Source organism: Maricaulis sp. (assembly GCF_015665295.1).
Taxonomy (GTDB): Bacteria; Pseudomonadota; Alphaproteobacteria; order Caulobacterales; family Maricaulaceae; genus Maricaulis.
Map to the genome: position 1 here is coordinate 1 of NZ_JADFAJ010000022.1, position 57671 is coordinate 57671.

Consider the following 57671-nt stretch of genomic DNA (forward strand, 5'->3'; position numbering starts at 1 on the left):
CGCTGACGGCACAGTGACCGTCGATGTCGATGCTGCCGTCGCCCAGGATGATGCCGGCAATGACAATACGGTTGCGACCCAGTTCTCGGTCGAGGCTGATGTCACGGCTCCGGATCTGGCGATTACGGGTCCGTCCGCGACCCAGGTCGGCGCCTTCACCGCGACCTTCACCTTCACCGAAGATGTCACCGGATTCGCTGTCGGTGATATCGACGTCGGCAACGGCACCGCGTCGGGCTTCTCCACGACGTCGGGCAGCGTCTACACGGCCACGATCACACCGGCCGCTGATGGCACAGTGACCGTCGATGTCGCCGCGGCCGTTGCTGTGGATGCTGCGGGCAACGACACGACGGTTGCGACCCAGTTCTCGGTCGAGGCTGATGTCACGGCTCCGGATCTGGCGATTACCGGTCCGTCCGCAACCCAGGTCGGCGCCTTCACCGCGACCTTTACCTTCACCGAAGACGTCACCGGATTCACCGTTGGCGATATCGATGTCGGCAACGGCACCGCGTCGGGCTTCTCCACGACGTCCGCGTCGATCTATACCGTCATCATTACCCCTGATTCCGATGGGAGCGTGACCGTGGATGTGGACGCTGCGGTCGCCCAGGATGATGCGGGCAATGACAATACGGCCGCGGCCCAATTCTCGGTCGAAGCTGATGTCACGGATCCAACCGTCTCGATCGACGGACCATTGGGTACCCAGGTGGGGGCCTTCAGCATCACCGTGACCTTCTCGGAAGGTGTCACCGGTTTTGCCGTGGGCGATATTGATGTCGGCAATGGTGCCGCGTCAGGTTTCTCCGCCACGACCGCCTCGGTTTACACTGCCACGATCACGCCGGCGGCTGACGGTACGGTTACCGTGGACATCGATGCTGCCGTCGCCCAGGACACCGCCGGAAACGACAATGCGGCCGCGACGCAGTACAATACGGATGCCGACATCACGGCACCGACGCTTGCGATCAGCGGCCCGTCGATCACGCAGACCGGCGCCTTCACCGCGACCTTTACCTTCTCCGAAAGCGTCACCGGTTTCGCCCTTGGCAATATCGATGTCGGCAACGGGGCGGCATCCGCCCTTGCCGGGTCCGGCGCGGTCTACACCGCGACCATTACCCCGGCGGCAGACGGCGCGGTGACAGTCGACGTCGACGCTGCCGTGTCCCAGGATGCAGCGGGCAATGACAATGATGCCGCAACCCAGTTCTCGGTAGAGGCAGACATCACGCCGCCGACGGTCACCATCACCGGACCGTCCGCGACGCAAACCGGCGTCTTCACCGTCTCCTTCACCTTCTCAGAAGACGTGACGGGTTTCACGCTTGGCGATGTCGCCGTCGGCAATGGTTCGGCCGGCAGCTTGATCGGAAGTGGCAGTAGCTACACAGCAGAAATCACGCCGGCTGCAAACGGCACCGTCACCGTCGATCTGGCGGCTGATGCCGCCGATGACGCGGCGGGCAATGGCAACGCTGTGGCGACCCAATTCTCGGTCGAGGCGGATATCACGCTTCCCACCGTGACAATCGATGGGCCGACAACCACCCAGATCGGTGCGTTCACTGTGACCGTGACCTTCTCGGAGGATGTCACCGGCTTTGCCCTGGGCGACCTCGTGGTTGGCAATGGCACGGCCGGGACGTTCGCCGGGGCTGACGATGTTTATACCGCGGTGATCACGCCAGCATCGGACGGTGCCGTCACGGTCAATATCGCTTCCGATGCTGCATCCGATGCTGCCGGCAATGGCAATGCCGCCGCGACACAGTTCAGCGTTGATGCCGATCTGACCGCGCCGAGCGTGGACATTGAAGGGCCGACGGCAACCCGGACCGGCGCCTTCACCATCGCAATCAGCTTCAGCGAGACAGTCGTCGGCTTCACCTTGGGTGATGTCCTGGTCGGCAATGGCGCCGCGTCGGATTTCTCCGGCTCGGATGCCGGGTATGAAGTCGTGATCACCCCCGCTGCAGACGGCACGGTCACGGTTGATATCCCGGCTGCGGCGGCACAGGATTCTGCCGGTAATGACAATACTGCCGCGACCCAGTTCTCGGTCGAGGCAGATATCACCGCGCCGACGGTGTCCATCGCCGGCCCGGCGGTCACCCAGGTCGGGGCTTTCTCGGTCGATTTCACCTTCTCGGAAAGCGTCACCGGTTTTGACCTGGCCGACATTGCGGTCAGCAATGGAACGGCCTCGGGTCTGACCGGGTCTGGAACGAGCTATTCGGCAACCATTACCCCGGCGGCAGACGGTTCCGTTACCGTTGATGTGGCCGCCGACGTGGCCGAGGATGCGGCGACCAACGGCAATACGGCGGCGACACAATTCAGTGTCGAAGCGGATGTAACCGCGCCGTCGGTGACGATTGACGGTCCGGCGCCGGTCCAGGCTGGCGCTTTCACGGTTTCTGTCACCTTCTCGGAAAGCGTCACCGGCTTCGCGCTGGCGGATATCACGGTCGGCAATGGCACGGCCTCGGGCTTGACCGGGTCCGGAACCAGTTATTCGGCAATTATCACACCGACTACCGACGGCACTGTCACAGTCGATGTGGCAGCGGACGTCGCCGCTGACGCCGCCGGAAATGGTAATTCCGCGGCTGCGCAGTTCGCTGTGGATACCGACTTGACCGCTCCGACGACAGAAATCACAGGTCCTAGCGAAGTCCAGACGGGTGCCTTCTCGGTCACGGTGGCCTTCAGCGAGGATGTATCGGGCTTCGTCCTGGCTGATCTGACAGTCGGCAATGGCACGGCATCGGACCTTGCCGGCTCGGGTGACAGCTATACAGCGACCATCACGCCGACCAGCGAAGGCACGGTGACGGTGGACGTCGCGGCCGATGTTGCCGCCGACGCGGCCGGCAATGGCAATACGGCAGCCACGCAATTCACCGCCGACGCCGATCTCAGCGCACCGGCACTTGATGCGCTGGCGGCCTCGGATATTGATGTGCGACTTGAGGATATCGGCGACACCTTCATTATATCGGCAACCTTCTCGGAGGCGCTGGACAGTGCGACCGAGCCGACCATCGCCTTCTCGGCCGACGTCAGCGCGACCCTGAGCCTGACAGAAACGGCCTTCTCGTCCGGCGATACCGTCTTCACCGCAAGCTACACCGTGATCGATGGCGGCGAGTCCTTCGCCGATCTCGATGTGACCGTGTCCGGCGCTTTCGACACGGCCGGCAACGCGCTGGTCGAGACAACGGTCGATGATGTCTTCTCGATCGAGATGCGGCGCGGCTCGGTGACCATCGCCCAGGCGATCGACGGGGCCGCTGACGCCCAGTTCGATTTCAGCGGCGATTTCGGCAATTTCTCGATCACCACGGTGGCGCAGGCCGGACAGCAGGTTTTCACCGACCTGGCCGAAGGCGATTACGCGGTGTCGGTCGCCGAGGTTGACGGCTTCACCCTGCAGTCCATCAGCTGCGACGCGGCCGGTGTGGTCACCGATGTGGCCGGAGGCACCGTGACCATCACGGTTGCGCCGACCGATACGATCACCTGCACGTTCGAGACGCTGGCCGAGCCTGCGGTTGATGAGACGACCATTCCGGAAGTCTCGCTGACCCTTCCTTCGGCCATCGACGACCCGTCCACACAGTCGGCCAGCTTCGATCTCGACAATACCGGTGGCACGCCCTTCTACTTCCTGGCTGCGACCGATGTGAACTGGCTCGATATCGACCCGATGTCCGGCGCGATCCCGGCGTCCGGTTCGCTGGAGTTCACCATCACCTTCAATGATGCGGTTCTTGATCTGGAGCCGGGTACCTACACGGCCAACATCACGATCACCGAGACAGCTGCCCCAGCGGCAGCAAGCAAGTCGCATCCGCGGGCCAATGAGCTGGTCAATATCCAGATCCCGGTGACGATCCAGGTCGCACCGCGTGAGGGTAATCTGACCATTATCGCGACCACGGCCCCGTCAGAGGCCGGCGAGGGTGTGTTCAACTACACGTCCACTCTGGCAGACCTTGACGGGCTGGCCCTGTCGACTGCGGGTGGGGTGGCAAGCTCCGAGGCGCTGACGGTGCTGCGCGGCAGCTACACGCTTGACCAGCTGGCCACAGAAGGCTGGGACCTGGCATCGATTTCCTGCGTCGGTGACACCGACAATGGTTCGGTGCTCGATCCGGCCAATGGGCGGGTGACAATTGATCTCGATCCGGAGGAAGCGATCGTCTGCACCTTCGCGAACCGTCGTAACGAGGATTACATCCGCCTCGTCACGCAGTCCGCGATCCGCAGCTTCATGGCGGCGCGTGCCGACCAGATCCTGACCCAGTCACCGGAACTTGTCGGCCGCATGCGCGGCGACCGGACCGGCGCAACGCCAAGCCGGTTTGCAGCGGACTTCACCGATGGCCGTTTCAACGTCAACCTGTCGACGAGCCTGAGTGCGCTGCGCCAGTCGGCCCAGCGTTCGGATCCGCAAATGCCCGGCTCGGACCAATTCAGCCTCGCCGGCCGGACCGGTGCGGCCAGCATGGATGTCTGGGTCCAGGCCAGTTTCTCCAGCGTCGATGACAATCGCGCCGGGCTGAATGCCGAGACAACGTTCGGCCTCTACTATCTCGGGGCGGATTTCATGGCGACCGAGAGCCTTCTTGTCGGCGCCCTGATCCAGTACGACCAGGCCGAGACCGTGACCGGCGAGCTGCGCTCGCATGTCGAGGGTGATGGCTGGCTGGTCGGCCCCTACATGGTCGCGCGGCTCTCCGAGAACGTCTATTTCGACGCCCGCGGCGCCTGGGGCCAGTCTGACAATGAGGTTAATCCGATCGGCACCTATACCGACAGTTTCGGGACCGATCGCTGGCTGCTTGAAGCCAATCTGACCGGCGACATCCTGCGTGGTAACTGGCGGATTTCGCCTGAGGTTGGCATCGCCTATTTCAGCGAAGAGCAGGGCGCCTACACCGATACGCTGGGCTTTTACATTCCAAGCCAGGACATCACGATCGGTCGGATCAACGCCGGTCCGGAGATCGCCTACCGCTTCAATTCCGCCGGCGGCGGCTATTTTGAGCCCTATCTCAAGCTCAATGCGCTGTTCGACTATGACGATGCGGAAGTCCTCAACGCCGGCGGCCAGCTTCAGACGCTGGGCAGCCTGCGCGGTGATGCCCGCTTTGGTCTGACGGCCGAGATGGCCAATGGCGGCCGGGTGACCGGTGAAGTCTCGATCATGGGCCTCGGCGAAGGCGAGTTCGAAGCCAACAGTGCCATGATCCGGGTCCGGATCCCGCTGAGCCTTGAACAATAGGCTTTGCAGAACAAATGGCGCCGGGGCGGGTGGAAACCTGCCCCGGTTCGCATTTCAAGCCGCTGACAAGACGTACACTTCCCGCCGGATTGCGATAGTCTGTGCCCATGGACACCGCTTTTTCCCGATTGCAGGCCCTGCAGGCTGACGGTTTCATCACCGCGCAGGATGTTGGTCATGCCCATGCGCTCATCGAGCGATCCGGAGAGCCACTTGACCATATTCTCACCCAGCTTGGCCTGATCACCGAAACCGAGCTGGCCGACCGCTTTGCCGGGGAAGCTCGCGTTCAGCGGTGGACGCCAAGCCTTGCGCCCGAACCTGTCGGGCTTGTCGGCAACGCCGACATCAATCCCGACTTCCTGCGCCACGAACGCGTGCTGCCGCTGGGCCAGACCAATGGCCGCATCCACGTCGCCTGTGTCGATCCCCAGCGCGATGCCGGTTTGCGCGGCATGGCTTTTGCCCTGGACGCGGAGATCGAGCCGGTTGTGGTAACGGCCGCGGAATTCTCGAGGCTCTACCAGGCCGTTTTCGGCGCCGGCGAAGCCGAAGCGGGTGATGTTCAAGCCACTGATATCCTGGAAGACAGTGATCGGCTGCGCGATCTCGCCAGCGCGGCGCCGACCGTGCGCCTGGCGAACCAGATCATCAGCCGCGCCGTCGAGGCGCGAGCCTCGGACATTCATATCGAACCTGGCGTGCGCGAAGCCGAGATCCGTTTCCGGATCGATGGCGTGCTGCGGGCGGTCGAGGCGCTGCCGTCGGCGCGGGCGCTCGGTCTGATTTCCCGCATCAAGGTACTCGCCGATCTCGACATTGCCGAACGCCGTCGGCCGCAGGATGGCCGGGTCAGCCTGCCCGTCGGCGGGCGATCGATCGATTTCAGGGTTTCTGTCGTACCGGCCCAGCATGGAGAGAGCCTGGTTATCCGCCTGCTCGACCCGGAAGCCAGTCTGCGCACGATCAACGCGCTTGGCCTGCCGGAACAGGTCCGCGCGGTGGTTCACCGGGCGCTCGACCGGCCGCATGGCCTGGTGCTGGTGACCGGGCCGACGGGCAGCGGCAAGACCACGTCGCTCTACGCCTTTCTGCGCGCACTGGCTGATGGCGAACGCAAGATCCTGACCATCGAGGACCCGATCGAATACCGGCTGGCCGGTATCGCCCAGTCGCAGACCAATGCCTTGATCGGCGTCACGTTCGCCAGCGCGCTGCGCTCCTTCCTGCGGCACGACCCCGATGTGGTGATGGTCGGCGAGATCCGCGATGCCGAGACGGCCCGCACGGCTGTGCAGGCCGCCATGACGGGACATCTCGTCCTGTCCACCCTCCACACCAACGACGCCCCCTCGGCAGTCGCTCGCCTGCTCGATATGGGCGTTGAGGACTATTTGCTGGCATCCAGCCTGTCGGCGGTTCTCGCTCAGCGCCTTGTCCGGCGCGTTTGCCCCGCTTGTGGCAGCGAAGGCTGCGAAACATGCGGGGGCAGCGGCTATCAGGGACGGCTCACCCTGGCGGAAGGCTTTTTGGTCGATGACGAGATCCGGCCCCTGATTGGCCGGGCACGCACGGCCGAGATGATCGCAGCCGTCAGCGCCAAGGGTTACCGCCCGATGGCGGCGGATGGTGCCGAGAAGGTCGCGGCGGGCCTGACCCGCGACATTGATGTGCGCCGCGCGATCGGGGGCGGTTGAGATGGCCGGCCCAAACGCCACGCCCGCGCCGGAGACCTGGCGCTATGTCGGTGAAAACCGGGCCGGTGAGACCGTTCGTGGTCTCTTGCAGGCCGACAGCGAGCAGGACGCGCTCAGACGGATGCAGACGCTCGGACTTGTGCCGGTCACGCTGAAGCGCGGGCAGGCCGGATTCCGCATCGGCTCGCCGCGCCTGTCGCGTCGGGAGATCATTGATTTTGTGCGCGGTCTGGCCGATCTGACGGCGGCCGGTCTGCCGCTCAAGGACGCGCTGGGCAGTCTCTCCGAGGGCGAGACGCGCAACCGGCTCAAGCGACTGGTCGAGCGTATCGAACAACGTATCAGCCAGGGCGACCCGCTTAGCACGGCACTGCGGGCCGAAGGTGATCTTCTGCCACGCGCCGTCGCGGCGCTTGCGGAGGCCGGCGAGGCGTCCGGCGAGATGGCGCGCAATTTTGCCGACCTGGCTGAACAGTTCGAAAGCGATGCGTCGCTTCGTCAGGAGCTGGTCGGGCAGATGATCTATCCTGGCGTACTGGTCGTGCTGATCGGGCTGACCCTCCTGTTCCTTGCTCATTTCGTCCTGCCGCAATTTGCCTCCGTATTTGCAAGTACCCGGGCGCCGGTACCTTGGGAGACGGCGCTGGTCCTGGACGCCGGAGTCTTCCTGCGCGCCTGGGGTCACTGGATCCCGGTCGCCCTCGTCGCCCTGATGGCGATGGGAAACTCACTGTCCCGAGCCGCGCCTGAGTTGGTTGATCGCTGGCTGGCGGCCATGCCCGTGGTCGGCGCGATCCGGTTGCGCTTGAATGCGGTACGTTATTGCCGCGTGCTCGGGATACTGCTGGCCTCCGGCGCGCCGCTGGCAAGGGCCGAACCTGTCGCGCGTGAGGCGGTGGGCTCACCAGGCTTGCGCCACCGGCATTCCGACGCCGCCGAGAGAATGCGGGCCGGGCAGAGCCTCTCTTCGGCATTGTCCGAAGCAGGTGCCCTGCCGCGCAATGCCCTGCGGCTCATGGCGCTGGGCGAGAAAAGCGGTCGTCTCAGCGAGATGCTGCTGCGTGCGGCAGCGTTTCATGACAATGAGGTGCGCACCCGTTTGAAGAATGCGGTCGAATTGATCGGTCCGGTCTTGATCGCCATACTGGGCATATGTGTGGGCGGGGTGATCGCCGCCGTGATCCTGGGAGTGATGAGTCTCAATGATGCCGTCCTCTGACCGCAAGTCGCCGCATTCGGCGCACACCGACCGCGAAGCCGGAATCACCTTGATGGAACTGCTTGTGGTTATGGTGATCATCGCCCTGCTGGCGACCCTCGTTGCGCCGCGGGTGATCGGCTATCTCGGGCGTTCCAAGGCAGATGTCGCCCGGGCGCAGTTATCGTCCATCGCCACTTCGCTCGAGCTTTACTATCTGGACATGGGCCGCTACCCGGATCCCGAGGGGGACGGCCTGCTGGCGCTCGTCGATCCACCGGAGGATGCAAACGGCTGGCAGGGTCCGTACTTCAACAATCGTGAGGGTCTCATCGACCCTTGGGGCACGGCTTATGCCTACACGCTGGCGGACGGTACGGATCGCTACGTGATCAGCAGCCTGGGGGCAGATGGCGTGGTCGGAGGCGAAGGTGAAGACCAGGACCTCACGCGGAGCTGAGATGCCGTTACAGGGCAGCCGCGCGCGTGACGCCGGTGTGTCGCTGTTCGAGCTGCTCGTCGCGCTCGCCATTCTGGCCATTGCGACAAGCCTGGCCGGTGTCGCGATTGGTGCCGGGTTTCGCGACAGGGTCCTTGAGCGGGCCGCGAACCAGCTTGAGCGTGATCTGAACCAGGCTCGGATCGACGCCCGGATGAGCGGCCAGCCGGTCCGGATCGAGATTTCGGAAACAGGCTATCGTTTGCCCGCGCTGGGAAGCGCTGGCGTCGACTGGCACGGATCGGTCGCCGCAGAATGGCGGACGGTCGAGGCTGGCCGGTCGCGCCCCATCGACCAGGTCGACATCCCGCCGCAACCGGTGTCCGCCCTGCATCTGGTCGTGACGCTGCGCGATGACAGGCGCGAGACCCGGTTGGAGATGCGCCCCTACAGCGCCCGGATCAGCAGGAGCGATCGTGACCCGAACGCCGACTGACGGATACGCCCTCACCGAGGCCCTCATAGCCTGTGCGATCGCGGCGGCTGTGGTCGCGGCCTCGATGGGTGGATTGACGACGTCGATGCGCGGCTCGAGGTCGGCGGCAAGCGCCCAGCAGGCCGTGCTTGAGGCGAACAATATCGCGGCCCGCCTCCGCGCCGGCGATCTTCCGGCCCGGATCGCCCGCGACTATCCGGCCTGGCAGATCGATATCGGCCCCTTTGACCGGCCAGTCGATCCGGCCAGCGGTGCCGTCCTGACACGGGCCCGGCTGGAACGCGCCGGTTTGCCGGGAAGCGCGGTGGAACTTGTCTACATGGAAGCCGGTCAGGTCCGGCCGAACCCGCCATGATGACGCCGCCCGCCACCAATGCGCCGGAGCTCGGTTTCTCACTGTTCGAGGTCCTTATTGCGGTCGCCCTGCTGGCGATGATTGCGGCCCTGTGCCTGCCGGTGGTGAGCAATGCGGCCCGCGTTGAAGCGGGGATTGCGGCAGAGACCGACCGCTGGTCCCGCCAGCAGGCGGTCGAAACGGTATTCCGGGACTTGCTGTTGCGGGCCCAAGCAGCGCCGCGCGGCGTTGACGCGTTATCGTTCACGGGTGACGGGTCGCGACTGAGTTTCCTGACCCGTCCGGACGGGCAGGGCGATCTTGTGTTGGCGCGGATCCAGCTGTCCCGGGATGCACTCCTGGTCTCGCTGGAGCCTGTGACGCATCCTGCCGACCTGCTCGAACCGGTCCGGATCGAGGCCGATCTGAGCGCAGGTCGCCTGCTCTATTTCGGTGCCGAGACGCCGGGCGCTGCTCCGGTCTGGCGCGAGCGCTGGGACGCCGCCCTGCCGCCCCGCCTAGTCGTGCTGGACATGACCCGCGATGACGGGCAGGTACGACGCATCGAGGCCCATGTCGGAGGGGGAGCGCCTGTGGATTGCCGGTTTGATTCCGGCCTGGGGATTTGCCTGGGGGATGAGGCGTGACGGGTATGCCATGGCTGACCCGTGCCGCCGGGATTCTTGGTGCGCTGCTTGCCTGGTCCTGGACGGAGCTTTGCGGCCGTTTGCCAGAGGCCCTGCGCCGTCTGGGGCCGCGCGCCAGAATGGCCGTCGCCGAACTCGATACCGCCGGCCGGTGGCGCTGGACCGGCCAGGTGGAAACAAGCTGGTTTGGTGCGGGGACCTTTCGCCGCGGCGGCGTGCCGGACGAGCCGCACCGCGCAGTCCTGGTGCTTCCGGAGAGCGGGCAATTTCGGACCCGTATCCGGCTCGGGGCGCAGGCGTGTCGTCGTGGCGAGGCCGCCATTGATCTCAGGCGCGGCCAGTTCACGCCCATCCCCGTCGAAGCGGCCAGTCATGCCAGTGAATTTGTCGAACCGGTCGCGGGCGGTGGCGCCGAGATCGACATCGCCGTCATTCGGACCTCGACACTGGAGTCTGCTTTGGCCGCCGCGCCCGCAAGTGTGCGCGATGTCCGGGTCGTCGGCGCACTCGATGCGGATGGTCTGCCGCGTTTTGTGTTCGATCGGACGGGCGATGCGGCGACACGATGGGCGCTTCCGGTCGCTGCTGCATTTCTGGCCTTGCTGCTGGCGGCCTCAATGTGGTCAGCGCGACTGGCCCGGGAAGAGGCAGGGCTCGATGCGCGGCGTGCCGGCCTGATGATCGAAGCGCGCGAGTTGCGCGAGCTGGACGAGGCCCTGACCTGGGCCGAAACCGTCCGTGCCGATGCATCAGGCGTATCGCTGGCGATGGTTATGCGCGGCCTTGCCGGCCTGCCGGATGCGCTGCCGTCGGATGTCGTGGTCGAGCGGTTCCGGCTGGAAGCCGGCACGCGCCTGGCCCTGCAGACAGCTCTCGCGACGCATGACGCGGTGGATGTGCAGACCATCCTGATCGAGTTCGACGAGGGCGTCGAATGAGCCTGAAATACCAAAGCCTCGCACCATCCCGTCGGCTTGGACTGGCCGTTACCGTGCTGACCGGCCTTGGCCTCGTGGTACTCTTGCCCCTCGTGCTCCTGGGGGCACAGGTCGCGCAGGCCTCCCTGGACCTTGCCGACCAGCATGGCCAGATGGACCGTCAGGCCGGCCAGCTCGCAGAACGCCACCGTGATCTTCTTGCGCGCCAGGCTTCGCTGGAAGATGCGCGTGACCTGGTCGGCGCTGCCCTTGATCCGGAGGATGCCTGGCAGGGCTTCGCCGTCGACATCGATTTGCTGGCGGAACGGCTCACAGATGCGGGCGCCGTGCTCGATGCGACGCCCGAAATGACACGGGCGACAGAGGGAGAGCTGCATGTTTTGCGCGCTGGGCTGAGCGGCCTGGCCAGGTATGAAGATCTGCTCATGGCGCTCGCGGCGCCGGACCTTGCCGCGCTGACGATTACCCGTTTCGATGTGGTCGCACTCGCCGGTGCCGAGCCAGTCCGGGTCCGCTTTTCAGTCGAGGCAGTTGCCTATCTGCCGGTGCCGGGAGGGGACGATGAATAGCGACCTGTCTGCCTTCGCGCGCTTCCTGCCAGCTCTGGTGATACTGCTGGCCGGGCTGGCCTCCTTCCTGCCGGACGATTCCAGTAGCGCGCCTGCCGCGCAGCCGGGGCCCTCCCGATCGGTCGAGATGCCAGAGGCCGGTGCGTGGATCGCGGACCTGGTTTCCCGCACCGCCATCGTGCCGCGACCAAGCCGCCAGGTCACTGACCAGCGCGTTCCGCTGGACGGCTACGCACTGGTTGGCCTGGTGGAGACGGATGGGCGTCAGCTGGCACTGGTCTCCTACCGGGGCGAAACCCGCACGATCGAGGCCGGCGAGCAGCTGGACGGATACGTGCTGATGCAAATACTCCAGGACAGGCTAGTATTTGCCCGCGATGGGGATGAGACTGTCCTGCGTCTGGAACGTTGAATTCCGGAGCGGATAAAGGGGCTGCCGTGAGGCGGTGGGATGGGGATGAAAGTGTTGTCGCAATTTCAGAGTTCATGCCTTGGCATGTTGATGATCGGACTGTCCCTGTGCGTGTCCGGCTGCGCGATGCTCACGACCGATGCCAGTGCCGTGCATGCCCGCGAATATCCGCAGACTCGATTGCCCGTGCAGCCTGCGCGCAACCCGGTTCCGGCGACGCAAGCAGGCGATGACGCCGCGGATCGTGATGTCGGTGCTGCGGTTCTCCCCGACGAAGCCGACCGTCTGGTCTTCTTTGAAAGCCAGCGCGGTGCCGCGCTAGGCGGGACCGGTGATCGCAATCTCGAAGGGCGCACGCTGCGTCTCAATTTTGTCGATGCACCGGTCGCCGATGCGGTGCGCACGATAATCGGTGACGCGCTTGGACAGACAGTTCTGGTTGCGGCAGGCGTTGAGGGTCGCATCACCCTGACTTCGCCGGAACCGGCCCCGGTCTCGGCCGCCCTGTCGGCGCTGGAAGCGGTGTTGACGGATTCCGGTCTGGCTCTCGTCGAGCGCGATTCCGGCTTCCTGCTCACCCGCGCCGAGGCTGCCCGCCCGAACATGCCCAATGCCAGCGGTGATGTGGGTCAGGGCGGGCGGATCATCGCGATTCGCAATACTGACCCGAGCGCCATTCTCGATCTGATCGACCCCTTTCTGACGGAGCGGGTCACCGCCGTCGCGATGGACCAGGACGGCGTGCTCGTCCTGGCCGGGCCCGGCGCCGAGCTGCGCGCCGCCGAAGATGCCATCCGCACATTTGACCGCCCCTTTCTGACTGACCGCGTTTTCGGGATGTTCGAGCTGCGCTACGCCAATGCGGAAACTGTTCGTTCAGAGGTCGCGCTTGTGCTCGGGGGCATGGGCGGGTCCGAGAACGTCACCCAGACCATTGCATTGCCGCGCCTCAACCTGCTGTTCGTGACAACGCGTGACCGGGCCCGCTTCGACCAGGTTGCGGATCTCGTCGCCCGTTTCGACCGACCGGCTGGCGGTGATGCCCGGCGCTTGCGCTACTATGTGGCCCGCAATGCCCCGGCTGCCACGCTGGCCGCACAGATCACGGCAGCGTTCGCCGGAGGTGCGGCCGGTGACGGCGCCAGCTTCCAGCCCAGCTTCGCAGGCGACAGCGCCGCGCGCGATGGCGCCTCCGGCAACCAGCAGGAAAGCCGTCTTGCCATCATTCCCGACCAGCTGAACAACGCCTTGATCATTCGCGCGACCGATCAGGAATATCGCGAAATCCTCGAACTGGTTCAGCGCATGGACGTGATGCCGCCGCAAGTCCTGATCGAAGCGACCATAGCCGAAGTGCGTCTGACCGACGGGTTAAGCTTCGGGGTACGCTGGTTCTTCGACAATCAGACCGGCGACGGGGCCGCGACGACCAGCTTCACCGATGATGTCAACGGTACCGCCAATCCGATCTTCCCGGGTTTCAACTATGCTTTTTCCGGGGCAGATCTCACGGCCACGCTGAGCGCGCTCAACTCGATCACCGATGTGACCGTGCTCTCGGCGCCGTCGATCATGGTGCAGAACAATCAGACGGCCCATCTGCAGGTCGGTGATGAAGTGCCGATCGTGACCCAGACGGCAACCTCGGTCACGGACGGGAATGCACCGCTGGTCTCGTCGATCGAATTGCGCGAAACGGGCGTGATCCTTGAGGTGACGCCGCGCATCAATGCCAATGGCATGGTGGTTCTGGACGTGAACCAGGAAGTGTCGAGCGTGCGACCGACGACAACCTCGGGTATCGACTCGCCAACCATCCAGAAACTCGAATTTACCAGCACGGTGGCGGTTCGCAGTGCCAACACGATTGCGCTGGGCGGCCTCATCCGCGAGACGCGGTCGGACAATGAGTCCGGCATCCCGCTGCTCGGCCGCATACCGGGCTTGGGCAATGTCTTCAAGAATCGCGACATCACATCGGAGCGCAGCGAGCTGGTGATCTTCCTGACGCCGCGCATCATCTCCAACGACACAGAGGCCGCGGACGCGCTGGTCGAGGTGCGCCGCGAACTGCGTGCGCTTGAGGCCCGTCTCCCCGACCTGTTTGACGAGTGATGCCGGCCACCCTTCCCATCAGGTCCGAGCGCGGCGCCGCGCTTGTCGTCGTGCTCTGGCTCTCGGTATTGCTTGCGATGGTCCTGCTCGGCGTTGCCAGCCTGGTTCAGGTGAGACTGCAGACGGCGCGTGCCGAACGCGAAACGCTGCTGCGCTCGCAAGTCATGTTGTCGGCGCTCGATATAGCGGCGTTTGACATTGCCCTGGTCGGTCGCACGGCCCTGTCCGATTTTCCGCGTCGCATCGTGGTTGGCGACCGCGCCGTGCAAGTGTCGCTGTTGTCCGGCGCGGGACGGGTCGATCTCAATATGGCCAACGACGAGGATTTGCGGGCGCTTTTTGCGCGCATGGGCGCGACGCCGGCGGATGCGCGACGGCTTTCCGACCGGGTGCTTGACTGGCGTGACGCTGATGCCGAGACCCGTCCGGCCGGGCTGGAAGCTGCAGATTATCCCGCGGACTGGCCTCGGCCTGCGGCCAACCGGCCCTTCCTGACTGTCGGGGAATTGCGGTATGTGGCCGGGATATCAGACGCGCTTGTCGACTGTCTTGCGCCCTATGTGACGGTGCTTGGCGGAACACCGCAGCCCGAGTTTACCGAATTGGCCGACCCGTCATCCGCCCCGCTGGATGGTATCCGGATCGCCTTTCTTGCCGAAACCGATAGGCCGAATGGCAGTCTGGACCGGATGACCGGGCTCGCGTTATTCGGAGGCGTTGGCAATCGGCCATTCGGCTGGGTGACTCTTGGGGATGATCGGCCTACACGCAGTCTTTGTGCGGCGGTCGCGGTCAGCGAACGGGGTAGAGGGTGATGATCGGACACGTGGTGGAGCGCGGTGCCTCAAGACGGCTGATTTTCGCTGCGTTTCTGGTCGGCCTGCTCGCCTATCTATTCTGGACCGAGTCGCGCTATCCCTCGCTTGATGAGAAAGCGATGATGGGCGGCGCGATCCAGCTCGAGGACCCGCTCAGCTTCGAGGCGCTCATTCCGGTTACGGATGACCAGGGCGTGGTCGAACGGATCGGCGTGTCGACCGTGAACTGGATCGATACCAACAAGAAGGGAATGACCTTCGGCGTATTGTTCGGCTCGGCCTTTCTGACTTTGCTGGGCTATATGCGTAGACGAAGTTTCTCGGGACCGTTTGCCAATTCGCTGTATGGCATGTTCCTTGGTGCGCCACTGGGTGTGTGCGTGAACTGCGCGGCGCCGATCGCCAAAGGCCTCTACCAGGGTGGCTCCCGAGCGGAGACTACCCTGTCGGCCATGGTCGCCTCCCCAACGCTCAACATTGTAGTGCTGACGATGGCCTTTGCGCTGCTTCCCTTCTACATCGCCGCCACGAAGCTGGTGCTCAGCCTGGTCGTGATCCTGATTGCCGTACCGGTCATCTGCCGCTTCATTCCGCAGGAAAAACTCCTTCATACCGTCAAGACACCAAAGCCCTTGCCGATTGCGCCACTGACGGACGATCCCGACGCGCTGCTGCCGTCGGAAAATATCGTGCAGGCCTTTGGTCGGTTCATCGGGGATTACGCACGGAATCTCTGGTTCATCATCCGCACGACGCTTCCCCTGATGCTGCTCGCCGGATTTCTCGGTGCGCTTTTTGCAACCTTCCTCCCAGCCAGCGCCATTGCTGGCTGGGAATTCGGCCCGCTGGGTGCGGCCTTTGCCGCCATCGTTGGGACATTTTTCCCGGTGCCGATCGGGTTCGACGTCGTGCTGTCCGGCGCGCTTCTGAATGGTGGCGCGGCGCATGGCTTCATCATGACGCTGGTGTTCACGCTTGGCAGCTTCTCGATCTATTCCTTCTTCGTGGTTGCGACCTCGGTTGGCCTGCGGGCCGGTCTGATCCTTGGTGCGACGATCATGACACTCGGCTTTGGCGCCGGCCTTGGCGCAGATGCCTGGCACACCTATCAGACCGACCGGGCCCTGCGGCTCCTGACACAGGAGGACGGGTTGCTGGACGCAGCGACCAGCCTGCCGGTCGCTGTCGCGGCACCGGGTGTCCAGAGGTCGGCCGGGCAAACCCTGCCGGGATCGGAGACCCAGCCGGGTCTCACCGTAACCCGCGAGGGGTATCGGGCGCCGGTCAGTTATGGCGACACCCCCTTTACCCGCGTCGAGGCGTGGACGATGGGGATTGATCACCCCGTCGAATTCTCCTTCGCGGATATGTGGCCGCCCTTCTGGGAAGGCCGCTCAATCGCCTCCGGCGATATTGACGGCGATGGCGATATCGATCTCGTCTACGCTTCGACGCGTAACGGGCTTTATATCTACGACAATGATGGTGAGGGCGGTTTTGTCGCCCGCCAGATGGATCTCGGCCGGATTGCGGACCTCGATGTCTTCAACGCGGTGCTCGTTGATATTGACGGCGACGGCTGGCGGGATCTCTTCCTGACAACCTATCTGGACGGACTCTTCGTCCTGCCCAATCGTGAGGGCGTGTTCGATGCGTCCGCCCTGCAGCCGGTCGCCAATCGCGATGGTGCAATCCTGGCCCTGGCGGCCAGTTTCGGGGATCTCGACCAGGACGGTGATCTCGATGTGGCGCTCGGAAACTGGGCTGCGGGCTGGTACCGCCGCGTTCCCGGCGAGGAAAGCCGGAACCGGATCCTGTTCAACGAGGGCGGGCGCATCACCGGCCAGTCCGGCTATGACCTGCCCGGCATTCCCGGCGAGACCCTGTCCATCCTGATGAGCGACATGAATAATGACGGCGCGCTCGATCTGCTCGTGGGCAATGATTTTGAGGTGCCGGACTATTTCTATCTCGGTGACGGCACCGGAGGTCTGAGGCCGATCGAGCGCTCTGCAGGCCTGATCCCCGAGACCACCACCACAACCATGTCGCTGACCACCGCTGACCTGACCAATAATGGCGCGTACGAGATCTATGCGGCGCAGATTGCCGGCCGCGCCTCCGGCGTGTCGGACCGGCTGCACATGCAGCCAATCGAACGTTATTGCGACGCGATAGGTCGCGATAGCGACCGCGCGACCTGTCAGATCAATATGGACATCAAGCGCTGGTATCGCCCCGGAAACAGTCTCGACCCGTCCCAGGCCAGCCGCTGTGCCGGCATGGACGAGCCCTACCGCTCGGAATGTCGCGGCATGCTGGTCAAGGACCTCGCCATTCAGAACAATAATCCGGCCTTGTGCGACCTCATCCCGGTCGGGCAGGAGCGCAGCGCGCATTATTGTCGCATCCATTTCCAGCCGATCCGTCCGCTTCGGCGCGACGAGCTGGCGCGCTCGATCCCGCAGGTCCTGGCCCGCAATGTCCTGCTCGAACTTCAGGCCGATGGTCACTACGCCGAGACTGCCGACGTGCGCGGACTTGAGGTTGGCGGGTGGAGCTGGGATGTCTCGACGGCGGATTTCGACAATGATGGCTGGCAGGACCTCTATATCGTTAATGGTACCTGGGTGCCCAATGAGGTGACGCCGTCGAACATCTTCCTGCACAATTCCGGCGGCGGGGTGTTTGAGGAAGAAACCGACGCATTTGGTCTGACAGACTATCTGATCACGGCGGCCACCAGCGTTGTCGATTTTGACCGTGATGGTGACCTCGACATCTTCACCGTCCCGGTGAACGGGCCGGCGACCGTGTTCTTGAACAATACCGGGACCGGCAATGGCCTTACCGTTCGGCTGCGCGACGGTCGCGGGAATCTGGACGGTATTGGCGCACGGATCGAACTTCGTCATGGGGCCGATGGCGGGTTGTTGCAGGTCCGTGAACTCCAGATGGGTGGCGGCTTCATGTCGTTTGATGTGCCGGAAGCCCATTTCGGCCTGGGGAGTGACCGTGCTGCGGCCTCCCTGACCATTCGCTGGCCGGATGGGACCGTGGACCAGATCGCCGGGCCGCTCGAGGCGGGCGCCATTTATACGATTAGCCGTTCCGCTCCGACCGATGGTCGTGCGACGGCAGCAGAGGACGACGAATGAACAGGTTTGCAATCGGACTGGTCGGTGGTGCCTTGCTCCTGCTGGGCGTGGCGGCGGGCGTGGCCATCAATCGCGGCATGGACTCCGAGCCTTCCGAGGCGGCGATCGCCCGGACCATGGCGGACGCCGAGGCGGCCTATGCACGCGGTGAGTACGGACGCGTGGTCGATATCCTGGGCGACCTGGCCGAGGAGGGTGTGCCGCTGGCGCAATACCGGCTCGGCCTGATGTACCGGTCCGGTTTCGGTGTCGAGGCTGATGCGGCCGAGGCGCGGCGACTGCTTGGCGAGGCCGAGGCTGGCGGGCTGGAAGAAGCTCGCGGGCCACTGGCAGAAATGATGTTCGAGGCGGCGCAAACCGCCGACGCGACCGAGGGCCCGGAGGCCGGCCTGGATTTCTGGGAGGCTGCCGCAAGGCTTGGCGATGCCGAGGCGCAGGCCGTGCTTGGCTCCTACTTATTGACCGGGGCGGTTGTCGGCACACCGGAGCCGCGGCGCGCCATCACGCTGCTGCGCAGTGCCGGCAATGCCGGTCATTTGGGCGCCCAGACCAATCTTGGCTATGCCTATTCCAATGGTATTGGCGTCGAGCGTGATGATGCTGAGGCGTTCAGCTGGTATTTGCGTGCATCCGAGGGTGGCCTCGTGCGGGCGCAAACGGTGCTCGGACTGTTCTATGAAACGGGTCGCGGAACCGAACCCAATCTTGGCCAGGCTCTGATCTGGTATCTCAATGCCTATGATGCGGGAGCGCCCGGCGCTGCTGCGCGCCTCGGACGCCTGCTGGTGGCCGGAGAGATTGAGAGCCGCAATGAAACCGATGCCGCCGCCTGGCTGACGGCGGCGGCCCGCGCCGGCATGGACGGCGCCTTGGAGCGCATGGAGGCCGAGGCCGAAGCGGGCAATGCCGATACGCTCTACGCGCTCGGGCATTTCTATACCGAAGGCGAAGTCGTGCCGCAGGACGACGGTATAGCGGTCGGCTATCTCAGCCGGGCGGCCGAGCTCGGCGCGCCCGGGGCTCAACTTGTCATGGCCGGCCGCTACGCGACCGGTGCCGGTGTGGAGCAGGATTATGTCGAGGCCCATAAATGGGCCAATCTTGCTGCGGCGGCCGGCGTTGAAGGCGCGGCTTCGGAACGATCCGTCATTGCGCAATTCCTGTCTCCCGATGATCTGGCCGCCGCTCAGGCCCGCGCAACCGCCTGGCGTGAATCCCGGCGATCGCGTGAATAGGCGGTGATCTCGATGCCCCACGTCACAAGCATCCGAGTTTCGCTCGCCAGCTTGGCGCTGCTTGCAGCCTGCGCTGCATGGCCGATGAGCGCGTCGGCGCAGGGTGCTCCGGATCCGGACCAGATATCGGCCCTGATCGACGCCGGGCGTGCCGGTGAAGCCCGCGAACGCCTGTTGCCGGCGGTCCGCGATGGCGATGCGACCGCGCAGGCGCTGCTGGCGGACATGTTGCGGCGCGGCGTCGGCGTAGCCCAGGATTTCCAGCGCGCGGTTGAACTCAATCGCGCAGCGGCCGGCCAGGGCAATGCGATGGCCCATAATGCCCTCGGCCAGGCCTATGCGTCGGGCCTCGGCGTGGCGGCCGATCGGGACCAGGCGCTGTTTCACCTTCGCGAAGCGGCGGAGTCCGGTGCGCCCGCCTACCAGGTCGATTACGGGCTCGCGCTCGAAGACGGGCTGGGCGGTACTGCTGATCCAGCCGGGGCGGCGCGCTGGTACGAGGAGGCAGCAGGCCAGGGCTTCGCGCCGGCGATGACCTCGCTCGGCGTGCTGTATTACGAGGGTCGTGGTGTCGAGCGGGACACGGTCGAAGCGATCGCGCAATTCCGTGCTGCTGCCGAACTGGGCGATGCCCGGGCCCAGAACAATCTCGGTCTGATCCTGGTGCGGGGCGAAGAGGTCGAGCGCGACTATGAGGCTGCTTTCGCGCTATTCCAGGCTGCAGTCGACCAGGGGCTGGAAGAGGCCTTCGGAAACTTGTCGGTCATGTATGCCAACGGGTTTGGTGTCGCGACGAGCGAGACCGAGGCGGCCCGCCTCCTCGAGGCCGGTCGTCGAGCCGGCGCGCTCGCCCTGCCGGCCCTGCTGGAGCGTATCGGTTTCCCCTATGATCCGCGCCTTCGCGAGGCCGATTGGGATGTTGAGCCTGGACCGGAGGACATTGCTGCGGCATCGGCCGGCGACCCGGTCGCGCTCTATCGCATGGCCTGGCGACGGTTGAACGGCTATGGCGTGCGCCAGAATTTCGATGCCGCGGTACAATTGTTTGAACAGGCATCAGAAGCCGGGCTCGGGAGCGGTGCTTTCGCACTTGGACTCATGTATGCACGCGGTACCGGTGTGCCCCAGGACTTCGAGACCGCTTATGTCTGGATGAGCGTGGCCGCCCGGCGCGGCAACATGAATGCGGCGATCGTGCGCGACGCCTTGATTCGAATCCTTCCCGCAGGCCGTGTTGAGCAGGCCCAGGAGCGCGTTTCGGCCCAACTCCCTGACTGAGGGGTTGCGCTATTTATGGTTGTGTTTTTGGCAGGTTTCCTGCCTGATTTCGCGTTAAAATTTATTTCATGAAACCAGATGCAGGCTTCCCGCGAAGCGTGTATGCTAGAGGTCAAAGGGAGAGATGATGCGCGGCCACGTTAGACAGCTCGCTACTATTCTGGTTGCCATGGCCGCCGCTGTGACGGCCGGGACGGCGTGTGCGCAGTCGGCGCTGAGCGCGTCCCAGCAGGCCGAGTTGGCGCGGTATGGTGAGGTTCGGGAGGAGTTTTCCGGCACCCGTCTTGGCTTCGTCGCAGATTCTTCGCTCTACAATTTCACGCTGACCGTCAGTGGGCCGAATGCCTATTACGGGCAGGTTTTCTCGGCCCGGACCGTTCCGACATTTCGCCTCGCCGATAATGGCGATGTCCCGGACGGCCTCTACACTTATTCGCTGACGGCTGCGACGCCGATCGCCCGGCCGGCCGCCGCGTCCGCCGGCCTTGAAAATGCAGATGGCCGAGGGCCGAATGCGCGGCGCCAGGCCGCGATGGGTGTTTCGCATACCGGCAATTTCCGCGTTGCCAATGGACGTATTCTCGAGTTGGACGCTTCGGCCGTTGAAGGCCGCGCCCAATAAATTGAAACGATTTTTCGGACTGGGGACTTAGATGACACGGCTTACCAAACTGATCCGGCTCGGCCTGATGGCTGGCGCTGCAAACCTGGCATTCGGCTCCGCAGCTTCTGCGGATCAGGTCTTCAATGATGACGTGATTATCACCCAGAGCCTTTGCGTCGGGTTCGACTGTGTGAATGGCGAAAATTTCGGGTTCGACACGCTCCGGCTGAAGGAAAACAACCTTCGCATCCATTTCGACGACACCAGTAATTCGGCCAGCTTCCCGAGCAATGATTGGCGCATTGTTGTCAATGACACGGGCAATGGCGGCGCGAGCTACCTGGGTATCGAGGATTCGACTGCCGGGCGGATGCCGTTCCGAGTCGAGGCCGGCGCTCCGGCAAATACGCTTTACGTTGAAGCCGATGGCGATGTCGGTATCAAGACGGCGAACCCGGTTGTTGACCTCCATATTGTCGAGGGCAATACGCCCACCGTTCGCCTGGAGCAGGACGGGTCTGACGGCTTCACTCCGCAGACCTGGGATCTCGCCGGGAATGAAGCGAACTTCTTCATCCGCGACGTGACCAATGGCAGCCAGCTCGTTTTCCGGATCGAGCCAGGCGCGTCCGAGAACCGAATCTTTGTTGAATCTGATAATGATGTCGGTATCGGTACGAATAACCCGAGCGAATTCCTGCATGTGCGCGGCACGGCCGGCGATACGCGCGTCCGAATTGAAGAAGCAAGCGCGACCCAGTCCCGCCGAGAAATGCTGCGCCTAGTCAATAAGGGTAACCCCGAGCTCGTTCTCGAAAACACGGGCAATGGCAATAGCTGGATCATGCATGCCGGTCGGAACCTCGCATTCGAGCATGGCGACGCTGTGGGAACCCAGCTGATCACGCTCACGCCGACGGGTGACATGACAATCCCCGGCACGCTGACAACCGGCGGCGGCACGTGCGGCGGTGGCTGCGATGCGGTTTTTGAAGACGATTTCAATCTTCCGAGCATTGAAGCCCACGCGGCCGCGATGTGGAATAATGGCTTCCTGCCGAATGTCGGTCCGACCATCGAAGGTGAGCCGATCAATGTGTCCGACAAACTGGGTCGCATGCTCAACGAGCTTGAAACTGCGCATATCTATATCGCGCAGCTCAATGACCGCCTGACCGCGCTCGAGACCCGCGCCGCCTCGCAAAATTGAGATCGATCCCGAACGGAAAACGGCCGATGCGAACAGATGGTTCGTATCGGCCGTCGTCTGTTTGGCGATACGCAGTCCCCGGCGTGCGAAGGGCTTTCAGACATGCTTAGAATCGGCCGAGCTAATTGATTTGCGGTCCCGGGTCAGCATGGCCGTGGTGACATCCATCTCTAGCGCGTGCAGTTTTCACCTATGATACCTCAATCCCGCAGTCCGGCTGTCAGTGTTGTAGTCATTGGATACAACATGGCGCGCGAGCTGCCGCGCACGGTCTTCTCCCTGTCGCCGCCCTACCAGAACGGGGTCGACGCGTCGGATGTGGAAATCATTGTCGTGGACAATGGTTCGGACCGGCCTGCTGATATCTCGGAACTGACACAGCAAGCCTGTGCAGTCCGCGTTCTGAATGTCCCGCATCCCAACAAATCCCCCGCCCGGGCCGCCAATTTCGGCGTCGCCCAGGCACGCGGCGATATTATCGGCCTTTGGATTGACGGGGCTCGACTGGCTTCACCCGGCATTCTGCGCGGCGTGCTCGATTCCCAGCGCCTCCGGCCGGCTGCCGGGATCCTGACGCTGGGCCTGCATCTCGGCCCGGGGCCACAACAGGAATCCATGCTGAACGGTTATGATCAGCGGGCCGAAGACCGGTTGCTGGAGACAATCGATTGGCGCGAAGACGGCTACCGCCTGTTCCAGATCGCCTCATTGGCACGCTCGTCAAGCGAGGGATGGTTTTCGGAACTGGCCGAAAGCAATGGCATTTTCATGCATCGCGAGCTCTGGCATGAACTTTCCGGCCTCGATGAGGCTTTCACATTGCCGGGCGGCGGACTGGTCAATCTCGACCTCCTGCAGCGCATGCTCGCGGCGTCGCCGGTCGACCCGGTGACCCTGCTGGGCGAAGGCACTTTCCACCAGATTCACGGCGGGGTTTCGACAAATGCCCGGGTCTCGCCCTGGCCGGAGTTTGCCCGGGAGTATCGCGAAATCCGTGGCCGGGATTTCGAACCTGTCAGCTATAGCTCGCGCTTTTATAGCTGTGTTGACCGTCACCGATTGCTCGATATCTTCCGCGCCTTCCAGCCGGTCTAGCCGCGCTGCGACTGCCAGGTCGGCTATCAGGCGGCGCGATCGGCGTTGCGCGCCTTGAGCTGGGTGGCCGGCAGCGGATGGCCAAAATGCCAGCCCTGCAGGTATTTGAACCCGAGCAATCGCAGCATCGCTGCCTGACCTTCGGTCTCGACGCCTTCAGCAACCATTTCCAGCGACAGGGCGTCGCCGAGCAGGGCGAGGGCCTGGAGCATCTTGTTCGGCCCTTCACCGCGACCAATGGTCTGAACGAAGCTCTTGTCGATCTTGATCTTTGAAAACGGTAGCATGTGAAGATAGCCCATGGAGGCAAAGCCGGTTCCGAAATCGTCCAGATTGACCTTGAACCCGGCTTCGTGAAGTTCCATCAGGCGCGCTTTTGCGCGGTCGAAGTCATCCACCAGGACAGCTTCGGTCAGCTCGAACTCGATTTGCCGCGCCGCCATGCCGTGAGAGTGCAGCTCGCGCATATAGCGTTCACACAGACGCTCATCGGTCAGTTGGGCCGGCGACAGGTTGATGGAAACCGAATAGGGCACCCTGGCACCGATTTCCTCGCACACTGATCGCACCACGAAATCGCCCAGTCGGCGGATGAGCTTCGAGTTTTCCGCAACCGGAATGAAGACATCCGGCGGAACCGCGCCGCGTGTCGGATGTTCCCACCGCAACAGGGCCTCGACCGACGCAGTGCTGCCATCACAGGCGCGGGCGATAGGCTGATACACAACGAAGAACTCATTGCGATCCAGGCCAGCCTCGATATCGGCCTCCAGCGCGCGGCGCGCGTCCGCTTCCAGGCCCAGGCTGGCGTTGAAGATGAGTGGCTTGTCGAGCTGATCGGCCTTGGCACGATACATGGCGAGGTCGGCATCATGGATCAGTTGGCTGAAAGGCTTGGGGCTTCCCGGGTCGGAATGCGCAATACCGATTGCGGCGCCGATCTCGAAGGCGCGGCCATCGATTTCGAACGGCCTGGCAAGACTGGCCGACAGTCTGCGCGCGATGTCGAGTGCTGCATGGGTGCTATCTGCGCCGATAAGGGCGCAGGCGAACTCGTCACCGCCAACGCGCGCGATGTGAATTTCGTCGCTGACGGCGCCGCGGAAGCGATGGGCAACACGGCGGATCACATCGTCGCCGGCGCGATGGCCGGCCTTGTCGTTGACGGCCTTGAAGCCATTGAGGTCGATATAGATGATCGCCGCTTCGCCGTCTTGTGCCGCCCGCCTTGCCAGCGTGCTCTCAATAAAGCTGGTAAAGCCGAGGCGATTGGGAAGCCCGCTGAGATTGTCGGTGCCGGCTGCGATGACCGCCCGCTTCTCATTGCTTGCGGCGTGTCGCGCCAGCGTTCGGGCCTTGTTGGCGATCAGCTGGGCGCAGAGGAAAAAGAAGACGATATAGGCAAGCAGTGGCAGGAAGGCGAGCCTCAGCGTGACCAGGCCGGGACGTGAAGCCTGCCAGCTCATCCAGCCGATCAGATGACCATTGTCATCAAGCAGTTCCAGGCCTTGCACGCCGCGCGGCATGGCGCCGTCGTGCAGTGCGGCGCCGGACACCAGGAAAACGTCGTGCGCTTCGGCAAGGAAAGCTTCATCCATCGCGGCACCAAGGACAATAATGGGGTCGCGCATCGGGTCGGTCATGGAGGCCCGATCCTCGTATTCGCCCATGACTGTGGCCGAGGCGATATAGGGCTGTCCGTCGACCTTGAGGAAATGCGTCGCGATATAGCGCCCCTGATGATAGGCGTCCGCGAGGTCTGCACGCAGGCCTGCGACATCTTCATGGGTCAGGACATCGGTGCGCAGCCGGGATCCTGACTCGCGGTGCCAACCCATGGTTTCAGTATCACCCTGGGCGAAGAGCGCGACAAAATCAAAGGCGCTGTGGTCGGAAAAGGACGAGGCCAGACTGCTGGTGAGGATGTCTTTTTCGCGTGCGTTCCAGAGCTCTAGAACTTCGCCCCACCAACCATAGTCGGCGACCCAGGTCTCGTTCTGGCGGCTTGCCGCCTCAATCCCGGCAGAAAGGAGCTGGCGGTCATTCTGAACTGCGTTGCGGTTAAGTGCGCCAACGAAAAAATAGATCGTCAGGACAGATGCAATCAGACTCACGAGCGTCGCTACATTGATGTAGCGACCCAGAGTGCTGTCGAGTGTCCGTCCCATCCAGTCCACCTTTCTGGTCTTGTTGGACGGGTGACACTGTCAGAGACTCGTAAAGTTACTGTCAGCAAAAAGGTGGCAATTGAAGCAAATTGGGGGCGCCGGAGCGCCGAGGCCCGGTATTCATGCAGGAAGTGGTGCCAGAGTCTCCCTAAACCCCCATCTGACGGGGTTTTGAGTAACAAAACTGCCCGACATCAATGCGGCCTGTCCGGAACCCGGCTTCGCAATAGGCCAGGTAATAGCGCCAGATCCGGTCAAAACGCGCATCAAATCCCATCGGCTCGATATCCGGCCAGCTCGCGCGATAAGCGCGATGCCAGGCAGACAGGGTCCGGGCATAACTGTCAGCAAACATCACTTCCCCCTCTGGCAAGAGACCGGCCTCCTGGGCGAGCTCGGCGAGCAGCGGGACCGGGGGCAGCATGCCACCGGGGAAGACATATTTCTGGATGAAATCGGCGGACACGCGATAGTTGGCGAAATCGCTTTCGCGGATCGTGATGATCTGCAGCGCAGCCCGACCGCCGGGCTTCAGGCAGTGGTGAAGTTGCTGGAAATAGATCGGCCAATGCGCCTCACCGACGGCTTCGAACATCTCGATGGAAGCAATGGCGTCGAAGCGTTCGCTGACATCCCGATAGTCCTGCAGTCGCAAGTCAGCCTTGTCGGAAAGACCGGCCTTCTCCAGTCGCGCATTGGCGAAATCAAGTTGTTCGCGCGACAGGGTCAAGCCGGTTACATGGCAGCCATACTCCCGGATAGCCACCTCGGCAAAACCTCCCCAACCGCAGCCGACTTCCAGCACGCGGTCGCCGGGCTTGAGGTTGAGGCTGTCGCAGATCCGGCGATATTTGCGCGCTTGCGCGTCGGCCAGACTCTCGTCGTCGCTGGCGAAGATCGCCGAGGAGTAGGTCATGCTCTCGTCAAGCCATTGGCGATAGAAATCATTCCCGAGGTCGTAGTGGAAAGCGATGTTCCGGCGACTGCCCTGACGCGTATTGGCGTTCATCCAGTGCTGGATACGCGCCAGCAGCCGGCTCGGCCCGCCCCGGCCCTGGGCAGCGGAAACCTTGTCGAGTTCGCGGGCCAGAGCCGTCAGCAAGGCCGGCAGGTTGGAGGTGTCCCACTCGCCATGCACGAAGCCCTCGGAAAATCCGAGTGCACCGCTGGCCGCGATCCGCAGCAGCGCATTCCACTTGTGGATCGTCCAGTCGGCGCTGAGCTCGGCCTGCTCCGGCCCGACCGAAAAATGATAACCGCCGGGCAGCTCCACCCGCAGCCGGCAGGACGTAAGCCCGTCCAGCGCTTGCGTGATGCGGCGCGCGGCGAAGGCCTGTAGCCGTGAGGGCCTCGCGCTGTCGGCCCCGGAATTATTACTGTACGCGTCCATCAATGCCTCCCCGGCATGGTGTCAATGGTGTCGCGGCGGGGCGCGAAGGTCGCCAACCCCTTGAGGCGCAGTTTCAGCGCCTCCCACAGGATAGCAAAAAATATCCGGGCCGTATTGCCCAGAACGAGCCAGGCCGCGTTGCGCAGCGCCTGGTTGCTCAGTGGAGCCAGGCAGGCGGTGTGAACGGCGCTCATGACGATCTGGTTGTCGCGCACAAGCTGGATGCCAAGTCGATAGGTCGTGCCGGTGCGGGTCAGGCGAAACAGATATTCGCCGGCGACCGGGTTGAAGGGCGAAACGAAGAAGCGCTTTTCGGCCGTGAACCGCACGCCATCGGTCGAATCATGACCTGGCTGCAGGGCGATGGCATAGGCGCCCCGGCCGCTGTGAAAATTGCTCACCTCGAAAACGAGGCCCGCCAGTGACCCGTCCGGCCGATGGGCAAAGAAGACCGAGATCGGATTGAAGGCGAGGCCGAATATGCGGGGAGCAGCGAGAAGCTGGATCCGACCGACCGCGCCCTCAAGCCCGGACTGCCGGAGCCGGGTTTCCACCCAGGTCCGCAGGCTCATGTCGTCGCGTCCGAAATCGCGCGTGAACAGGCTTACCAGTCCGGCCCGGTTGAAACCGAAGACCCGGCCGCGCGGCTTGGGGGCGTCAGGGCCGTCGATATCTACCAGCACCGAAGCCATGCGATAGCGCAGGCTGTGGTGCCGGGGCACGCGGCGCGTATGGCCGACCTGGCCGACGGCTAGGGAGGCGGGCAGCGGTGTCATTCTGCAGCTATTGCCATGCCGTCAGCCATCCTTGCCGATCCATGATCGGGCCAGGCGATGCGGGCATTCATGTCGGGATGGGACCAGGGGCGAACCGGTGCACCCAGGGCTTCCGCGACGATGAGGCCGGATTGCAGCCCGTCCTCGTGGAAACCCGAGCCCAGCCAGGCGCCGCTGTACCAGACGCCACCTTTGCCCTGGATTGCACCGATCGCGGTTTGCGCTGCAATGGCCGCCTGGTCGAAAACCGGGTGGGAATACTGATCGGTCCGCAGGACGCGCGCCGGATCCGGTTCGGTCTGCGGGTTCAGCGTTACCAGGACCGGGACGGCGACGGGCAAGGGCTGCAGACGGTTCATCCAGTAGGTCAGCGAGATTTCGCGCGTGTCCCCGTGGCTTCGCTCGAGATAATTCCAGCTCGCCCAGGCCGAGCGGCGCGCCGGCATGAGCCGCGTGTCGGTGTGCAGCACTGCCGTGTTCGGCCGATACCGGATGGCAGACAGAAGGGCGGCCTCTTCCGGGTCGGCATCAGCCAGCAGGGCGAGCGCCTGGTCGGAATGGCAGGCAAAGACGACCTCGTCAAAGTCCTCTGTTTCGCCTTGCTCGAGGGTCAGCGTTACCCCCCCGTCGTGACGACGGACCGAGCTGATCGGTGTGGACAGCCTGATCTCACCCTCGATGGCCTCGGCCAGCGCCTGGACATAGGCCTGGCTGCCGCCGGTGACCGTGCGCCACTGCGGCCGGTCGGTCAGTTGCAGCAGCCCGTGATTGAGGAAGAAGCGGAAGAATGCTCCAGCCGGAAAGCCGCGCATCTGGTCGACCGGGGAGGACCAGATTGCGGCACACATGGGCAGGATGTGATCTTCGCGAAAGGCGCGTGAATAGCCCTTCTGCTTGAGGAATTCGTCCAGGGTCAGTGTGGTCTCCGCGCTGGATTTCTGGCGGGCGTGGCGGTTGAGGCGGAGAATGTCGGCGATCATGCGCCACATGCGCGGCCGCAGGACATTGCGTCTCTGGGCGAACAGGCCGGACGGGTTGGAGGAGTACTCGAATCCGCCGTTGCCAATTGAGGCGGCAAAAGACATGTCGCTCTCGGCGGTTTCGACACCGAGCACATCCAGCAGGCCGACAAAATTCGGATAGTTTCGCGGGTTGTAGACGATGAAGCCGGTATCGACCCCGAACTCCGTGCCCCCGATCTCGACGGTCGCCGTATTGGCGTGGCCGCCCAAACGGTCGGCGGCTTCGAACAGAGTGACCCTGTAGGACTGGGAAAGACGCCAAGCGGCGGCGAGTCCGGAAATGCCTGAGCCGATTACGGCGATGCGGCGGTGGCTCTTGTCGGACATTCAAATGCTCGCGTTTCGTCTTAATTGAAGGGCTGTTGCATGGAGTTACGCAGCGAAGCGGCCGACGGATCACACGGCGCGGTGCTCAAGATGATCGTGTGCGGAGTGATCCGCTTCACCGCTGTCATCGTAAGGCGAAGCATGTACGCTGCGACCCACATATCACATCGTCCGGCCCGGAGCCGGATTTTCGACCCGGGAAGGGGGCGCATGACGGATCTGACGGACAGGCCGGTCCTTTCGACCGAGGGCCGGGAAATGTCCCGCCTGCTGGCACGGGTCGGTCAGACCCGCGACCGGGCCGCCTTTCGGGCCGTGTTCGACCATTTCGCGCCGCGCATCCGTGCCTTCCTGCTGCAGCGACGCCTGACGTCAGCGCTGGCAGATGATCTGACGCAGGACGTCATGCTCGCAGTCTGGCGTCGTGCCGCCAGTTTTGACCCGTCCAAAGCTGCGGCTTCGACCTGGATCTACACGATCGCACGCAACCAGCACATCGACCATTTCCGGAAGGTCCAGCGGGCAAGCCGGATGGACGAAACCGATCCATCGCTTCAGCCGGTCCCGCCGCCCGCCGCAGATGACCTGTGCGAACAGGCTGAGGCCGCCGAGACGGTTGGGAAGGCCCTTGAAGCCCTGTCGCCTGACCAGCGTCAGGTCGTCGAGATGGCGTTCACTGAAGGCCTCTCCCACAGTGAAATCGCCGAGCGGCTGAACTTGCCGCTCGGAACTGTCAAATCCCGCATACGGCTTGCCATGGGCAAGCTGAAAACCACCCTTGGAGACTTGGAATGACGCCCCATCGCGGTCACGTGCTTGACGACGCCTGGTATCTTGATTTCGCTGCCGGTTCCCTGGCCAGCGAAGCAGAGGCCGTGCTCGTCCGCTCGCATGTTGAACTCAATGAGGAGGCCGAACAACGCGTCGCCGGGCTGGACCGCATCGGCGGAGCCCTGCTTGAGCGTCTGCCTGTTGGTGAGCCGCTTACCTTCAGCGCTGAGGATCTGCTCGCCCTGGCCGCAGATGACGATATCGTCGAATCGAAAAGCGCCGGTTTTGATTTGCCCAGCGAGCTCGATGGTATTGATCTGCCCGACGCGTTGAAGACCTATCTCGCGGAGACGGGCGTCCGGGTAAAATGGGAATTCCTGGGGCCCGGGCTGCGTAAGGCGATCCTGTGGCGTGGCGAAGGTGACACGAATTTGTGGCTGCTCAAGGCCGAACCCGGCGTGGCGATTCCGCACCATGGTCATAATGGTTCCGAACTGACTCTCGTTCTCAAGGGGAGCTTCTGGGACGGCGACCAGGAGTATCGCCGTGGCGATGTCGAGGAAGCCCATCCGGATGTCGAGCATGATATTCGTATCGACCCGTCCGGCGTGTGCGTCTGCCTCGCCCTGACCCATGGCAAGCTGCGTTTCGCCAACCCGCTTTTGCGTGCATTTCAGGTCTTTACCGGTATCTGATACCGGCAGACGCGGCTCGCCTGTGTTTTTGTCGAGTGACGAAGGCGGGTGCGGGCCGCATGCGTTTGCGCTACCATCATCTATCACGTGATTTCGTCAGGTGCCGGGGTGGCGGTCAGCATGAGTGTGAAGACGCGGGCGAACAAGCAGTCCGGAGCGACGATCAAGGATGTGGCCAGCGCCGCAGGCGTCTCCGCGATGACGGTGTCACGCGTGCTCAACGCCGAGCCGAATGTACGCCCGGCCACCCGCGAGCGGGTCCAGGCGGCAATTCGTGACCTGAATTACCGCCCCAACCTGTCGGCTCGCAATCTGGCCCGCGCCAATGCCTATTTTATCGGTCTGCTCTACGACAATCCAAGCGCCGGCTATATCAGCGAGCTGTTGATCGGCGCGCTGAACCGGTGCCGGACATCGGGCTATCACCTCGTGCTCGAGAGCTGCGGTGCTGCGGGCGAGGACTGGACCAGTCAAATTGCGGACATGCTTCGGACTTCGAATTTCGACGGCGTGATCATGCCGCCGCCGGTCTGCGACAATCCCGACGTGCTCGATGCTGTCACTGAGGCCGGCATCCCCTATGTCCGGATTGCCCCGGATACGGATCTCGACCGGGCACCTTGCATCCTCACTGATGATCGCGCCGCAGCGCGGCGGATGACGGAGTATCTTGTCGAGCTCGGCCACAGGCGGATCGGTTTCATTCTCGGACCCGACGAGCACGGTGCCAGCCGTGAACGCCATGCCGGCTTCCTGGAAGGTCTTGCAGCACATGGTATCGAAAGCGATCCGGCCCTGACCACGGCGGGCGCTTTCACCTACAAGTCGGGACTGGAGGCAGCGGATGTGCTGCTTTCGCTCGCGGAGCGGCCGACCGCGATTTTCGCCTCGAATGACGACATGGCGGTGGCGGTCATTGCGCTCGCCCACAAGCATGCGCTTGATGTTCCGCGCGATCTGACCGTTGTGGGCTTTGATGATACCCAGACAGCGACGGCAATCTGGCCGCAACTGACCACGGTTCGCCAGCCGATTTCAGACATGTCGAGCGCCGCCATCGAGCTGCTGGCCAGTCATCTCAATGGTGAAGATGGCGCGGCAGCGCGACGCGAAATCCGCTCCGAAATCGTGATCCGGGATTCGTCGACCGCGCCGGTCGTTTAGCGGCACAAGTTGGCGGCCGCCCCCAAAGCTGCCATCAGCTTTTTTGTTTCAGCGCCCCATCGGGCAAACTTGAATTCTGGCGCCGGACAGCAATAGTCGGTGGTAATGGACGGAGAGCTGATTTGAACGACTGGCAAAACCACCCTGAAATTGACCCCGTGATCGTGCAGGCCCTGGTTGGTGCCGTCGGGGTCGAAACCTTTGCCGACATGCGCGAGCAATTCGCGACCGATCTGCGATCTCTGGCAGAAGCTTACCAGAAATCCTATGCGGACGGCGCGTATGACCAGGCGCGCGCACAAGCGCATGCCCTGAAGGGTGCCGCGGCCAATATCGGCCTGGTCCAGCTCAGCGTTCTGGCAGGTGAGTTCGAACGCGAAGCATCTGATCCGGGCACCGACCTCGCCGCCATTCTCGATCGGTCGCTGGTGAAGCTGGAAGCTGCGACCTGAAGCCAAGGCGGACCGGCCAGAGGTCGGGGTCGCAGAGCAAACTGACTGGGAGACTGTCATGGATTACCGTTGCGAAGTCGTGGGCGATCGTTTCATCGTCTCGATTTCCGGTGTGCTGACCTTCGATGACCACGAAAGATTCCGGCAGGTCATCGGCGAGATCGCCGAGTGTGCGCCCGCCATGGTCGAGCTGTCGCTGGCGTCCACGAAAATGGTCGACTCCGCCGGAATAGGGATGCTGCTGCTGGCCAATGACAAGGCAGTTCGGGGCGGCAAGACGCTGCGTCTGTCTGGCGTGACAGGGCATGTCGCCAAAGTGATCGAGCTGTCGAAGATCGATCAGCTGATTCCCGTTGATTGAAAGCCCTGTGGTGAGCGCCTCCCAATCTTCGGGCAATTCTATTGCCGATGACGATGCCGCCATCCTGGTGGTTGATGACCTTCGCTCGTCGCGGCTCCTCATCGGGGCCGTCCTCAATTCGGCCGGCTTCGCCAATCTCCACTTTGCCAGTGATGGTGTGGAAGCCGTCGCATTGCTTGAGACCACGCCTATCGATATGGTCGTGCTCGACATCGTGATGCCTCAGATGGACGGTTTCGAGGTCTGTCGGCAGGCCCGCGAGCGCCTGTCCCTGGACATCCCGATCCTGATCCAGACCGGGCTTCAGGATGCTGATCAACGCGCGACCGCTTTTGACGCCGGTGCGTCCGATATTGTCTCCAAGCCGCTCCACCCCCACGAATTGGTGTCACGCGTCCGCCTCCATCTCGAACGCCGACGCATGATTGACAGTCTGCAGACCTATCAACGGCGCATGGAGGATGAGCTCCAGGCGGCCGAGTCGATGCAGATTTCCCTCCTGAAATCCGATGACCAGGTGGCTGCCATTGCCGAACCCCGCGGCGCCGGTCTCACAACTTTCTACCAGGCGTCCAACCAGCTCGGCGGGGATTTATGGCAGGTCTTCGAGATCGACGAGACCCGTTTTGGCCTGTTCATCGTCGACCTGTCCGGCCACGGCGTTGCCGCTGCCATCAACGCCTTTCGCGTTCATATGCTGGCCGAGGCGATGGACCGCAATCGGGAACATCCCGGCAAATGGCTGGCTTTCCTCAACGACCATCTCTGCCAGATCTTGCCGGTCGAGCACTTCGCGACCGCATTTTACGGGGTTGTCGACATTGCCAGCGGCCGGATCAGCTACGCCGCCGCCGGGGCGCCGACCCCGATCATTCTTGAGGCGGCTGGCGGTTGGAGCACACTGGATGGGGGCGGGCTAATCCTGGGCTGCCGGGAAGGTATCGCCTACGACACCTATTCGGCTGACCTTGTCGTGGGCGATCACGTCCTGCTCTACAGCGACGCCCTGTACGAGAATTTCGAGACCCCCGGGGAATCGCTTGAACCGCAAGACATGGCGGTGCTCGCGCGCGAGGTGCTCGATGCCGCGGCAGGCGCCGAATTCCACCGGGCACTGGTCAACCGGGTCTTTGCGGACGAGACGGCGCAACGTCGTGACGACCTCACCTTGGTGCTATTGGAGGTCAAAGGCCATGTCTGACGTTGATGAAGTTGCGGCCCCGCAAGATGCGATCTGGGTCCGGTTGGCCGAAACACCCCTGGCGGCATCCGTAAAAGCCTATCTCGTTGAGCGCTTCGGCCTGGACGTAACGACAGCGGACGCGTTGCCGACCGGATCGACGATCGGCCTGGTCATTGTTGATGATGCCCACCGCGGCGATATCGAGGTGGCGGGTGCCCACAATGCCGGCGCGCTCCAGTCCATTCTGCTCACCACGGATACCTCGGCCGGCGCGCGGGCCGACTTCGTCCTCGCAGCCGACGCCGATATCGAGTCAGTGAAGTCGGTGCTGCGTGCCGCAAAGGAATTCCATGATCAGGTCATGACCCTCAAGTCGGACGTGGCTCGACGCAAGTCGGCGATCGGCACCATCATCACGGGCCAGTTTGTCCTGCGCACGCTCGACGAGGCGCGGAATCTGGCCACCATGTTGGCGCTGGCCTGCCCGAATGCTGATCTGGTTGCTGTCGGCCTGCAGGAATTGCTGATCAATGCTGTCGAGCACGGTAATCTCGAGATCGACGCCGCGATGAAGCAGGACTTGTTGATGTCCGGGCGCTGGCGCGCGGAAGTCGAGACCCGGTTGGCTGACCCGGCCTATTCGGACCGCGTCGTCATCGTGTCCTTCCAGCGCAGCGAGCGGATCATTTCCCTCACCGTGCAGGACGAGGGCGGCGGCTTCGACCATGAGAGCTATCTGTCCGCCGACCCGCCCGGCGAAGGTTACCGCGGTCGCGGGATTGCCATGGCGCGGGACCTCTCCTTCACCTCGCTGACCTATCACGGGGCCGGAAATCTGGTTGAGGCGACCATCCTGAATGAAGCGGAGGACGCTTAAACCGATTGAGGTCCGTCGGACCGGTTTTTGTTGACGAAATCAAGTCTTGCGTTACCCCTAATTCGAGCTGTGGTGTTGGATCAGGCGATGTGCCCGTTCGCTGTGGCGCTGAGGGGTGGCTCTAATGTCCAGAGCGATGATGAGTATTTGTGCTGCGATTGGCTTTGCTGGTGTTAGCTATGCGCAGGATCCCAATCTTCCACCACACTTCGGCGCCGTGGAAATCAGGACGGCGTGGGAACTGGATCCCTTTCTGGTCGATATCCAGTCAGGAGGGCCAATCCGGGCCAGCACGATATCACCCGCTTGCCAGGGATGGATTGCCGACAAGCCTGACTATGCGATCTATTTTACCAGCGCCGCTATCTGGGATGTGACCATCAGTGCCCTCTCGGAGGCTGATACGACCCTCGTCGTTCATTCCCCGGCGGGGTGGTCGTGTGATGATGACAGCGGCGAGGGTCTGAACCCCCAGGTCGTTATCGCCAACCCGCCGTCGGGCCGCTATTCGATCTGGATCGGGTCTTATAGTCAGGGCGACTATGCAGATGCGAGGCTGGCTTTTTCCGAGCACGGCTTTACCCGGGCCAATCAGCGCCGTGTGCGGGCTCCGGACCTGAACGCCGAGCAATCCCGAGAGGCGGCGCGTAGCCTCATTGAGAACTGGAGCGGCCCGAATTGATGCAGGTGTCTGTCGCCAGCTGTTTGTTCGCGGCAGACTTCGATTCTTTGTACGTTCAGCTTTGGTTCAGTCGGGAAACCCTCTAATCTGCCCCAGACCAGAGGTGGCGTTTGAGGCGCAGGGGCGTTTCGCACTGTCTGGGGGGAGCGGATATTGATGAGAACCCAAGTCTTCATGAGTGTGTTTGCGGCGGCATTGATGGCCAGCACCGCAGCGGCCCAGGATTATTCGGCGCCGGCGACGTTCGGCTCTGTCAATCTGAGCTCCGGCTTCACGCCGGACCCGTACAATGTGACCCTCACATCGGGCGGTCAGCTGCGCGCCAGCAATCTTTCCAGTTCCTGCCGTGGCTGGATCGCCAATGCGCCGGATTATTCGGTCTATTACGAGGCCGGCAACATGTTCGACCTGACCATCAGTTCAGTGTCGAACTCCGACACGACGCTGGTCATCAACGGGCCGGATACGAGCTGGTATTGCGATGATGACAGCGGCGAGGGCCTCAATCCGAGCCTGACCTTCGGCAATCCGCAATCCGGTCGTTATGACATCTGGGTCGGCTCCTATTCGGAAGGCGATTACGCTGAGGCGACGCTGTCGATTTCCGAGCTGGGCATGGCCGGCGGCCAGCCTTCGCAAGGTGGCAGCTATGGCGGCATTGACTGGTCCCTGCCGGCGAATTTCGGCTCGGCCAATCTGCAAGGCGGTTTCCAGCCCGATCCCTACCGCGTCAACATCGTTTCGGGTGGCAGCTATCGCGCTGACTCGGTTCGCAGTGGTTGTGCCGGCTGGGTATCAGCTGCGCCGGACTTCGAGCTGAATTTCACGGCTGGTTCATTGCCGCTGATCCTGTCGGCGGCTTCCAGCTCGGATACGACCATCCTGGTCAATGATCCGAACGGCAACTGGCACTGCAATGATGATGGCGGCAATGCGGGCCTCAACCCGGCTCTGACCTTCAACAATCCCGCGTCCGGGACCTATGACATCTGGATCGGCTCCTACAGTCAGGGCAATAGCGCCCAGTCCACGCTGTCGATCTCGGAACTCTACAGCGAATAATCTTTCCGCAATTCGCGCACACGAGGGCGGTCGGTTTTCACCGGCCGCCCTTTTGCTGCGTGGTGATCCGGTCTATGGCTTTTCCGGTCAGAACGGGCGGGGGCAACATGCGCATCTTCTTCGGCATCATCCTGGTGGTCATCCTGGGCGCGGCAATCACGTTCTTCGGGATCGTCCCGGCGCGCATTGATGCCGGCATGAATGTCGTCACGCCGCACGAGCCCTACACGCTGAGCGACGAGGCGGTGTCCCTGCACGACACGCTGCGGGTCGCCGACCTGCACTCCGACATGCTCCTGTGGATGCGCGATCCGACCCGCTGGAATGATCGCGGTCATACCGATTTGCCGCGCCTGCGCGCCGGCGGTGTGGCACTGCAGGTCTTCTCCAGCGTCACCAAGACCCCGTCCGGCCAGAATTATGACAGCAATACTGCCGACAGCGATGACATCACAGCGCTGGCCATCGTCCAGCGCTGGCCCATGCGGACGTGGGATTCAATCCTGGAACGTGCCGTTTATCACGCCGACCGGCTGAACCGGCTCGCGGCCCGCGATGACAGTTTCACCGTGGTGCGGACCCGGTCCGATCTGGAAGCCGTCCTCGCCGCTCGCGAAACAGACCCGGCGGCCATGGCCGGCCTGCTGGAAACCGAGGGCGCCCACCCGCTCGAGGGTGATCTCGGCAATATCGATGTGCTGTGGGACGCCGGCTACCGCATGCTCGGCCTGCAGCATTTCTTCGACAATGAGCTCGGCGGCTCCCTGCACGGCGTCTCGAATGCCGGGCTGACCGAGTTTGGCCGCGACGTCATCCGCCGCATGGACGAGCGCGGCCTGATCATCGATGTCGCCCATTCCTCGCCGCAGGTTGTCGAGGAGGTGCTGGCCATGACCGACAGTCCGCTGGTCGTCTCCCACACCGGCGTGCACGGCCATTGCGAGGTCAAGCGCAACATCCCCGACGCCCTGATGCAGCGCATCGCCGCCGGCGGCGGGCTGATCGGCATCGGCTTCTGGGCCGATGTGACCTGTGACGACAGCCCCGAGGGCGTCGCCGCCACCCTGCTGGCCGCCATCGACCTGGTCGGCATCGACCATGTCGCCCTCGGCTCGGACTATGACGGCACCGTCACTACCACATTCGACGCCTCAGAATACGCCGTCCTCACCGACCGCCTCCTGGCCGCCGGCCTGAGCGAAGGCGAAATCCGCCAGGTCATGGGCGAGAATACGGTGCGGTTCTTTCTGGAGAATTTGCCGGGGTAGGGGGGATTTCGCAAATGAACTGGATGCGCGTACAGAGATTTATAATATGCGTCCGGCATCAAAGAGTTGGATTTGCGCCAAAGTTACACAGGCGAGGCTGACCCAGCCCCCTGATCCGGGCCGTTTGTTAGTAGAGTCTGTTCGCCTTTCTTTCCTGTTTGGGGTCTGGGTTCAAGGCCCGGTGAGCGGAGCCCATGCGTAGCTCAGGCGAACCGGGCCGGTGTTTGCGGGTTTGCTGGGCGTAGATGGCAGGCGCCAGTCCGCCCAGCGAGGTTTGTGGCCGGCAGGTATTGTAGTCGACCCGCCAGGCCTCGATCAGGGTTCGCGCCTCGCCCAGCGAGGAGAACAGGTGCTCGTTGAGGCACTCGTCCCGCAGGCGACCGTTGAAGCTCTCCACGAAGCCGTTCTGCTGGGGCTTGCCCGGCGCGATGTAGTGCCACTCGACGCCGCGTTCCTTCTGCCAACGCAGGATGGCGTGGCTCGTCAGCTCGGTGCCATTGTCAGAGACGATCATGGCAGGCCAGCCGCGCCGTGCGATGATCCGGTCCAGTTCCCGGCCGACCCGTACGCCCGAGAGCGAGGTGTCCACCACGATCGCCAGCGCTTCACGGGTGAAGTCGTCGACCACGCACAGTGTGCGGAAGCGTCGGCCGTCCGTAAGCGCATCGGACACGAAGTCCAGGCTCCAGCGCTGGTTGGGACCGCTGGGCAGCACCATCGGACGCCGCGTGCCCGTGGCCCGCTTGCGACCCCGTCGTCGCCGCACGGCCAGACCTTCCTCGCGGTAGATGCGATAGAGCTTCTTGTGGTTCGCATTCAGCCCCTCCCGGGCCAGAAGGATGCCCAGGCGGCGGTAGCCGAAGCGGCGACGCTCCCCGGCCAGATCATGCAGACGTTCGCGCAGGACCTCATCGCCCGCATCGCGCTTGCGATACTGGAAGGTCGACCGGACCAGCCGGGCCAACCGGCACGCCCGACGTTCGCTCAGCCCGTGCGCCTCCATCAGGTGACGCGCGGCCCGCCGCTTCACATCGGGCGTTAGAAGTTTTTTGAGGCGAGATCCTTCAGCGCCGCATTGTCCAGCATCTGCTCGGCCAACAGCTTCTTCAGCTTGGCATTCTCGGCTTCCAGCGTACGAAGCCGCTGGGCGTCCGACACCGTCATGCCGCCAAACTTGGCCTTGTACTTGTAAAAGGTCGCGTCCGAGATGCCGTGCTTGCGGCATAGCTCCTTCGTCGTGACACCCGCTTCGTGCTCGCGGAGCATCCCGATAATCTGTTCTTCTGAATAACGGCTCTTGCGCATCGTCCATCCTCTTTTCGATGGACTCTACCATCCCATGGCCGGAATTCAGGGGGCTGGGTCAATGACGCTAAGCTGGTTCCCGAGGAGCGTGAGAAAGAAGCCATCTCTCGGCAAGCGCGAATACAGCTTCTCTCAGAGTTTATAGAAGAAAGTGAAGGTCAGATTTCCAAGTTCGGCGATAGTGAAAACCTTCGAGTGAATATGGCCGATCAACTCAGCCGCCTTGAGCAATCTCTCTCTCAAGAGCGAGCAATCCTGAGCTCTTCTGAAGCTCAATATCGGGAAGCACTGAATACGCGCAACGAGATGCGGTCGAACTTCACCGACGCACAAGATAGATCAGCAGAAATCTCTGAGATGCTCGCACGGTTCTCGCTTCTAGATCGGCAGTATTCGACGGATCTGTTGCGACTGGAGAACATTAGAGAGTCAGGCGCGTTGTTTTACGCGCTACCATCAGAGAATTGCCCAGTTTGCGGTGCGAAGCCTGACGATCATGATCCGGCTGGAAACTGCGACGCCAGTACCGAAGCCGTCGTCGCGGCCGCTGAAGGGGAACAAACGAAAATTCGGTCTCTGCAAGATGAACTCTACGACGTGGTCAAAAGCCTGGAGCGAGAGAAAGCAATCGTAGACCAACAACTGCCCGAACTGCGGCTAGCTCTAAAGGTGGCAACCTCAGCAGTAAGTAACATTACCCCACAGATCTCCGCTCAAAGAGCACGGTTTACGGACTTTCTAGACAAAAAGTCTGAGGTTGAGAGGGGTATGGAGCTTTTCGAGCATCTTGATCACCTCCGGCAGAGGCGCGACCAGATCGAGCAAGAGCGTCGGACAGAGGCCAATGATGACGACACCAGTACGCCATTACCAACCAAACCGCTCCACGACCTCTCTACATGTGTCGCGAGCTTCTTAGACGACTGGGGGCTAGCGACCGGGGCGTCGGTACACTTTGATAAAGATACAAAGGATTTTGTCATTGACGGCAAACATCGATCCAGCAACGGCAAGGGGTATCGGGCGCTAACCCATGCAGCAGCCACACTCGGGCTGCGAAAGGTCACTGAGAACAAGAACCTACCGCACCCCGGATTTGTAATCCTAGATTCGCCGCTTTTGGCGTATGAGAAGCCCGAAAACGCTGATGATGACCTATCTGGCACTGACGTAAACTTGCGCTTTCTCCGATCGCTCGCAGCGTGGAGGTCTACCCAATTGATAGTCTTGGAAAACCGAAAGTCTATCCCACCAGAATTTATTGATGGCGAAGGAATTACACAGTTCACCAAAACCGACGCGCAAGGGCGATATGGCTTCTTTCCACGGTAGTCGCCTTGGTGTTTCCCAGATATTCATGCTGTTCGGTATTTGAATTTGCCCCGGTGACCGGGCAGATGTTCCCATCGTCCACACCTGTGCCAAAGCGAACGTCGTCCTCCCTCCCCCGAACTTCAGCACCCCCGGCACCCCCTACTCCGCCGCCACAGCCTCCGCCTCCAGGCGTTCCACCAGCTTCACACCCGCCTGCGAACAGCTCAGCGAACCACCCAGATCACCCGTCCACTCCCCCGCCTGATGCATGGCATCGACCGCATCGCGGATCCGCCCCGCCGCCTTGGTCTCGCCCAGGCTTTCCAGCAATTGCGCGGCGGCCTCGATGGCGCCGAAGGGGTTGGCCTTGTCCTGGCCGGCGATGTCGGGGGCCGAGCCGTGGATGGGTTCGAAGAGGCCGGGTTTCTGGTCGCCCAGCGAGGCTGAGCCCAAAAGGCCGATCGAGCCGGGCAGCATGGAGGCCTCGTCGGATAGGATGTCGCCGAACATGTTCTCGGTGACGATGACGTCAAAGCTCGCCGGTGCGCGCAACATGTGCATGGCGGCGGCATCGACATACATGTGATCGAGTTCGATATCGGGGAAGTCGCGCGCGCCCATCTCGGTGACGACATCACGCCACAGGCGGCTGGTTTCCAGCACATTGGCCTTGTCGACCGAGGTCAGCTTGCCGCGCCGCAGGCGGGCCTGCTGGAAGGCGATGCGGGCCACCCTTTCGATCTCGCCGCGCGAATAGGTGCAGGTGTCGCTGGCGCTGTCGGCGCTGCGTTCGCGCGTCCCGAAATAAATCCCGCCGGTCAGCTCGCGCACGATCAGCACATCGGTGCCGGCCACCAGGTCGGGGCGCAGGGGGGATTTGCCGGCCAGGGCCGGATGCACGGCCGCCGGGCGCAGATTGGCATAGACGCCGAGCGCCTTGCGCAGGGCCAGAAGGCCGGCTTCTGGGCGGACATCGGCCCGGTCCCATTTCGGACCGCCGACGGCGCCGAGGAAGATCGCGTCCGAGGCCCGGCAGGTTTTCAGCGTGGCCTCGGTCAGCGGTTCGCCGAAGGCGTCGATCGAGGCGCCGCCGAAGGCACAGGTCTCGAAGGCGACGCCAAAGCCCTCCAGGGCGGCGACATGTTCCAGCACGGCGCGGGCGACGGCGGTGATTTCCGGTCCGATCCCGTCACCAGGCAGGAGTGTGATGCGATAGGTCATGTGTGGTCGGCCTCATATGCGTCGATCGCGTCGGCATGGCTCATCAGGAAGCCGAGCGGATCGGTCCCTTCCATCAGGCAGTGTTTGGCAAAGGGTTCGATGGCGAAGTCGAAACTGGGACCATTGCCCAGGTCAACATGCTGGCTGGCCAGGTCGATGCGGATGGCAACGCCCGGATTTTCCAGCAGCCAGTTATGCGCCGCTTCCGGTGCCATGATCGGCAGGAGTCCGTTGCGGGCCGAGTTGGAGCGGAAAATATCGGCAAACTCGCTGGAGATGACGGCGCGGAATCCGAAATCATGCAGCGCCCAGGGGGCATGCTCGCGCGACGAGCCACAGCCGAAATTGCGACCGGCGACCAGGACCCGGCATTGCGCCGTGTCGAGACTGTTCAGGGAGACCGCGTCCAGCGGCTTGCCCTCGCTGTCATAGCGCCAGTCATGGAAGGCCAGCTTGCCCAGCCCGTCACGGCTGGTCGTGGTCAGGAAGCGGGCCGGGATGATCTGGTCGGTATCAATGTCTTCCTGGTCGATCACGAAGGTCCGGCTGTCGATCTGGCGGATATCGTCCTTGGCCTCGGGGGCTTGGATGTCAGGCATGGGCCGGCTCCATCAGCTCAGCCGGATCGATGACATGACCGGCAATCGCGGCGGCAGCGGCCGTGGTCGGGCTGGCCAGAACGGTGCGGACACCCGGCCCCTGCCGGCCTTCGAAATTGCGGTTCGAGGTCGAGACGACCAGCTGGCCCGGCTCGCCGCGATCGCCATTCATGGCGATGCACATCGAACATCCCGGCTGGCGCCATTCGGCGCCGGCCTCGATGAAGATCCGGTCGAGGCCCTCCGCCTCGGCCTGGGCCCTCACCGCGACGGAACCGGGTACGACGAGGGCACGCACACCCGCGGCGACCCGTCGCCCGCTCATGATGGTGGCGGCCTCGCGCAGATCGGTGATTCGGGAATTGGTGCAGGAGCCGATGAAGACCTGGTCCACCCTGGCGCCCGCGACCGGCTTGCCCGCCTGCAGCCCCATATAGGCGAGGGCCCTCTTGTGCGAGGCGCTGCGCGGCTGCGGGATCGGCGTGTTGACGGCGATACCGGTGTCCGGCGCCGTGCCCCAGGTCACCATCGGACGGATCGAGGCCGCGTCGATCATGACCTCATGATCGAAATGGGCGCCGGGCTCACTGCGAAGGGCGCGCCAGCGCGTGACAGCGGCGTCCCAGTCCGCGCCTTCCGGGCAATGTTCACGGCCCTCAAGCCAGGCGAAAGTCGTCGCGTCCGGCGCGATCATGCCGGCGCGGGCACCGGCCTCGATCGACATGTTGCAGACCGTCATCCGGCCTTCCATGTCGAGCGCCTCGATGGCGCTGCCGGCATATTCGATGACGCAACCCGTGCCGCCATCCACCCCGATTTCCGCGATCACGGCGAGGATGATGTCCTTGGCGGAAATGCCCGGCCCTGTTTCGCCCTCAAGGGTGATCCGCATGGATTTCGGCTTGCGTTGAAGCAGGCATTGCGAGGCCAGGACATGGCCGACCTCGGTCGTGCCGATGCCGAAGGCCAGCGCTCCGAAAGCGCCATGGGTGGCGGTATGGCTGTCGCCGCAGACAATCGTCATGCCTGGCTGGGTGGCGCCCAGTTCCGGGCCGATCACATGCACGACACCGCGATGCCCGCTGCCCCAGCCGTGCAGGGTGATGCCATGCTTCTTCGCATTGTCCTGCAGACGCTCGACCTGGCTTTGCGCCGCCGCGGTTGCATAGGGCGGTGTTTCGCCGGCCGCGAAATCCAGCGTTGGTGTCGAATGGTCGATCGTCGCCAGCGTCCGGTCGGGACGGCGCACTTTCAGGCCGCGCTCATCGAGCACGGAGAAGGCCTGCGGCGAGGTCACCTCGTGCACCAGGTGCAGGTCGATATAGAGCAGGCCCGGCGTTTCGGCCGTTTCGGCGCGAACCTGGTGGGCCTGCCAGACCTTGTCGAACAGTGAGCGCGGGCCGAAGTCCGTCTTCGTGTCCGCGCGCTCAGTCTCAGGCGACATGCTGGACCTCCATCGCATTGTCCTGGACCGGCTGCAGCCAGCCATGGCGGTCGGGCGTCTTGCCCGAGAACAGGCCGAAGAAGCGCTCCTGCATCAGCTCGGCAATGGGGCCGCGGCCACCGGCGCGAACGACATGCCCGTCGACCGAGCGGACCGGGGTGATTTCGGCCGCCGTCCCGGTGAAGAATATCTCGTCGGCGAAATACAGGCTCTCGCGCGACAAGGTCTGTTCGCGCACGTCGAAGCCCTCCGCCTCAGCCAGCTTGATGACGCTATCGCGGGTCAGGCCGGACAGGATCGAGGCCGAGGTTGGCGGGGTGCGGATGACGCCATCGGAGACCACGAAGATATTCTCGCCGGCGCCTTCGGAGACCAGCCCGTTGACGTCCAGCCCGATGCCTTCGTCAAAGCCGCGCGAATGAGCCTCATGGCTGATCAGCATGGAGGAGAGATAATTGCCGCCGGCCTTGGCACCGGTCGGGATGGTGTTCGGGGCCGGACGGCTCCATGAGGAGATGCAGCAATTGACACCATTGGTCAGCGCGTCCTCGCCCAGATAGGCGCCCCACGGGAAGGCCGCGATGCAGATTTCCGGCTTGGAGTCGGCGCCCGGCAGGACGCCGATCCCGCCATAGCCGAAAAAAGCGACCGGGCGGATATAGGCGTTCCTGAGATGGTTGGCGCGGATCACCATGCGGCAGGCCGCTTCGACCTCCGCTTCGGTGTGGTTGATCGGCATATGATAGACCTTGGCGCTGTTGAACAGGCGCTTGACGTGGTCGGTCAGCCGGAAGATTTGCGGCCCGGTCGGCGTGTCATAGCAGCGGATTCCCTCGAAGACGGAGGAGCCGTAATGCAGGGCATGGGAGAGAACATGGGTCTGGGCTTCGTGCCAGTCGATCAGTTCGCCATTGCGCCAGATGAAGTCGGTTTCCTGGATAGCCATTGTTTGAAGTCCTGTCAGACGGCCGCGGCCGGTTGTTTCGGGGTTATTTCGGCCCGGCCATAGGCCTCGCCGCGATCGAGTGTGAAGAGCAGCGAGTCGATCGCTGCGGTGACAACATCCGGTCCGCGAGCGCGGCCGGAAAAGGTCTCACCGGCAATGTCGACGCTGATATCGGCGACGAATTCGCGGCCCGATGCGGTCGAGCGCATGCGGGTTTCCAGGGCGATGATCGTGGCATCGGTCCCGGTAATGCGCTGGACCGCAGCGAAGGCTGCCGCCATGGGGCCGTCGCCTGACGCAATGTCGGATACACGGCCCCGGTCGGGATGCTCGAGCTCGACCCGCGCGAACTGCTTGGGCTGGCGCCCCGCGGTGGTGCGCAATTCGGTGCGCAGCACCGTCCAGCGTGAACCGCTGGGCGAAAAGCCCTCCATCATGGCGACTAGGTCGGCATCATTCACCTCGCCAAGCTCGTCGGCCAGGATCTTGAAATCCGTGAAGATACGGTTGAGCGCGTCCGGATCGGGCTGATAGCCCAGCTTGGCCAGGCGCTGGACCAGCGCGTGTTTGCCGGAATGCTTGCCCAATACCAGAGCCGAGCCTGGCGCACCGACGCTTTCCGGGGTCATGATTTCATAGGTGCGGCGGTCCGAGATCATGCCGTGCTGGTGGATGCCCGCCTCGTGCGCGAAGGCATTCCTGCCAACAATCGCCTTGTTCGGTGCCACGACGGTCCCCGTCACCCGCGCCAGGCGCTGGCTGGCGGCCCAGATCTTGGTTGCATCGACATGGCTGATTGCCGGGAAGATATCGGCACGCACCTGCAGCGCCATGACAATCTCCTCCAGCGAGCAATTGCCGGCCCGCTCGCCGATCCCGTTGATTGCACATTCGACCTGGCGGGCGCCGCCCTTGACGGCAGCCAGTGAATTGGAGACGGCGAGGCCGAGATCATTGTGACAATGGGCCGAGAAGATCACATGATCGGGCCGCTCGACCTCTGCCATCAGCCGCTCGAAGACGGCGCGGATCTCGTCCGGCTCTGAATAGCCGACCGTGTCCGGCACGTTCAGCACGTCGGCGCCATAGGCCGCGGCGCAGCTCATTGCCTCGACCAGGAAATCCGGTTCGGTGCGCAGCGCGTCCTCGGCCGAGAACTCGATCTCGTCGAAGCTGCCGGCGGCATGCCTCAGGCAGCGCTCGATGGTCTGCAGGACTTCGCGACGCGACATGCGCAGCTTGGCCTCGCGGTGGATCGGACTGGTGGCGATGAAGATGTGCAGGCGCTTGCGACGTGCCGGTTCGAGGGCGATCGCGGCGGCATCGATATCGGTCTCGTTGGCACGGGCCAGCGAGCACAGCGTCGAATTGCGGATCTCCGACGCGATAAGCCGGATGGCCTCGCTGTCGCCGGGCGAAGCGGCGGCAAAACCGGCCTCGATTGTGTCGACACGCATCGCCTCCAGCAGGTGGGCGATCTCCAGCTTTTCCGCCGGATTCATCGAGAAGCCGGGCGCCTGTTCACCATCACGCAGCGTGGTATCGAAGATCTGCAGCCGGTCCGGCTGCGGGGTTTTCACGGGTCTCAGCGTCGGGGCGGACATGCTTGTCTCCATCGGTCGGGACCGGCAGCCGCCTCGGCTGCGATTTCGGGTGCGATCCGGGCATGGGTGTCGGACGTGAAGACGCCGCGCACGTCGAGCAGGCGTGCGACCTGGCGGGCCAGCACATCCATGTTGCGGGCGGCGTCACGGGCATCGAGCATCATCGTGACGGTCGACTGCCCGTTGCTGGCGGCGGCCTTGTCGAGCGTGGCAATGGTGAAGCCGCGGCGTTCCACGAGGCCGATAAGCCGCATCAGGGCGCCTTCCGCATCAGCGAGTTCAATACGAAGAGACGTGCGCATGATCAGTCCTCCATCATGTCGGCATTGGACGCGCCCGGCGGCACCAGCGGCCAGACATTCTCGCGCGGGTCGATCAGGACATGCGCGAGGATCGGGCCGCGAGCGTTGAGCAGGCGGTCGATCGCCGCGGGAACTTCCTCGCGGCTGTGAACGGTGAAGGCCTCGATGCCGAAGGCATGGGCCACTTCCGCGAAATCGGGATTGTCGTAGAGGTCGATCTCGGAGAAATTCTCGTCGAAGAAATACTCCTGCCACTGCCGGACCAGGCCCAGAGAGGCATTGTCCAGCAGCAGGATCCTGATCGGCACGCCATAGCGACGGGCGGTGGCCAGCTCCTGGATATTCATCATGATCGAGCCGTCGCCGGTGATGGTGACGACCTTGGCGTCCGGGCGGGTCATCGCGGCCCCGATGCCGGCTGGCAGGCCATAACCCATGGCGCCCAGCCCTGCCGATGTCAGGTGATGCTCGGGGCGCGAGAAGCGGCAATGCTGGGCGACCCACATCTGGTGCTGGCCGACATCGCAGGCGGCGATGAAATCGTCACCGGCGACTTCCGACAACTGCTTCAGCATGGCCGGCGCAAACACGCCCGAGCCCGGCGCGTCATAGCGGAAAGCGTGGCGGTGCTTGCGTTCAACGCAGAGGTCGCGCCATTCGGCGATGTCCAGCCAGTCATTGGTGATACCCGCCAGGATGGCCGAGATATCGCCAGCCAGCCCGATCTCGGCCCGGCGCAGCTTGTCGATCTCCGCTGCATCGCCATCAATATGGATGATGCGGGCACCAGGGGCGAAGCTGTCGAGACGGCCGGTCGCCCGGTCGTCGAAACGGGCGCCGCAGCAAATCAGCAGGTCGCTTTCATCGACCGCAACATTGGCCGCCCGGCCGCCATGCATGCCCAGCATGCCGAGATAGGTCTCGCTGTCGGGATGGGCACAGCCCAGCCCTTTCAACGTGGCAACGGAGGGGATGCCGGTGCGGGTCATGAAGTCGCGCACGGCATCGACCGCGCCGCCCAGGGTAACGCCCCCGCCGATATAGAGGACCGGACGTCGCGACCGGGCCAGCAGGGCCGTCGCAGCTGCCAGGTCTGATTCTGACGGATGCGACGGCCCGGCCTCAAGCCGAGGCTCTGGGGGTAGGGTGGGGTACGCCTCGGCTTGTAAGACATCCTTCGGCAGATCGATCAGGACAGGGCCGGGGCGCCCGCCTTCCGCGATTGCAAAGGCTTCGGCGATCATCTCCGGAATCCGCATCGGGTCGCGGATGATGATCGAGTGTTTCACGACCGGCATGGACATGCCGAAGACATCGACTTCCTGGAAAGCGTCGGTCCCCATCAGTCCCGACGGCACCTGGCCGGTCAGAATGATCATCGGGACACTGTCCAGATAGGCATTGGCGATGCCGGTCAGGAGATTCGTCGCGCCGGGCCCGGACGTCGCCAGGCAAACGCCGGCTTTGCCTGTCAGACGCGCCTGGGCGTCGGCGGCAAAGGCGGCTGCCTGTTCATGGCGGACGAGAATATGCTGCAGGGACGAGCCGGTCAGCGCGTCATAGACCGGCATGATGGCTCCGCCCGGATAGCCGAAGACGCGGGTGACGCCCAGCGCTTCCAGCGTGCGCACGACCGCATGCGCCCCGGTTTGCCGGCGGGCGGGGCGTTCGGCAGCGGCGGTGGTTGCCGTGTCGTCGATTTCGGTGGCGGGCAGGGCCGTCATCACATTTCGTCCTTTGTCAGCTCAAGGCCGGTCAGGCATTGGCGCCAGGCTGCAGCCACGGCATGTCGGCGCGCAGCGCGGCGCCGGTCTTTTCGATCGGGTGTTCCAGGTCCTTGCGCAGAAGCGCCTGGTATTGCGGCTTGCCGGCCTGGTTCTCGGTGATCCAGTCGCGCGCGAAAGTGCCGTCCTGGATATCCTTGAGAACTTCGCGCATGCGGGCGCGGGTCTCGTCATTGATGACGCGCGGGCCGGAGCGCAGATCGCCGTAAATGGCGGTCTCCGAGATGAACTCGTGCATCTTCGCCATGCCGCCCTCATAGAGCAGGTCGACGATCAGCTTGAGCTCGTGCAGGCATTCGAAATACGCGACTTCCGGCTGATAGCCGGCATCGACCAGGGTTTCGTAGCCGGCCATGACCAGCTCGGTCGCGCCGCCGCACAGGACAGCCTGTTCGCCGAACAGGTCGGTCTCGGTCTCTTCGGCGAAGGTGGTCTCGATGATGCCGGAATTGGCACCGCCAATGCACGCGGTATAGGCCAGGGCCCGGTTGCGGGCCTCGCCGGTCGCATCCTGCTGGACCGCGAAAAGGCAAGGCACGCCGCGGCCGATCTCGTATTCACGGCGGACCAGATCGCCGGGACCTTTCGGGGCGACCAGGATGATGTCGACGCCTTCAGGCGGGGTGACGCGGCCGAAATGGACCGAGAAGCCGTGCGCGAACAGGACCGCATCACCAGCCGAGAGGTTGGGCGCGATCGACTCGCGGAACAGGGCTTCATGGCTCATGTCCGGCGTCAGGATGGCGATCAGCTTGCCGGCTTTGGCCGCCTCTTCCGGCGTCGCGGTCTTGAGACCATCGGCTTTGGCCTTCTTCTCGCCGGCACCGCCGGGACGAACGCCGACCGTGACATCACATCCACTTTCCTTGAGGTTCATGGCGTGGGCACGGCCCTGGCTGCCATAGCCGATCACGGCGATCGGCTGGGACTTGAAGGTTGTCGTGTCGACCTCGAAAGCGGCACGGCGGGACGGGGTGGACGCAGTCATGCTGGCATCTCCTGCTTGGATGGCTTGGGTGTGGCTTGTGGGGTCGATGCTGAGGGCATCGGCGCGATGAGTGTGGTGGCGCCGCGCGAGGCTGAAGAGACCAGGGCGGCATATTTGGCGAAAACGCCGGTCGGCGCGGCGCGGTTTGAGGTCCAGGCCGGGCGGTTGCCGAGATCGGCGTCGACATCGATCCGGCGCGCGGCGACATCGATGCGGATCATGTCGCCATTGCGGACCCGCCCGATCGGGCCGCCATCGGCTGCCTCCGGGCTGACATGGCCGATCACGAAGCCTTTGGAGGCACCGGAAAAGCGACCGTCCGTAATCAGGGCGACATCGCTGGCCAGGCCCTGGCCGACAAGGGCGGCGGTAACGCCCAGCATTTCGCGCATGCCAGGCCCCCCCTTGGGGCCCTCATTGCGGATGATGATGATGTCGCCGGCCTTGACCGAGTTGGACTCGACGGCGGCGAAGGCATCTTCCTCGCATTCGAAGACGCGGGCGGGACCGGAGAATTCGCTGCGGTCATGGCCGGACAGTTTCAGGACGGCGCCCTCGGGGGCTAGGTCACCGCTCAGGATGCGGAAACCGCCATCCGGCTTGACCGGATTGGTGACCGAGTGGATGACACGCTGGTTTTTCGCCTCGGTCGCGCTTGCGCACTCGGTGTGCAGGCTCTGGCCGGTCACGGTCGGCGTGTCAGCCAGCAGCCCGCCTTCGATCAGGCGCTGACCGAACAGGCGCGACCCGCCGGCCAGGAACATGTGATGGGCCAGGAAGCGGCCGCCGGGCTTCAGGTCGGTGATGACGGGGGCTTCGCTGGAAATGCGGTCGAAATCGGCAATGTCGAAGGGGACACCCGCTTCCGCTGCGATCGCAGCGACGTGCAGGACGGCATTGGTCGAGCCACCCGAGGCCGAAGCCGCGATGACGGCATTGCGCAATGAGGCTTCGGTGATGAAACGGCGCGGTGTCGTGCCGGCCTTTGCCAGCTCCACTGCCAGGCGACCGCAACGGGCGGCCGCAGCTGGCTTGTCGGGATGCGGCGCCGGAATGTCGTTCACACCCATCGGCGACAAGCCCAGCATGGTCAGGATCATCGCCATCGTGTTGGCGGTGAACTGGCCTCCACAGGCACCGGCGCCGGGGCAGGCGGCCTTTTCGACCTTGGCCAGGCCGTCATCGTCCAGCGTGCCGGCTGCGTGGGCGCCAACGGCTTCGAAGACATCCTGGATCGACAGCGCCCGGTCGCCCAGCTTGCCCGGCATGATCGTGCCGCCATAGAGGATGCAGCCCGGCACATCCATGCGGGCCAGCGCCATGGCGGCGGCCGGGATGGTCTTGTCGCAACCGACCAGGATGACGACGCCGTCCAGGCTGTGACCGCGGGTCGCCAGTTCGATCGAGTCGGTAATGACCTCGCGCGAGATCAGCGAGGCGCGCATGCCTTCCGTGCCCATCGAGATGCCATCGGAAACAACGATCGTGTTGAAATCGACTGGATGACCACCAGCTTCGCGAACCGCCTCACGAACCGGTTCGGCCAGGTCGGCCAGGTGCATGTTGCACGGCGTGACCGTGGTCCAGGTGTTGATCACCCCGATCATAGGTTTGCCGAAATCGCCATCCTCCATGCCGGTCGCGCGCAGCATGGCGCGGGCCGGCGCGCGGGCCGGTCCTGCCGTGATGGCGTCTGAGGATTTGCGGTGGGTCTGGGTCATTTCATGTTCCGTGGTTCGAAACACAAAAAAACCCGCTCCGGTTTCCGGGAGCGGGTCTTTTGTGTCTGCCGGTTGGCGAGGTCTCTCGTCAGGCAGGCGCGCTAACCGCTCCCGTTATGGAGGAGGTAATAAGTACAAGTACGAGGAGGCCGAGCATGTTCGCCCGCTCGCCCGTCAGGGCAGCGGCCGGGGCAACCGGCATGGCGTATGCTTTGATCATAAGATCGGCTTTCCAGAACTCTATTGCGGTGCAACGTGACGCGCGAATTTGGTTAAGGCAACCCCGATTTGGAAAAAAACTGCACCGAAGTCGGAATTCTGGCACAAAGCGGCAGGTTCATTCTCCCAGTGCCGATTTTAAGCACGAGAATACTACGCGCTCGCGCGCGCGAGACGGGGTAGGGTTTGGTCATGTGGGTGAAACGGTTGATTTGGCGCGCCTTGGGCCTGGTCTTCGTGGCGCTGGCCATCGCCGGTGCCATCTTGCCGCTTGTGCCGACAACGCCCTTCCTTCTCCTCGCGGCATTCTTCTTCGCCCGCTCTTCGCCCCGCCTGCATGGCTGGTTGATGGCGCACCGCCAGTTCGGGCCCTTGATCCGCAACTGGCGGGACCATGGCAGTATCGACCGTCGCTCCAAGTATTTCGCGCTTGCAGCGATGCTTGCCGCCCTGTTGACCAGCCTGGTGATGGGGGTTCGCCCCGTCCTGATCGCCATCCAGATTCTCGTGCTGGCCGGCGTTGGCTGGTTCATCCTGAGCCGACCCGAAGGTCCTCAAAACGAAACCTGATGCGCGAACTGAACCGAGTACCATCTTGCTGCATCGGCACGCAGGCCTGTTCATTTCCGTGCAGCGTGAAACGTCCGCACCTGAATCTCGATTAACCGGTTGACGAAAAATTGTGCACGCGCAGCAAATTTTCAGGCGACATCCGATCATGTCGCGACTCTGTGGATTGAACTGCTGGCGGCGGCCGACGTCAGCCTCTTTCTCGGAGAAGAAAGTTGCAGGTCGGAGCGAAATTCGGACTCCCGGTGAAACAAAAAACCGGAAAAGCGTTGTGATGAGAAAATTGTTGCAACGCAGCATAACTGGTCCTACGCTGTTGAAATCAAGAGTCGCCTCAAGGTGACCTGACCACAGAGCGCACAGATTGGATCCGTCACCACAGCCATGTGGTGCGGATCGTGAGTGAAGGCGGGGCCAGGTGTCCTCGCGAGTGCGCGCCGCGTCTGGCGACCATCACCTCACTGATCCTGAAAGGGTTTTTCAAGCGCTGCGGGAAGTCCGCAGCCCTGTTCGCGACCTGATGACAGGCCGGATGGTGAGGGGCAGTTGCCAGAAACGGGGGGATCCCAATGATTGGCAGATCACAGATGAACAAGACACTGGCGCGAGGTGCCATGTGCGCCGTGGTGGCCGGTATCGGTTTGACCGGTGCTGCGCATGCCGAAGTGTCGGAAGAAACAGCGTTTGTTTTCAATACGCTGCTATTCCTGATCGGGGGGTTCCTGGTCATGCTCATGGCGGCCGGTTTCGCCATGCTCGAAGCCGGTTTTGTGCGCACCAAGCACACCGCCGCCATATGTCTCAAGAATATCGCGCTCTACTCGATCGCCGGCATCATGTTCTACCTTGTCGGCTACCAGGTCATGTATGGCGGGCAGACGCCGTATTTCGGCATTCCGGCCATCTGGGTACCGTCCGAGATCGCGAGCGATGAAGCGATCGACCTCGGCACCGGCTACGCGGCAGCGTCCGACTGGTTCTTCCAGATGGTCTTCGTGGCCACTGCGGCGTCCATCGTATCCGGCACGATTGCCGAACGCGTGAAGCTTGGCCCCTTCTTCATCTTTGTCGTGGTTCTGACGGCCCTGATCTACCCGATCCAGGGCAGCTGGGAGTGGGGCGGCGGTTGGCTGGATGCCGATTTCGGCTTCTCTGACTTTGCCGGTTCCACCCTCGTTCACTCGACCGGTGGATGGGCAGCCCTTGCCGGCGCTATCCTGCTCGGTGCGCGGGCTGGCCGTTTCGGACCTGACGCCAAGCCGATGATGCCCGGTTCCCTGCCGCTCGCGACGTTAGGCACCTTCATTCTCTGGTTCGGCTGGTTCGGTTTCAACGGCGCGTCCCAGCTTGCTTTGGGTTCGTCGGCTGATGCTGTCGCGATCTCGCAGATTTTCGCTAACACCAATATGGCCGCTGCTGGTGGCGTGGTGACGGCCTACCTGCTGTCGATGTTGCTCGGTGGCGGCAAAGCCAACCTTGCGCTCTGCCTCAATGGCGCGCTGGCGGGTCTTGTGGCCATCACGGCCGAGCCGCTGACGCCGACCATCATGCAGGCCATCGCCATTGGAGCGTTCGGCTCGGTGATCGCAACCTTCGGCGCCAAGCTGCTTGAGATCGTCCGTATCGATGACGTCGTCGGTGCCATCCCGGTCCACCTCTTCGCCGGTATATGGGGCACGATGGCGGTGCCGCTGACGAATTCCGACGCCACCTTCTTCGGGCAGGCGGTCGGCGTTGGTGCCATCGGCGCCTTTGTCTTCGTCACCAGCTTTGTTGTCTGGCTGATCCTCAAGATCACCGTCGGTATCCGACTGTCACCGGACGCAGAGAATGTCGGCGGCGACCTGTCAGAACTCGGACATGACGCCGGCTCCATCTTCGCCAGTGACGTGGGAAAGACGTCAGCCCCGGCGCAGTAACGGCTCAAGCGGCCGGATCCGGTGAGCCCGTCTCGCCGGATCCGGTTCCGCCGCCGGACGGGGCCGTCCCGGAGCCAAGTCAGACTGTTTCACCAACCCCGGAGCGCCGGTCCAGTCCGGCACTCCCCCAGACACTGAAATCCGCGCCGGTCATCACGCGGTCATCGGGAGAGCTGCGCTCCCGGCCCGCCGACCGGAGACTCAGGAAACCCAGCTCTTCAACACCCGAACTTCCACCCAGGAGTAAGTCATGAAAACCAAATTTCTCGCCCTCGGCCTTGCGGCCTGCTGTTTCACCGCCCCGGTTGCGGCCCAGGAAGTCGTCGGTAACGTTTCGATCGCGACCGACTACGTCTTCCGCGGCATCACCCAGACCGACAATGGTCCGGCCATCTCCGGCGGTTTCGACGTCGAAAGCGGTGGCTTTTATGGCGGTGTGTGGGCATCCAGCGTCGATTTCAGCGATGACACCACGATGGAACTCGATCTCTACGGCGGCTACGGCTTCGCCGCAGGCGGTTTCGACTTCGATGTCGGAGGCATCTATTACGCCTATCCCGACAGCCCGAGCGCCGGTGGCGACCAGAACTTCTTCGAGTTCTACGGTGGCATTGCGCGCAGCTTCGAGATTCTGAGCTGGGACGCCAAGCTGTCCTATTCGCCGGAATTCTACGGTGAGACCGGCCCGGCATTCTACCTCGAGACCGGGCTTGGACTGGAAATCGGCGGCGGCATCACGCTGGACGGGCGTGTCGGCGCCAGCCGCTTCGATGATTTCTCGGGCGCGGACTATGAGGATTACAGTATCGGGCTTTCCGGTACGATCTTCGACAATGTCGGTTGGGGTCTGCGCGCTCACGACGTGTCGGGTGGCGGCAATGAGTCGGTCGTCCTGTCCTTCTCCCAGAGCTTCGGCGGCTGAGCGTAACGACCGCTGAGGTCAAAACGACATCATGGACGGGTCCGGCCTGGCGCCGGGCCCGTTTCCTTTTTTCTGTGAGGTCTATCGGGCTTTCAGACGCCAGATGCCGCCCTCGGCCCCAATGATCCAGGCCGTTTCGCCGGACGGGGAAATCGCCACGGCATTCGGGGCCGCTATGTCCCAGCCGCTGTCGCGCCACATAATGGATAGCTCGATCTCCCGGCCCAGATCCACGCCGGTTGTGCCGACCGCGATCCACTCGCCCCAAAGGCGGACAATGTCCGACCGGTAGCCAAGCGGCGGCGCGTCGGAGCCTAGCCAGGCATCGCCATTGTCGCGCGAGATCGCGAATGTTCCGGCCATGCTTTCGGGAGACTGATAATCGCCGCCACTGACCGCCAAAGTCGACGGGCCAGAGGCCGTGACGGCAAATATCCCGGCGCCGTCCGAACCCGCTGCGATCGGTGTGTCAAGCGCGATCCAGTGTTCGCCATGATCGCAGCTGCGCAGGACCCGTGCGACCGGGCCGCCACCGGTACCGATAAAGGCGCAGCCGGTCCCGGTCAGGGCAATCGAGGAATTTGATGCGGCAAACCCGGCTTCCCCCTCCAGTGGCGCGGGCAGCCCGGTGAGTGTTTGCCAGCTTTCCCCGCCATCGTGTGTCCTCAAAACGAGGAAGGCGCCGTCCACCGGATCTGAGAAGGCGAGGCCCTGCTGGTCGTCCCAGAAGGCGAGGCTGTCAAAGAAAGCGGAGCCGCTGTCGTCTTGCCAGACGATGGCAAAACTTGCCCCGCCATCCCGCGTTGCCAGGATCCGGGCCGGCTGCCCGGCGGTGATGAAAAGGGCGTGCTCCTCGTCGAACCCGTGCGCCGAGCGCAGGTCGGCGCCACCTGCGAGCTCGGTCGTCATGACCTGCCAGGTCTGGCCGCCGTTCAGCGTGCGCAGGATGGTGCCCTCGGGCGCGCCGATCCAGACAATATCGTCCGACACGACGCTGAGCCCGCGCAGCGATGAGGAGACGCCGCTCACCTGCGGTTCCACGCGCCAGGCCTCGCTCGAACAGCCAGCCAGAATAAGAGAGACGCCCACCAGGCCGAGGCTGATGCGCCGCGTCACTCTTCCAGTCCCAGCAGGCTGGCGCTGTCGCAATGCCAGCACGTGTGCGCTCCGATCGGGCTGCCGGGCGGCACCGGCGTGTCGACGAGTTCCGGCGTCTCGCCCTCGTCAAAGCGGGCCAAGCCGGCAGCGGCCGCGCGCGCCAGCCACAGCTGATGCGCCGCGGCTGCATCATTGCGCTGCCGGGCCGGTTCATTTCGCGCCATGGCTTCAAGGCGTTGCCGGGCCATGGCTGACGGTGTGACGGGGTCTGCGGCGAGAATGACGAGCAATTGCGTCACATATTCGGTCTGCAGCGCCTGACGCAGCGGCATCAGGCGGGCGGCCTCATTGCGCGGCGCGTCGAACAGGCGGCCCTCGACCCGGTCAAGCAGGCTCGCGAGGCTCATCCGGGTCCCGTCGCGGGCGGCCTGGTCCGCCAGGCGTGACAGGCGGGCCGGGTTGAGCAGGGCTTGCAGGGTGATCTGTCCAGCAGCGGCGGCCGCTCCGGCGCGGCTGAAGGCCGGGTAGTCGTCAGACCGGAAGAGGTCCCGCGTTGCCGCCGGATCATAGTCGGCAAACGGTGCCGGCATCATGAGGGTGAGAATTTCATCAGAAACATCGAGCGCTTGCGGGTCGAGCGTTGCCAGAAGCGCGTCCAGCGCGCGGGCCTGGTCTGCCGCGCTGACGGGTGTCATCCCGACCAGGCCGGCCCGGTTGGGCCCGTAATTGAACATGACTCCACCGATCGACTTGCCAACCGCCTCGACCTGGTAGCGGTGGTAGAGATAGATCGGCGGCAGTATGCCGCGCAGGGCGCTCGCGGGCTGGCCTGTGGCCAGGACATGACGTCCAAAGCCGGCCAGCGCGCGAGACCTGACAGCCATTGTCTCCTCCAGCATGGCTACCGGATCGCTGCCATTGTCCCAGAGATTGGCGAGGGGGTGGGCGCTGGAATTGCCGCGGGCATGGCGGTCGGTGATGTAGAGCAGGCCGCTGGCAGCTGCCTCATCGAGAATGGCGTTGAGCACTGCGGCTTCGGTACCGGCATCGCCGAACTCACCATAAAGCCATGAAATCGCAACGCGATCCCAGGCCGCAATGCCGCTATCATAGGCCTGGCTGGTATCGATTTCGCCGGACGCGTCGAGCGTGACGAGGGGAGCGGGATAGTCCATCACCGAGGCGCGATCCGAAACGCTGGCCGCGAAATTATGGGCCAGGCCGATCGTGTGTCCGATCTCGTGGGCCGAGAGCTGGCGGATGCGGGCGAGGGCGAGTTCGAGCGGATCGTTCGCGGCACCGGTCCCGGTATTTTCCACCCCAACAAGCCCTTCAAAGATCATGCGATCCTGGCGCACGCGCTGGGAGCCGAGAATGACGTGTCCCTTGAGAATCTCACCCGTGCGCGGGTCGATCACCGAGCCGCCATAGGACCAGCCACGGGTCTGCCGGTGCACCCACTGGATGACATTGTAGCGAACATCGAGCGGGTGGGCGCCTTCCGGCAGAAGCGCGACCCGGAAGGCGTTTTCGTATCCGGCGGCGGCGAAAGCCTCGGCCCACCAATTGCCGCCTTCGATGAGGGCGTCGCGGATCAGCGGTGGTGTGCCGCGATCGAGATAATAGATGATCGGTTCGACAACCGGCCCCGATTGTGCTGTCGGATCCACACGTTCCAGCCGGTGTCTCAGGGCGAGCGAGCGCCGGACGGGACCCTCCAGCGGGGTCGCCATATCGTAAAAATCCAGCGTGATGGCGCCGGACCGGTCATCCGCTTCGCGCGGCTCATAGCCCAGTTCCGGCAGGGCGGCGAAGGAGTGATGGACGGTGAGGGTGACCGATTCCGGGGCCGGGGTGACAGCCCGGACTTCCGAGCCGGGACTGGCGCTGGAAAGCGTCAGAAGTGCATCGATTTCAACGTTTTGCGGGAAGACCAACGCACTGTCGGTGAGCGCCGCCGAACGGTCGCCGG

At 63.5% G+C, this 57671-nt stretch carries 48 protein-coding genes (1 of these 48 running past the window's edge); 32 read left to right on the forward strand and 16 right to left on the reverse strand.

Features of this window, described 5'->3' with window-relative positions:
• Window positions 1–13 precede the first annotated feature (13 nt).
• From QZZ02_RS10440 to QZZ02_RS10525, 18 genes are all read left to right on the forward strand, one after another.
• Complete coding sequence (locus QZZ02_RS10440) at window positions 14–5302, forward strand: Ig-like domain-containing protein (RefSeq protein WP_291844214.1); 5289 nt, start codon at window positions 14–16, stop codon at window positions 5300–5302.
• A gap of 107 nt (window positions 5303–5409) precedes the next feature.
• Window positions 5410–6999 (forward strand): GspE/PulE family protein, encoded by a 1590-nt coding sequence (locus tag QZZ02_RS10445; protein ID WP_291844216.1) that lies wholly within the window; start codon window positions 5410–5412, stop codon window positions 6997–6999.
• Between the two features lies 1 nt (window position 7000).
• Window positions 7001–8218, forward strand: coding sequence for a type II secretion system F family protein (locus QZZ02_RS10450; RefSeq protein ID WP_291844218.1), 1218 nt, complete (start codon window positions 7001–7003; stop codon window positions 8216–8218).
• Window positions 8202–8657, forward strand: a complete 456-nt coding sequence (gene gspG, locus QZZ02_RS10455; RefSeq protein ID WP_291844220.1) for a type II secretion system major pseudopilin GspG — start codon at window positions 8202–8204, stop codon at window positions 8655–8657. Before QZZ02_RS10450 ends, gspG begins: the two co-directional genes overlap by 17 nt.
• Window position 8658: 1 nt before the next feature.
• Window positions 8659–9132, forward strand: coding sequence for a GspH/FimT family pseudopilin (locus QZZ02_RS10460; protein ID WP_291844222.1), 474 nt, complete (start codon window positions 8659–8661; stop codon window positions 9130–9132).
• The gene (locus QZZ02_RS10465; protein WP_291844224.1) at window positions 9113–9487 is read left to right on the forward strand and encodes a hypothetical protein; all 375 of its coding nucleotides are present in this window, start codon (window positions 9113–9115) and stop codon (window positions 9485–9487) included. The genes QZZ02_RS10460 and QZZ02_RS10465 overlap by 20 nt, the downstream gene beginning before the upstream one ends.
• Window positions 9484–10113, forward strand: coding sequence for a type II secretion system protein J (locus QZZ02_RS10470; RefSeq protein ID WP_291844226.1), 630 nt, complete (start codon window positions 9484–9486; stop codon window positions 10111–10113). Before QZZ02_RS10465 ends, QZZ02_RS10470 begins: the two co-directional genes overlap by 4 nt.
• Window positions 10110–11051, forward strand: coding sequence for a hypothetical protein (locus QZZ02_RS10475; protein WP_291844229.1), 942 nt, complete (start codon window positions 10110–10112; stop codon window positions 11049–11051). The genes QZZ02_RS10470 and QZZ02_RS10475 overlap by 4 nt, the downstream gene beginning before the upstream one ends.
• On the forward strand, window positions 11048–11620 hold the full coding sequence (locus QZZ02_RS10480) for a hypothetical protein (RefSeq protein ID WP_291844232.1): 573 nt from the start codon (window positions 11048–11050) through the stop codon (window positions 11618–11620). Before QZZ02_RS10475 ends, QZZ02_RS10480 begins: the two co-directional genes overlap by 4 nt.
• On the forward strand, window positions 11613–12032 hold the full coding sequence (locus QZZ02_RS10485; RefSeq protein WP_291844235.1) for a hypothetical protein: 420 nt from the start codon (window positions 11613–11615) through the stop codon (window positions 12030–12032). Before QZZ02_RS10480 ends, QZZ02_RS10485 begins: the two co-directional genes overlap by 8 nt.
• A 90-nt stretch (window positions 12033–12122) precedes the next feature.
• Entirely contained in the window at window positions 12123–14147 is a 2025-nt protein-coding gene (gene gspD, locus QZZ02_RS10490; RefSeq protein ID WP_291844238.1) for a type II secretion system secretin GspD, read from the forward strand.
• A complete protein-coding gene (locus tag QZZ02_RS10495) occupies window positions 14147–14962 on the forward strand; it encodes a type II secretion system protein GspK (protein WP_291844241.1) in 816 nt (271 codons plus the stop codon). Before gspD ends, QZZ02_RS10495 begins: the two co-directional genes overlap by 1 nt.
• A complete protein-coding gene (locus tag QZZ02_RS10500; protein ID WP_291844243.1) occupies window positions 14962–18123 on the forward strand; it encodes an FG-GAP-like repeat-containing protein in 3162 nt (1053 codons plus the stop codon). Before QZZ02_RS10495 ends, QZZ02_RS10500 begins: the two co-directional genes overlap by 1 nt.
• A complete protein-coding gene (locus QZZ02_RS10505; protein WP_291844246.1) occupies window positions 18120–19358 on the forward strand; it encodes a hypothetical protein in 1239 nt (412 codons plus the stop codon). Before QZZ02_RS10500 ends, QZZ02_RS10505 begins: the two co-directional genes overlap by 4 nt.
• 12 nt (window positions 19359–19370) lie before the next feature.
• Complete coding sequence (locus QZZ02_RS10510; RefSeq protein WP_291844248.1) at window positions 19371–20636, forward strand: tetratricopeptide repeat protein; 1266 nt, start codon at window positions 19371–19373, stop codon at window positions 20634–20636.
• A gap of 127 nt (window positions 20637–20763) precedes the next feature.
• Window positions 20764–21258, forward strand: a complete 495-nt coding sequence (locus QZZ02_RS10515; RefSeq protein WP_291844250.1) for a hypothetical protein — start codon at window positions 20764–20766, stop codon at window positions 21256–21258.
• Window positions 21259–21289: 31 nt separating this feature from the next.
• Window positions 21290–22450, forward strand: coding sequence for a hypothetical protein (locus QZZ02_RS10520; protein ID WP_291844252.1), 1161 nt, complete (start codon window positions 21290–21292; stop codon window positions 22448–22450).
• A 192-nt stretch (window positions 22451–22642) separates the two neighbouring features.
• Entirely contained in the window at window positions 22643–23545 is a 903-nt protein-coding gene (locus QZZ02_RS10525; protein ID WP_291844254.1) for a glycosyltransferase family A protein, read from the forward strand.
• A gap of 26 nt (window positions 23546–23571) precedes the next feature.
• On the opposite strand, the gene QZZ02_RS10530 is transcribed toward QZZ02_RS10525, so the two are convergent.
• The 4 genes from QZZ02_RS10530 to QZZ02_RS10545 all read right to left on the reverse strand — a co-directional run bounded on the left by QZZ02_RS10530 (window position 23572) and on the right by QZZ02_RS10545 (window position 29228).
• Window positions 23572–25713, reverse strand: a complete 2142-nt coding sequence (locus QZZ02_RS10530) for an EAL domain-containing protein (RefSeq protein ID WP_291844256.1) — start codon at window positions 25711–25713, stop codon at window positions 23572–23574.
• A gap of 148 nt (window positions 25714–25861) precedes the next feature.
• Window positions 25862–27103 carry a cyclopropane-fatty-acyl-phospholipid synthase family protein gene (locus QZZ02_RS10535; RefSeq protein WP_291844258.1) on the reverse strand — a complete coding sequence of 414 codons (1242 nt, stop codon included), beginning with the start codon at window positions 27101–27103 and terminating at the stop codon, window positions 25862–25864.
• On the reverse strand, window positions 27103–27879 hold the full coding sequence (locus QZZ02_RS10540; protein ID WP_291844260.1) for a DUF1365 domain-containing protein: 777 nt from the start codon (window positions 27877–27879) through the stop codon (window positions 27103–27105). The genes QZZ02_RS10535 and QZZ02_RS10540 overlap by 1 nt, the downstream gene beginning before the upstream one ends.
• The gene (locus QZZ02_RS10545; protein ID WP_291844262.1) at window positions 27876–29228 is read right to left on the reverse strand and encodes an FAD-dependent oxidoreductase; all 1353 of its coding nucleotides are present in this window, start codon (window positions 29226–29228) and stop codon (window positions 27876–27878) included. Before QZZ02_RS10545 ends, QZZ02_RS10540 begins: the two co-directional genes overlap by 4 nt.
• A 210-nt stretch (window positions 29229–29438) precedes the next feature.
• Between QZZ02_RS10545 and QZZ02_RS10550 the strand changes: the two genes are divergently transcribed.
• From QZZ02_RS10550 to QZZ02_RS10595, 10 genes are all read left to right on the forward strand, one after another.
• A complete protein-coding gene (locus tag QZZ02_RS10550; protein WP_291844264.1) occupies window positions 29439–30023 on the forward strand; it encodes a sigma-70 family RNA polymerase sigma factor in 585 nt (194 codons plus the stop codon).
• Window positions 30020–30694, forward strand: coding sequence for a ChrR family anti-sigma-E factor (locus QZZ02_RS10555; protein ID WP_291844266.1), 675 nt, complete (start codon window positions 30020–30022; stop codon window positions 30692–30694). The genes QZZ02_RS10550 and QZZ02_RS10555 overlap by 4 nt, the downstream gene beginning before the upstream one ends.
• Window positions 30695–30814: 120 nt before the next feature.
• Window positions 30815–31858, forward strand: coding sequence for a LacI family DNA-binding transcriptional regulator (locus tag QZZ02_RS10560; protein ID WP_291844268.1), 1044 nt, complete (start codon window positions 30815–30817; stop codon window positions 31856–31858).
• Between the two features lie 122 nt (window positions 31859–31980).
• Window positions 31981–32310 carry an Hpt domain-containing protein gene (locus QZZ02_RS10565; protein ID WP_291844270.1) on the forward strand — a complete coding sequence of 110 codons (330 nt, stop codon included), beginning with the start codon at window positions 31981–31983 and terminating at the stop codon, window positions 32308–32310.
• A 58-nt stretch (window positions 32311–32368) separates the two neighbouring features.
• On the forward strand, window positions 32369–32671 hold the full coding sequence (locus tag QZZ02_RS10570; protein ID WP_291844271.1) for an STAS domain-containing protein: 303 nt from the start codon (window positions 32369–32371) through the stop codon (window positions 32669–32671).
• Between the two features lie 10 nt (window positions 32672–32681).
• Window positions 32682–33872, forward strand: coding sequence for a fused response regulator/phosphatase (locus tag QZZ02_RS10575; RefSeq protein ID WP_291844272.1), 1191 nt, complete (start codon window positions 32682–32684; stop codon window positions 33870–33872).
• Window positions 33865–34731, forward strand: a complete 867-nt coding sequence (locus QZZ02_RS10580) for an ATP-binding protein (protein ID WP_291844275.1) — start codon at window positions 33865–33867, stop codon at window positions 34729–34731. The genes QZZ02_RS10575 and QZZ02_RS10580 overlap by 8 nt, the downstream gene beginning before the upstream one ends.
• Window positions 34732–34855: 124 nt before the next feature.
• A complete protein-coding gene (locus QZZ02_RS10585; RefSeq protein WP_291844277.1) occupies window positions 34856–35413 on the forward strand; it encodes a peptidase S1 in 558 nt (185 codons plus the stop codon).
• A gap of 156 nt (window positions 35414–35569) precedes the next feature.
• Complete coding sequence (locus tag QZZ02_RS10590; RefSeq protein ID WP_291844279.1) at window positions 35570–36475, forward strand: hypothetical protein; 906 nt, start codon at window positions 35570–35572, stop codon at window positions 36473–36475.
• A gap of 107 nt (window positions 36476–36582) precedes the next feature.
• On the forward strand, window positions 36583–37743 hold the full coding sequence (locus QZZ02_RS10595; protein WP_291844281.1) for a membrane dipeptidase: 1161 nt from the start codon (window positions 36583–36585) through the stop codon (window positions 37741–37743).
• A gap of 127 nt (window positions 37744–37870) precedes the next feature.
• Here QZZ02_RS10595 and QZZ02_RS10600 read toward each other — a convergent pair.
• Window positions 37871–39048, reverse strand: a protein-coding gene (locus QZZ02_RS10600; protein ID WP_291844282.1) for an IS3 family transposase whose coding sequence is annotated in 2 segments (ribosomal slippage) — window positions 37871–38796 and window positions 38796–39048 — 1179 coding nt in all. Because the reading frame shifts where the segments join, the coding sequence is not laid out codon by codon here.
• 201 nt (window positions 39049–39249) lie between these two features.
• On the opposite strand from QZZ02_RS10600, the gene QZZ02_RS10605 reads away from it, so the two are divergent.
• Entirely contained in the window at window positions 39250–40380 is a 1131-nt protein-coding gene (locus tag QZZ02_RS10605) for a hypothetical protein (RefSeq protein WP_291844284.1), read from the forward strand.
• A 141-nt stretch (window positions 40381–40521) separates the two neighbouring features.
• Here the strand turns inward: QZZ02_RS10605 and leuB are convergent, their stop codons facing one another.
• The 9 genes from leuB to QZZ02_RS10650 are packed head-to-tail and all read right to left on the reverse strand — an operon-like array spanning window position 40522 to window position 50971.
• On the reverse strand, window positions 40522–41583 hold the full coding sequence (gene leuB, locus QZZ02_RS10610) for a 3-isopropylmalate dehydrogenase (protein WP_291844286.1): 1062 nt from the start codon (window positions 41581–41583) through the stop codon (window positions 40522–40524).
• A complete protein-coding gene (gene leuD, locus QZZ02_RS10615) occupies window positions 41580–42182 on the reverse strand; it encodes a 3-isopropylmalate dehydratase small subunit (protein WP_291844288.1) in 603 nt (200 codons plus the stop codon). The genes leuB and leuD overlap by 4 nt, the downstream gene beginning before the upstream one ends.
• Window positions 42175–43626, reverse strand: a complete 1452-nt coding sequence (gene leuC / locus QZZ02_RS10620; RefSeq protein ID WP_291844290.1) for a 3-isopropylmalate dehydratase large subunit — start codon at window positions 43624–43626, stop codon at window positions 42175–42177. The genes leuD and leuC overlap by 8 nt, the downstream gene beginning before the upstream one ends.
• The gene (locus QZZ02_RS10625) at window positions 43616–44572 is read right to left on the reverse strand and encodes a branched-chain amino acid transaminase (RefSeq protein ID WP_291844292.1); all 957 of its coding nucleotides are present in this window, start codon (window positions 44570–44572) and stop codon (window positions 43616–43618) included. Before QZZ02_RS10625 ends, leuC begins: the two co-directional genes overlap by 11 nt.
• A 14-nt stretch (window positions 44573–44586) precedes the next feature.
• Window positions 44587–46176, reverse strand: a complete 1590-nt coding sequence (locus tag QZZ02_RS10630; protein ID WP_291844294.1) for a 2-isopropylmalate synthase — start codon at window positions 46174–46176, stop codon at window positions 44587–44589.
• Entirely contained in the window at window positions 46158–46478 is a 321-nt protein-coding gene (locus QZZ02_RS10635; RefSeq protein ID WP_291844296.1) for an ACT domain-containing protein, read from the reverse strand. The genes QZZ02_RS10630 and QZZ02_RS10635 overlap by 19 nt, the downstream gene beginning before the upstream one ends.
• A gap of 2 nt (window positions 46479–46480) precedes the next feature.
• Window positions 46481–48202, reverse strand: a complete 1722-nt coding sequence (gene ilvG, locus QZZ02_RS10640; RefSeq protein ID WP_291844298.1) for an acetolactate synthase 2 catalytic subunit — start codon at window positions 48200–48202, stop codon at window positions 46481–46483.
• 31 nt (window positions 48203–48233) lie between these two features.
• Entirely contained in the window at window positions 48234–49250 is a 1017-nt protein-coding gene (gene ilvC / locus QZZ02_RS10645) for a ketol-acid reductoisomerase (protein ID WP_291844300.1), read from the reverse strand.
• Window positions 49247–50971 carry a dihydroxy-acid dehydratase gene (locus tag QZZ02_RS10650; protein WP_291844302.1) on the reverse strand — a complete coding sequence of 575 codons (1725 nt, stop codon included), beginning with the start codon at window positions 50969–50971 and terminating at the stop codon, window positions 49247–49249. The genes ilvC and QZZ02_RS10650 overlap by 4 nt, the downstream gene beginning before the upstream one ends.
• 417 nt (window positions 50972–51388) lie before the next feature.
• Here QZZ02_RS10650 and QZZ02_RS10655 point away from each other — a divergent pair, with 417 nt between their 5' ends.
• From QZZ02_RS10655 to QZZ02_RS10665, 3 genes are all read left to right on the forward strand, one after another.
• Complete coding sequence (locus QZZ02_RS10655) at window positions 51389–51760, forward strand: YbaN family protein (RefSeq protein ID WP_291844304.1); 372 nt, start codon at window positions 51389–51391, stop codon at window positions 51758–51760.
• A gap of 614 nt (window positions 51761–52374) precedes the next feature.
• Window positions 52375–53679: an ammonium transporter gene (locus tag QZZ02_RS10660; protein WP_366511528.1), complete on the forward strand. Its 1305-nt coding sequence runs from the start codon at window positions 52375–52377 to the stop codon at window positions 53677–53679.
• Between the two features lie 250 nt (window positions 53680–53929).
• Window positions 53930–54601 carry a TorF family putative porin gene (locus tag QZZ02_RS10665; RefSeq protein WP_291844308.1) on the forward strand — a complete coding sequence of 224 codons (672 nt, stop codon included), beginning with the start codon at window positions 53930–53932 and terminating at the stop codon, window positions 54599–54601.
• Window positions 54602–54682: 81 nt separating this feature from the next.
• Here QZZ02_RS10665 and QZZ02_RS10670 read toward each other — a convergent pair whose 3' ends face one another.
• Window positions 54683–55717: a hypothetical protein gene (locus QZZ02_RS10670; protein ID WP_291844309.1), complete on the reverse strand. Its 1035-nt coding sequence runs from the start codon at window positions 55715–55717 to the stop codon at window positions 54683–54685.
• A protein-coding gene (locus QZZ02_RS10675) for a zinc-dependent metalloprotease (RefSeq protein WP_291844311.1) crosses the window boundary here: on the reverse strand, window positions 55714–57671 show its 3' portion. The gene runs 547 nt beyond the window's last position; the window shows 1958 of its 2505 coding nt (coding positions 548–2505); the start codon falls outside the window, past its right edge; it ends in the stop codon at window positions 55714–55716. The genes QZZ02_RS10670 and QZZ02_RS10675 overlap by 4 nt, the downstream gene beginning before the upstream one ends.

Coding starts and splice junctions, on each gene's coding strand:
- QZZ02_RS10605 (WP_291844284.1), top strand. CDS start 39,250: ATGGCCGATCAACTCAGCCGCCTTGAGCAATCTCTCTCTCAAGAGCGA.
- QZZ02_RS10535 (WP_291844258.1), bottom strand. CDS start 27,103: ATGGACGCGTACAGTAATAATTCCGGGGCCGACAGCGCGAGGCCCTCA.
- QZZ02_RS10445 (WP_291844216.1), top strand. CDS start 5,410: ATGGACACCGCTTTTTCCCGATTGCAGGCCCTGCAGGCTGACGGTTTC.
- QZZ02_RS10550 (WP_291844264.1), top strand. CDS start 29,439: ATGACGGATCTGACGGACAGGCCGGTCCTTTCGACCGAGGGCCGGGAA.
- QZZ02_RS10660 (WP_366511528.1), top strand. CDS start 52,375: ATGTGCGCCGTGGTGGCCGGTATCGGTTTGACCGGTGCTGCGCATGCC.
- QZZ02_RS10555 (WP_291844266.1), top strand. CDS start 30,020: ATGACGCCCCATCGCGGTCACGTGCTTGACGACGCCTGGTATCTTGAT.
- QZZ02_RS10585 (WP_291844277.1), top strand. CDS start 34,856: ATGTCCAGAGCGATGATGAGTATTTGTGCTGCGATTGGCTTTGCTGGT.
- QZZ02_RS10510 (WP_291844248.1), top strand. CDS start 19,371: ATGCCCCACGTCACAAGCATCCGAGTTTCGCTCGCCAGCTTGGCGCTG.
- QZZ02_RS10460 (WP_291844222.1), top strand. CDS start 8,659: ATGCCGTTACAGGGCAGCCGCGCGCGTGACGCCGGTGTGTCGCTGTTC.
- QZZ02_RS10520 (WP_291844252.1), top strand. CDS start 21,290: ATGACACGGCTTACCAAACTGATCCGGCTCGGCCTGATGGCTGGCGCT.
- QZZ02_RS10480 (WP_291844232.1), top strand. CDS start 11,048: ATGAGCCTGAAATACCAAAGCCTCGCACCATCCCGTCGGCTTGGACTG.
- QZZ02_RS10485 (WP_291844235.1), top strand. CDS start 11,613: ATGAATAGCGACCTGTCTGCCTTCGCGCGCTTCCTGCCAGCTCTGGTG.
- QZZ02_RS10505 (WP_291844246.1), top strand. CDS start 18,120: ATGAACAGGTTTGCAATCGGACTGGTCGGTGGTGCCTTGCTCCTGCTG.
- gspD (WP_291844238.1), top strand. CDS start 12,123: ATGATCGGACTGTCCCTGTGCGTGTCCGGCTGCGCGATGCTCACGACC.
- QZZ02_RS10590 (WP_291844279.1), top strand. CDS start 35,570: ATGAGAACCCAAGTCTTCATGAGTGTGTTTGCGGCGGCATTGATGGCC.
- QZZ02_RS10515 (WP_291844250.1), top strand. CDS start 20,764: ATGCGCGGCCACGTTAGACAGCTCGCTACTATTCTGGTTGCCATGGCC.
- QZZ02_RS10665 (WP_291844308.1), top strand. CDS start 53,930: ATGAAAACCAAATTTCTCGCCCTCGGCCTTGCGGCCTGCTGTTTCACC.
- QZZ02_RS10500 (WP_291844243.1), top strand. CDS start 14,962: ATGATCGGACACGTGGTGGAGCGCGGTGCCTCAAGACGGCTGATTTTC.
- QZZ02_RS10470 (WP_291844226.1), top strand. CDS start 9,484: ATGATGACGCCGCCCGCCACCAATGCGCCGGAGCTCGGTTTCTCACTG.
- leuC (WP_291844290.1), bottom strand. CDS start 43,626: ATGTCGCCTGAGACTGAGCGCGCGGACACGAAGACGGACTTCGGCCCG.
- QZZ02_RS10545 (WP_291844262.1), bottom strand. CDS start 29,228: ATGTCCGACAAGAGCCACCGCCGCATCGCCGTAATCGGCTCAGGCATT.
- QZZ02_RS10525 (WP_291844254.1), top strand. CDS start 22,643: ATGATACCTCAATCCCGCAGTCCGGCTGTCAGTGTTGTAGTCATTGGA.
- QZZ02_RS10495 (WP_291844241.1), top strand. CDS start 14,147: ATGCCGGCCACCCTTCCCATCAGGTCCGAGCGCGGCGCCGCGCTTGTC.
- QZZ02_RS10530 (WP_291844256.1), bottom strand. CDS start 25,713: ATGGGACGGACACTCGACAGCACTCTGGGTCGCTACATCAATGTAGCG.
- QZZ02_RS10580 (WP_291844275.1), top strand. CDS start 33,865: ATGTCTGACGTTGATGAAGTTGCGGCCCCGCAAGATGCGATCTGGGTC.
- leuB (WP_291844286.1), bottom strand. CDS start 41,583: ATGACCTATCGCATCACACTCCTGCCTGGTGACGGGATCGGACCGGAA.
- QZZ02_RS10630 (WP_291844294.1), bottom strand. CDS start 46,176: ATGTCCGCCCCGACGCTGAGACCCGTGAAAACCCCGCAGCCGGACCGG.
- QZZ02_RS10595 (WP_291844281.1), top strand. CDS start 36,583: ATGCGCATCTTCTTCGGCATCATCCTGGTGGTCATCCTGGGCGCGGCA.
- leuD (WP_291844288.1), bottom strand. CDS start 42,182: ATGCCTGACATCCAAGCCCCCGAGGCCAAGGACGATATCCGCCAGATC.
- QZZ02_RS10650 (WP_291844302.1), bottom strand. CDS start 50,971: ATGACCCAGACCCACCGCAAATCCTCAGACGCCATCACGGCAGGACCG.
- ilvG (WP_291844298.1), bottom strand. CDS start 48,202: ATGACGGCCCTGCCCGCCACCGAAATCGACGACACGGCAACCACCGCC.
- QZZ02_RS10540 (WP_291844260.1), bottom strand. CDS start 27,879: ATGACACCGCTGCCCGCCTCCCTAGCCGTCGGCCAGGTCGGCCATACG.
- QZZ02_RS10635 (WP_291844296.1), bottom strand. CDS start 46,478: ATGCGCACGTCTCTTCGTATTGAACTCGCTGATGCGGAAGGCGCCCTG.
- QZZ02_RS10450 (WP_291844218.1), top strand. CDS start 7,001: ATGGCCGGCCCAAACGCCACGCCCGCGCCGGAGACCTGGCGCTATGTC.
- gspG (WP_291844220.1), top strand. CDS start 8,202: ATGATGCCGTCCTCTGACCGCAAGTCGCCGCATTCGGCGCACACCGAC.
- QZZ02_RS10625 (WP_291844292.1), bottom strand. CDS start 44,572: ATGGCTATCCAGGAAACCGACTTCATCTGGCGCAATGGCGAACTGATC.
- ilvC (WP_291844300.1), bottom strand. CDS start 49,250: ATGACTGCGTCCACCCCGTCCCGCCGTGCCGCTTTCGAGGTCGACACG.
- QZZ02_RS10560 (WP_291844268.1), top strand. CDS start 30,815: ATGAGTGTGAAGACGCGGGCGAACAAGCAGTCCGGAGCGACGATCAAG.
- QZZ02_RS10570 (WP_291844271.1), top strand. CDS start 32,369: ATGGATTACCGTTGCGAAGTCGTGGGCGATCGTTTCATCGTCTCGATT.